This window comes from Faecalicatena fissicatena (assembly GCF_016900595.1).
GTDB lineage: Bacteria > Bacillota > Clostridia > Lachnospirales > Lachnospiraceae > Claveliimonas > Claveliimonas intestinigallinarum.
In genome coordinates, this window is record NZ_JACLYY010000002.1 from 108,628 (window position 1) to 164,190 (window position 55,563).

59 protein-coding genes, 1 tRNA gene and 2 pseudogenes (2 of these 62 cut by a window edge) are annotated in these 55,563 nt (G+C 53.7%); 14 read left to right on the forward strand and 48 right to left on the reverse strand.

Features of this window, described 5'->3' with window-relative positions:
- From rplP to rpsJ, 9 genes are all read right to left on the reverse strand, one after another.
- A protein-coding gene (gene rplP / locus H7U36_RS02565; protein WP_033124779.1) for a 50S ribosomal protein L16 crosses the window boundary here: on the reverse strand, positions 1–98 show its start. The gene continues 340 nt to the left of window position 1, outside the view; 98 of the gene's 438 nt are visible here — the first part of the coding sequence; its start codon is at positions 96–98; its stop codon lies off the left edge, out of view.
- Positions 98–754 carry a 30S ribosomal protein S3 gene (gene rpsC, locus H7U36_RS02570; protein WP_138302831.1) on the reverse strand — a complete coding sequence of 219 codons (657 nt, stop codon included), beginning with the start codon at positions 752–754 and terminating at the stop codon, positions 98–100. Before rpsC ends, rplP begins: the two co-directional genes overlap by 1 nt.
- Before the next feature lie 10 nt (positions 755–764).
- Positions 765–1,151 carry a 50S ribosomal protein L22 gene (rplV, locus tag H7U36_RS02575; RefSeq protein WP_076780556.1) on the reverse strand — a complete coding sequence of 129 codons (387 nt, stop codon included), beginning with the start codon at positions 1,149–1,151 and terminating at the stop codon, positions 765–767.
- Between the two features lie 30 nt (positions 1,152–1,181).
- Positions 1,182–1,463 carry a 30S ribosomal protein S19 gene (rpsS, locus tag H7U36_RS02580; protein WP_076780555.1) on the reverse strand — a complete coding sequence of 94 codons (282 nt, stop codon included), beginning with the start codon at positions 1,461–1,463 and terminating at the stop codon, positions 1,182–1,184.
- 25 nt (positions 1,464–1,488) lie between these two features.
- Entirely contained in the window at positions 1,489–2,331 is an 843-nt protein-coding gene (gene rplB, locus H7U36_RS02585; protein ID WP_138302830.1) for a 50S ribosomal protein L2, read from the reverse strand.
- Between the two features lie 386 nt (positions 2,332–2,717).
- Positions 2,718–3,023: a 50S ribosomal protein L23 gene (rplW, locus tag H7U36_RS02590; protein ID WP_138302829.1), complete on the reverse strand. Its 306-nt coding sequence runs from the start codon at positions 3,021–3,023 to the stop codon at positions 2,718–2,720.
- A complete protein-coding gene (gene rplD, locus H7U36_RS02595) occupies positions 3,023–3,643 on the reverse strand; it encodes a 50S ribosomal protein L4 (RefSeq protein WP_138302828.1) in 621 nt (206 codons plus the stop codon). Before rplD ends, rplW begins: the two co-directional genes overlap by 1 nt.
- Before the next feature lie 28 nt (positions 3,644–3,671).
- Complete coding sequence (gene rplC / locus H7U36_RS02600) at positions 3,672–4,355, reverse strand: 50S ribosomal protein L3 (protein WP_205155661.1); 684 nt, start codon at positions 4,353–4,355, stop codon at positions 3,672–3,674.
- An 89-nt stretch (positions 4,356–4,444) separates the two neighbouring features.
- Complete coding sequence (gene rpsJ / locus H7U36_RS02605; protein ID WP_076780546.1) at positions 4,445–4,762, reverse strand: 30S ribosomal protein S10; 318 nt, start codon at positions 4,760–4,762, stop codon at positions 4,445–4,447.
- A 408-nt stretch (positions 4,763–5,170) separates the two neighbouring features.
- Between rpsJ and H7U36_RS02610 the strand changes: the two genes are divergently transcribed.
- From H7U36_RS02610 to H7U36_RS02620, 3 genes are all read left to right on the forward strand, one after another.
- Complete coding sequence (locus H7U36_RS02610; protein WP_205147720.1) at positions 5,171–6,043, forward strand: LysR family transcriptional regulator; 873 nt, start codon at positions 5,171–5,173, stop codon at positions 6,041–6,043.
- 219 nt (positions 6,044–6,262) lie between these two features.
- Complete coding sequence (locus H7U36_RS02615; protein WP_205147719.1) at positions 6,263–7,636, forward strand: sodium-dependent transporter; 1,374 nt, start codon at positions 6,263–6,265, stop codon at positions 7,634–7,636.
- Positions 7,637–7,835: 199 nt separating this feature from the next.
- Entirely contained in the window at positions 7,836–8,762 is a 927-nt protein-coding gene (locus H7U36_RS02620) for a permease (protein WP_243425689.1), read from the forward strand.
- Between the two features lie 87 nt (positions 8,763–8,849).
- Here the strand turns inward: H7U36_RS02620 and H7U36_RS02625 are convergent, their stop codons facing one another.
- From H7U36_RS02625 to H7U36_RS02660, 8 genes are all read right to left on the reverse strand, one after another.
- Complete coding sequence (locus H7U36_RS02625; protein WP_243426680.1) at positions 8,850–9,485, reverse strand: YcxB family protein; 636 nt, start codon at positions 9,483–9,485, stop codon at positions 8,850–8,852.
- Between the two features lie 537 nt (positions 9,486–10,022).
- A complete protein-coding gene (locus H7U36_RS02630; RefSeq protein ID WP_138302823.1) occupies positions 10,023–10,499 on the reverse strand; it encodes a glycine/sarcosine/betaine reductase component B subunit in 477 nt (158 codons plus the stop codon).
- Between the two features lie 13 nt (positions 10,500–10,512).
- Entirely contained in the window at positions 10,513–11,283 is a 771-nt protein-coding gene (prdD, locus tag H7U36_RS02635) for a proline reductase cluster protein PrdD (protein WP_205155663.1), read from the reverse strand.
- Between the two features lie 122 nt (positions 11,284–11,405).
- Positions 11,406–12,131, reverse strand: coding sequence for a D-proline reductase (dithiol) protein PrdB (gene prdB / locus H7U36_RS02640; protein WP_205155664.1), 726 nt, complete (start codon positions 12,129–12,131; stop codon positions 11,406–11,408).
- A 12-nt stretch (positions 12,132–12,143) separates the two neighbouring features.
- Complete coding sequence (locus H7U36_RS02645; protein ID WP_205155665.1) at positions 12,144–12,431, reverse strand: CBO2463/CBO2479 domain-containing protein; 288 nt, start codon at positions 12,429–12,431, stop codon at positions 12,144–12,146.
- Between the two features lie 14 nt (positions 12,432–12,445).
- Positions 12,446–14,296, reverse strand: coding sequence for a D-proline reductase (dithiol) proprotein PrdA (gene prdA / locus H7U36_RS02650; RefSeq protein ID WP_205155666.1), 1,851 nt, complete (start codon positions 14,294–14,296; stop codon positions 12,446–12,448).
- 228 nt (positions 14,297–14,524) lie between these two features.
- Positions 14,525–15,916, reverse strand: coding sequence for a proline reductase-associated electron transfer protein PrdC (gene prdC, locus H7U36_RS02655; RefSeq protein ID WP_205155667.1), 1,392 nt, complete (start codon positions 15,914–15,916; stop codon positions 14,525–14,527).
- A 179-nt stretch (positions 15,917–16,095) separates the two neighbouring features.
- A tRNA-Sec gene (locus H7U36_RS02660) sits at positions 16,096–16,193 on the reverse strand.
- 310 nt (positions 16,194–16,503) lie between these two features.
- Here H7U36_RS02660 and H7U36_RS02665 point away from each other — a divergent pair.
- On the forward strand, positions 16,504–17,538 hold the full coding sequence (locus tag H7U36_RS02665; protein WP_205155668.1) for a proline racemase family protein: 1,035 nt from the start codon (positions 16,504–16,506) through the stop codon (positions 17,536–17,538).
- A 167-nt stretch (positions 17,539–17,705) separates the two neighbouring features.
- Positions 17,706–18,293, forward strand: a complete 588-nt coding sequence (locus H7U36_RS02670) for a TetR/AcrR family transcriptional regulator (RefSeq protein ID WP_205155669.1) — start codon at positions 17,706–17,708, stop codon at positions 18,291–18,293.
- Positions 18,294–18,300: 7 nt separating this feature from the next.
- On the opposite strand, the gene H7U36_RS02675 is transcribed toward H7U36_RS02670, so the two are convergent.
- The 9 genes and pseudogenes from H7U36_RS02675 to yedF all read right to left on the reverse strand — a co-directional run bounded on the left by H7U36_RS02675 (position 18,301) and on the right by yedF (position 27,264).
- Positions 18,301–18,537, reverse strand: coding sequence for a putative Se/S carrier protein (locus tag H7U36_RS02675; protein WP_205155670.1), 237 nt, complete (start codon positions 18,535–18,537; stop codon positions 18,301–18,303).
- Positions 18,537–18,740: a sulfurtransferase TusA family protein gene (locus tag H7U36_RS02680; protein WP_033124760.1), complete on the reverse strand. Its 204-nt coding sequence runs from the start codon at positions 18,738–18,740 to the stop codon at positions 18,537–18,539. Before H7U36_RS02680 ends, H7U36_RS02675 begins: the two co-directional genes overlap by 1 nt.
- 38 nt (positions 18,741–18,778) lie before the next feature.
- Positions 18,779–19,882, reverse strand: a complete 1,104-nt coding sequence (yedE, locus tag H7U36_RS02685) for a YedE family putative selenium transporter (protein ID WP_033124759.1) — start codon at positions 19,880–19,882, stop codon at positions 18,779–18,781.
- A 66-nt stretch (positions 19,883–19,948) separates the two neighbouring features.
- Positions 19,949–21,118, reverse strand: a pseudogene (locus H7U36_RS02690) (aminotransferase class V-fold PLP-dependent enzyme); the annotation flags it as partial.
- A gap of 173 nt (positions 21,119–21,291) precedes the next feature.
- Positions 21,292–22,200: a selenium metabolism-associated LysR family transcriptional regulator gene (locus H7U36_RS02695; RefSeq protein ID WP_138302819.1), complete on the reverse strand. Its 909-nt coding sequence runs from the start codon at positions 22,198–22,200 to the stop codon at positions 21,292–21,294.
- Positions 22,200–24,113 carry a selenocysteine-specific translation elongation factor gene (gene selB, locus H7U36_RS02700; protein WP_205155672.1) on the reverse strand — a complete coding sequence of 638 codons (1,914 nt, stop codon included), beginning with the start codon at positions 24,111–24,113 and terminating at the stop codon, positions 22,200–22,202. The genes H7U36_RS02695 and selB overlap by 1 nt, the downstream gene beginning before the upstream one ends.
- The gene (gene selA / locus H7U36_RS02705; protein ID WP_138302818.1) at positions 24,110–25,525 is read right to left on the reverse strand and encodes an L-seryl-tRNA(Sec) selenium transferase; all 1,416 of its coding nucleotides are present in this window, start codon (positions 25,523–25,525) and stop codon (positions 24,110–24,112) included. Before selA ends, selB begins: the two co-directional genes overlap by 4 nt.
- A 59-nt stretch (positions 25,526–25,584) precedes the next feature.
- Entirely contained in the window at positions 25,585–26,625 is a 1,041-nt protein-coding gene (selD, locus tag H7U36_RS02710) for a selenide, water dikinase SelD (protein ID WP_081957945.1), read from the reverse strand.
- A 30-nt stretch (positions 26,626–26,655) separates the two neighbouring features.
- Positions 26,656–27,264 (reverse strand): sulfurtransferase-like selenium metabolism protein YedF, encoded by a 609-nt coding sequence (gene yedF, locus H7U36_RS02715; RefSeq protein WP_191429187.1) that lies wholly within the window; start codon positions 27,262–27,264, stop codon positions 26,656–26,658.
- A 211-nt stretch (positions 27,265–27,475) separates the two neighbouring features.
- Between yedF and H7U36_RS02720 the strand changes: the two genes are divergently transcribed.
- The 3 genes from H7U36_RS02720 (at position 27,476) to nagB (ending at position 29,863) form a co-directional block, all read left to right on the forward strand.
- On the forward strand, positions 27,476–28,333 hold the full coding sequence (locus H7U36_RS02720; protein WP_205155673.1) for a class I SAM-dependent methyltransferase: 858 nt from the start codon (positions 27,476–27,478) through the stop codon (positions 28,331–28,333).
- Between the two features lie 130 nt (positions 28,334–28,463).
- Entirely contained in the window at positions 28,464–29,069 is a 606-nt protein-coding gene (locus H7U36_RS02725) for a carbohydrate-binding family 9-like protein (RefSeq protein ID WP_243426674.1), read from the forward strand.
- Between the two features lie 56 nt (positions 29,070–29,125).
- The gene (gene nagB, locus H7U36_RS02730) at positions 29,126–29,863 is read left to right on the forward strand and encodes a glucosamine-6-phosphate deaminase (RefSeq protein WP_033124751.1); all 738 of its coding nucleotides are present in this window, start codon (positions 29,126–29,128) and stop codon (positions 29,861–29,863) included.
- Positions 29,864–29,993: 130 nt separating this feature from the next.
- Here the strand turns inward: nagB and H7U36_RS02735 are convergent, their stop codons facing one another.
- From H7U36_RS02735 to H7U36_RS02745, 3 genes are read right to left on the reverse strand one after another with little or no spacing between them, the layout of a single operon-like run.
- Positions 29,994–30,683: an HAD family hydrolase gene (locus H7U36_RS02735; protein ID WP_205155674.1), complete on the reverse strand. Its 690-nt coding sequence runs from the start codon at positions 30,681–30,683 to the stop codon at positions 29,994–29,996.
- Positions 30,683–30,844, reverse strand: a complete 162-nt coding sequence (locus H7U36_RS02740; protein WP_171031491.1) for a hypothetical protein — start codon at positions 30,842–30,844, stop codon at positions 30,683–30,685. The genes H7U36_RS02735 and H7U36_RS02740 overlap by 1 nt, the downstream gene beginning before the upstream one ends.
- Before the next feature lie 19 nt (positions 30,845–30,863).
- Positions 30,864–31,124, reverse strand: coding sequence for a hypothetical protein (locus tag H7U36_RS02745; protein WP_138302815.1), 261 nt, complete (start codon positions 31,122–31,124; stop codon positions 30,864–30,866).
- A gap of 263 nt (positions 31,125–31,387) precedes the next feature.
- Here H7U36_RS02745 and H7U36_RS02750 point away from each other — a divergent pair, with 263 nt between their 5' ends.
- The 3 genes from H7U36_RS02750 (at position 31,388) to H7U36_RS02760 (ending at position 33,987) form a co-directional block, all read left to right on the forward strand.
- On the forward strand, positions 31,388–32,056 hold the full coding sequence (locus tag H7U36_RS02750) for a YczE/YyaS/YitT family protein (protein WP_033124748.1): 669 nt from the start codon (positions 31,388–31,390) through the stop codon (positions 32,054–32,056).
- Between the two features lie 135 nt (positions 32,057–32,191).
- The gene (locus tag H7U36_RS02755) at positions 32,192–33,208 is read left to right on the forward strand and encodes a YARHG domain-containing protein (protein WP_191493745.1); all 1,017 of its coding nucleotides are present in this window, start codon (positions 32,192–32,194) and stop codon (positions 33,206–33,208) included.
- A 317-nt stretch (positions 33,209–33,525) separates the two neighbouring features.
- Complete coding sequence (locus H7U36_RS02760) at positions 33,526–33,987, forward strand: Hsp20/alpha crystallin family protein (RefSeq protein ID WP_033124746.1); 462 nt, start codon at positions 33,526–33,528, stop codon at positions 33,985–33,987.
- A 169-nt stretch (positions 33,988–34,156) separates the two neighbouring features.
- Here H7U36_RS02760 and H7U36_RS02765 read toward each other — a convergent pair.
- The 3 genes and pseudogenes from H7U36_RS02765 to H7U36_RS02775 form a co-directional block, all read right to left on the reverse strand.
- Positions 34,157–34,576 (reverse strand): annotated as a pseudogene (locus H7U36_RS02765) (D-proline reductase (dithiol) proprotein PrdA); the annotation flags it as partial.
- Positions 34,577–34,673: 97 nt separating this feature from the next.
- Entirely contained in the window at positions 34,674–36,188 is a 1,515-nt protein-coding gene (locus tag H7U36_RS02770) for a PH domain-containing protein (RefSeq protein ID WP_205155675.1), read from the reverse strand.
- Positions 36,175–36,678, reverse strand: a complete 504-nt coding sequence (locus tag H7U36_RS02775; RefSeq protein ID WP_033124743.1) for a PH domain-containing protein — start codon at positions 36,676–36,678, stop codon at positions 36,175–36,177. Before H7U36_RS02775 ends, H7U36_RS02770 begins: the two co-directional genes overlap by 14 nt.
- A 163-nt stretch (positions 36,679–36,841) precedes the next feature.
- Here H7U36_RS02775 and H7U36_RS02780 point away from each other — a divergent pair, with 163 nt between their 5' ends.
- Together H7U36_RS02780 and H7U36_RS02785 are read left to right on the forward strand one after the other, a co-directional pair.
- Complete coding sequence (locus H7U36_RS02780; RefSeq protein ID WP_138302811.1) at positions 36,842–37,555, forward strand: response regulator transcription factor; 714 nt, start codon at positions 36,842–36,844, stop codon at positions 37,553–37,555.
- The gene (locus H7U36_RS02785; protein ID WP_205155676.1) at positions 37,548–39,161 is read left to right on the forward strand and encodes a sensor histidine kinase; all 1,614 of its coding nucleotides are present in this window, start codon (positions 37,548–37,550) and stop codon (positions 39,159–39,161) included. The genes H7U36_RS02780 and H7U36_RS02785 overlap by 8 nt, the downstream gene beginning before the upstream one ends.
- Before the next feature lie 20 nt (positions 39,162–39,181).
- Here the strand turns inward: H7U36_RS02785 and H7U36_RS02790 are convergent, their stop codons facing one another.
- The 5 genes from H7U36_RS02790 to H7U36_RS02810 are packed head-to-tail and all read right to left on the reverse strand — an operon-like array spanning position 39,182 to position 44,345.
- Positions 39,182–40,240: a carbohydrate kinase family protein gene (locus H7U36_RS02790; RefSeq protein WP_205155677.1), complete on the reverse strand. Its 1,059-nt coding sequence runs from the start codon at positions 40,238–40,240 to the stop codon at positions 39,182–39,184.
- 8 nt (positions 40,241–40,248) lie between these two features.
- A complete protein-coding gene (locus H7U36_RS02795; protein ID WP_191429119.1) occupies positions 40,249–41,082 on the reverse strand; it encodes a class II fructose-bisphosphate aldolase in 834 nt (277 codons plus the stop codon).
- A gap of 18 nt (positions 41,083–41,100) precedes the next feature.
- Positions 41,101–42,135: a TIM barrel protein gene (locus tag H7U36_RS02800; protein WP_191429120.1), complete on the reverse strand. Its 1,035-nt coding sequence runs from the start codon at positions 42,133–42,135 to the stop codon at positions 41,101–41,103.
- A gap of 19 nt (positions 42,136–42,154) precedes the next feature.
- The gene (locus H7U36_RS02805) at positions 42,155–43,156 is read right to left on the reverse strand and encodes a sugar phosphate isomerase/epimerase family protein (protein ID WP_205155678.1); all 1,002 of its coding nucleotides are present in this window, start codon (positions 43,154–43,156) and stop codon (positions 42,155–42,157) included.
- A 49-nt stretch (positions 43,157–43,205) separates the two neighbouring features.
- Positions 43,206–44,345, reverse strand: coding sequence for a Gfo/Idh/MocA family protein (locus H7U36_RS02810; protein WP_205155679.1), 1,140 nt, complete (start codon positions 44,343–44,345; stop codon positions 43,206–43,208).
- A gap of 201 nt (positions 44,346–44,546) precedes the next feature.
- Between H7U36_RS02810 and H7U36_RS02815 the strand changes: the two genes are divergently transcribed.
- Positions 44,547–45,536, forward strand: a complete 990-nt coding sequence (locus tag H7U36_RS02815) for an AraC family transcriptional regulator (protein ID WP_033124736.1) — start codon at positions 44,547–44,549, stop codon at positions 45,534–45,536.
- Positions 45,537–45,617: 81 nt separating this feature from the next.
- Here the strand turns inward: H7U36_RS02815 and H7U36_RS02820 are convergent, their stop codons facing one another.
- The 11 genes from H7U36_RS02820 to H7U36_RS02870 form a co-directional block, all read right to left on the reverse strand.
- The gene (locus H7U36_RS02820; protein ID WP_205147707.1) at positions 45,618–46,889 is read right to left on the reverse strand and encodes a hypothetical protein; all 1,272 of its coding nucleotides are present in this window, start codon (positions 46,887–46,889) and stop codon (positions 45,618–45,620) included.
- 1 nt (position 46,890) lies between these two features.
- On the reverse strand, positions 46,891–47,781 hold the full coding sequence (locus tag H7U36_RS02825) for an ABC transporter ATP-binding protein (protein WP_033124734.1): 891 nt from the start codon (positions 47,779–47,781) through the stop codon (positions 46,891–46,893).
- Entirely contained in the window at positions 47,766–48,587 is an 822-nt protein-coding gene (locus tag H7U36_RS02830) for a hypothetical protein (protein WP_205155680.1), read from the reverse strand. Before H7U36_RS02830 ends, H7U36_RS02825 begins: the two co-directional genes overlap by 16 nt.
- The gene (locus H7U36_RS02835) at positions 48,588–49,103 is read right to left on the reverse strand and encodes an RNA polymerase sigma factor (RefSeq protein WP_191429317.1); all 516 of its coding nucleotides are present in this window, start codon (positions 49,101–49,103) and stop codon (positions 48,588–48,590) included.
- 165 nt (positions 49,104–49,268) lie between these two features.
- The gene (locus H7U36_RS02840; RefSeq protein WP_205147705.1) at positions 49,269–50,315 is read right to left on the reverse strand and encodes a PD-(D/E)XK nuclease family transposase; all 1,047 of its coding nucleotides are present in this window, start codon (positions 50,313–50,315) and stop codon (positions 49,269–49,271) included.
- 214 nt (positions 50,316–50,529) lie between these two features.
- The gene (locus H7U36_RS02845) at positions 50,530–50,838 is read right to left on the reverse strand and encodes a type II toxin-antitoxin system RelB family anti-toxin transcriptional regulator (protein ID WP_033124731.1); all 309 of its coding nucleotides are present in this window, start codon (positions 50,836–50,838) and stop codon (positions 50,530–50,532) included.
- A 72-nt stretch (positions 50,839–50,910) separates the two neighbouring features.
- A complete protein-coding gene (locus tag H7U36_RS02850) occupies positions 50,911–51,087 on the reverse strand; it encodes a hypothetical protein (RefSeq protein ID WP_243426675.1) in 177 nt (58 codons plus the stop codon).
- 308 nt (positions 51,088–51,395) lie between these two features.
- Entirely contained in the window at positions 51,396–52,019 is a 624-nt protein-coding gene (locus H7U36_RS02855; protein WP_191429144.1) for a V-type ATP synthase subunit D, read from the reverse strand.
- 182 nt (positions 52,020–52,201) lie between these two features.
- The gene (locus tag H7U36_RS02860; RefSeq protein WP_191429145.1) at positions 52,202–53,632 is read right to left on the reverse strand and encodes a V-type ATP synthase subunit B; all 1,431 of its coding nucleotides are present in this window, start codon (positions 53,630–53,632) and stop codon (positions 52,202–52,204) included.
- A 17-nt stretch (positions 53,633–53,649) separates the two neighbouring features.
- The gene (locus H7U36_RS02865) at positions 53,650–55,416 is read right to left on the reverse strand and encodes a V-type ATP synthase subunit A (RefSeq protein ID WP_330635877.1); all 1,767 of its coding nucleotides are present in this window, start codon (positions 55,414–55,416) and stop codon (positions 53,650–53,652) included.
- On the reverse strand, positions 55,409–55,563 hold the end of the coding sequence (locus H7U36_RS02870; protein ID WP_243426676.1) for a V-type ATP synthase subunit E. Its footprint extends 433 nt past the window's final position; the window shows 155 of its 588 coding nt (coding positions 434–588); its start codon lies beyond the right edge, outside the window — the gene reads right to left on this strand; it ends in the stop codon at positions 55,409–55,411. Before H7U36_RS02870 ends, H7U36_RS02865 begins: the two co-directional genes overlap by 8 nt.

A 55,563-nucleotide genomic window follows, 5' to 3' on the forward strand; every position in this document is an offset into this window, starting at 1 on the left:
CCATATTCACCATATGAAAGCGTGTTTCCACGAAGCGCTTTTCCTTTCATGGAGCCACGGAACTGTTTACGACGTTTTACTCTTTTTGGCATTAACATTATTTATCGCTCCCTTCCTTTGCTGCCTTTTCCGGAAGAACCTCGCCTTTGTAGACCCAAACCTTTACGCCAACTTTTCCGTAAGTTGTGTCCGCCTCGGCAAATCCGTAGTCAATGTCTGCTCTCAGTGTCTGAAGAGGAATTGTTCCCTCGCTGTAGAACTCTGTACGGGCCATATCAGCTCCGCCAAGACGTCCGGATACGGAAGTCTTAACTCCGAGCGCGCCGGCCTTCATTGTCCTGGACATGCAGGACTTCATCGCACGTCTGAAGGAGATACGGTTCTCCAGCTGCTGAGCGATGTTCTCAGCTACCAGCTGAGCATCCTTGTCCGGTCTCTTCACTTCTTTGATATCTACAACCAGCTTCTTGTCTGTATATTTTGCAAGCTCGCCTTTTACCTTCTCGATCTCGGAGCCGCCCTTACCGATTACTACGCCCGGTTTTGCTGTGTAGACAATGATCTTCACGCGGTCAGAGGCTCTCTCGATCTCGATTCTGGAAATGCCTGCGCTGTATAATCTCTTCTTCAGAAATTTTCTGATTTCATGGTCCTCTACAAGATTGTCAGCGAAATCTTTCTCTGCGTACCATCTGGAGTCCCAATCTTTGATAATGCCGACTCTTAAACCATGAGGATTAACTTTCTGTCCCATAATACCCTCCTTATCTTTCATCAAGCACAAGTGTGATGTGGCTCATTCTCTTCTCGATCCTGTAAGCTCTGCCCTGTGCTCTAGGTCTGATTCTCTTCATTGTTGGTCCCTTATTTGCATAAGCCTCTGCAATATAAAGGTTCTCAGCATTCATACCATTGTTGTTCTCAGCATTAGCGATTGCTGACTCTAACAGTTTCTTTATAATACTTGAAGCATATCTTGGATTGTATGTTAAAATTCCAAGTGCTGTTGTTACATCCTTACCTCTGATGGCGTCCAGTACGAAGCATGCTTTCTGAACAGAAACCCTAGCATAGGATAACTTTGCTGAAGGTCTTGTGTCCTTGTTAGCATTTCTCTCTCTCTTGATCTGGGATCTATGTCCTTTTGCCATGGATGAACCCTCCTTTCAAATTAGCCTGATTTATCTCACTCTTGATTTCTTTTCGTCTTTTCCATGTCCTCTGTATGTTCTGGTTGCAACGAACTCACCGAGTTTGTGTCCAACCATATCTTCCGTTACATATACCGGCACATGTTTTCTTCCGTCATGAACGGCGATTGTGTGTCCTACCATGCTCGGGAAGATCGTAGAACGGCGAGACCATGTCTTGATAACGGACTTCTCTCCGGATGCGTTCATTGCATCGATCTTTTTAAGCAGGCTTGCGTCTGCGAATGGTCCTTTTTTAAGTGAACGAGCCATTAGTTCTACCTCCTTGTGAAACTATTTATTTGATTCCTTTACCGTCACGTCTTCTTACGATCAGCTTGTTAGAATGTTTATTCTTCTTGCGGGTCTTAAGACCAAGAGCCGGTTTGCCCCAGGGTGTACACGGACCCGGACGGCCGATTCCTGTCTTACCTTCACCACCACCGTGCGGATGGTCATTCGGGTTCATAACAGAACCGCGTACTGTCGGACGGAAGCCCATGTAGCGTTTGCGTCCCGCTTTACCAATGTTGATCAGGTTGTGATCGCCGTTTCCTACCACACCGATAGATGCGCGGCACTCGATCGGAACCATTCTCATTTCACCAGACGGAAGTCTGAGGGTTGCATATTTTCCTTCTTTAGCCATTAACTGGGCGCTGTTTCCAGCGGAACGAACAAGCTGTCCGCCCTTGCCCGGATAAAGCTCGATGTTGTGGATCTGTGTACCAACCGGGATGCGTGAAAGCGGCAGGCAGTTTCCTACTCTCACCTCAGCCTCAGGTCCGTTCATGACTTTCATGCCGTCTGTCAGTCCCTGGGGTGCCAGGATGTATGCTTTCTCTCCATCCTCGTAGCAGATCAGCGCGATGTTCGCGGATCTGTTCGGATCGTACTCAATACCGATTACTGTAGCCTGGATACCATCTTTTCTTCTCTTGAAATCGATGATCCTGTATTTTCTCTTAACTCCGCCTCCGCGGTGTCTTACTGTGATCTTTCCCTGGTTATTACGTCCTGCCTGGCTGCTCTTGGAAGCAAGCAGAGATTTTTCTGGAGTCTTCTTTGTGATTTCAGAGAAATCTGATCCAGTCATCTGTCTTCTGGAAGGCGTATATGGGTTATAGGTTTTAATTCCCATGATTGCTTCTCCTTTCAATACTAATTGTTTGTGTCACGGAATTGCACCGTATATGCGCGATAAGCAGCGTGAGGGTAATTCCGAATAAGACTGCCGTGCTTGCACGAGCAGGATTATGCGGGATTATCTGAGCGTGCAACGCGACCGAAGAACCGAAGGTTCTGAGGTGCGCTGCTTATCGCTGTGGATCCATTGGGGTTATCCGCAATGGATTTACAGGTTCGCTCAACTAGGCTCACATAGTAGATACATCCTCGCTTTGCTCGGAGTATCTGCTTTCGCACTAGGCTCGAAAGAACCTCGCCAAGTGCTCAATGCATCGCCAAGTTTCGCGAACGGGGTCCGACTAAGCTTCAGCCTTCGCTATCGCTCGCCTTCAGCAAGTCTTATAACCCCTCGAAAATCTCGATATCTGCGCTTTCCTCTGTCAGCTGAACAACAGCTTTCTTTGTCTTGGCTGTCTTGCCGAACTGCATCGTTCCGCGCACTCTTCTTCTCTTGCCCTCGTTGTTCATGGTGTTCACCTTTGCAACCTTTGCGCCTGCGAACATCTTCTCAACGGCCTCTTTGATCTGAGACTTTGTGGCATCTGTGTGAACGAGGAATGTGTATTTCTTCTCGCCCATGAGCTCCATGCTCTTCTCGGTTACTACCGGTTTAAGGATTACATCATAATATTTGATATCCGCCATTATGCGTACACCTCCTCGATACTAGCAACAGCAGCCTTTGTTGTGATCACTGTGTTGTATTTTAAGATGTCGTACACATTAATTGTATTTGTCTTCGCGGTCTTTACATCAGCGATATTCTTTGCAGAAATCTCAGCGTTTGTATTGCCGTCCTCTAATACGACTAATGCTTTCTTCACATCCAGGTTCTTCAGAACGTTTGCAAAGTTCTTTGTCTTGTGGTCTGCAAATGCGATCTCATCGATCACGATGAACTTGTTCTCCGCAACCTTAGCAGAAAGCGCAGACTTGAGAGCAGCTCTCTTCTCTTTTCTGTTCATCTTGAAAGAGTAGTCTCTCGGAACCGGTGCGAATACCACGCCGCCGCCTGTCCACTGGGGAGCTCTTGTTGATCCCTGTCTTGCGTGACCTGTTCCTTTCTGCCTCCACGGTTTTCTTCCGCCGCCGGAAACCTCTGAGCGAGTCTTCGCTTTCTGTGTTCCCTGACGATTATTTGCAAGCTGGCTCACAACTGCCATGTGTACCAGGTGGTCGTTTACTTCCACACCGAATACAGCATCGTTTAAGTCGATCGTACCAACTTCTTTACCTTCGATATTGTAAACAGATACGTTTGCCATCTTAAGTGTTCCTCCTTCCTCGCAAAAACTAGTTAGCAGCTTTCACTGTTTCTTTAATAGTTACCAGAGATTTCTTCGGTCCCGGTACAGAACCCTTGATGAGCAGCAGGTTGTTCTCAACATCTACGCGCACAACCTCAAGATTCTGAATGGTGATCTTCTTGTTACCCATCTGTCCAGGCATCTTCTTGCCCTTGAACACCTTGCTCGGATCAGATGCAGCTCCGTTGGAACCTGCGTGACGGTGGAACTTGGAACCATGAGCCATGGGTCCTCTGTGCTGTCCGTGTCTCTTGATTGCGCCCTGGAAGCCTTTACCCTTGGAGATTGCTGTGGCGTCTACCTTATCGCCAACCTCAAAGATGTCAGCCTTGATCTCCTGTGCAGGAGCGTACTCGCTGGCGTTCTCAAATCTGAACTCCTTTACGTATCTCTTTCCAGAAACACCGGCCTTTGCGAAATGTCCCTGCTCAGCCTTTGTCAGGCCGTGGCGGTGAACGATCTCTTTCTTGCCGCTTTTATCCTTGTTGATGATCTTGTCCTTCTTGTCAACAAATCCAACCTGTACCGCATCGTAACCGTCGTTCTCTACTGTCTTAACCTGTGTTACTACACAAGGGCCAGCCTGAAGAACTGTTACAGGTGTCAGCACGCCGTCTTCGTTGAAGATCTGTGTCATTCCGACTTTTGTAGCTAAGATAGCTTTCTTCATTATAAATACCTCCTGTGATTTACAGCGGAACACCTTTTGGGTGTTCATCCTAAATTTTAGGAATACTGCTTTTGTGTTTGATGTAGAGCTTATTTGCTCTTCATTTTGATATCAATATAAACACCAGCCGGCATCTCCAGTCTTGACAGAGCGTCAACTGTCTTCTGTGTCGGTGTGATGATATCAATCAGTCTTTTGTGAGTTCTCTGCTCGAACTGCTCTCTGGAGTCTTTGTACTTGTGTACGGCACGCAGGATTGTAACTACTTCCTTCTTTGTCGGAAGCGGTACGGGTCCACTCACCTTTGCTCCATTCTTCTTTACAGTTTCGATGATCTTTTTCGCGGATGCATCAACAAGCTGATGATCATACGCTTTCAGTGTGATTCTCATTACTTGACTTGCCATAAAAAAAGTCGCCTCCTTTTCGTACTTTTGTTTTCAGTACGACAAGCGGTGACTGTACACTCTCCCGTGTGTGTCGTGAGAAACACCCACGTTGTTACTGCATCTCAGCAGCTGTTATAGTAGTTTCGTACAGTGACTTGTCGCCAGTTTCCTAACTTGACATTCGCTCCACGGAAAACCCGCCCTCGCTTATGCTTTTGCACGGGCGGCAACCTCACGCTTCACAGCTATCATGTCACAGCCGTTTTATTATAAATGAAATGCCATTTGTTTTCAAGTATTTTTTTACATTTTTTCAATAAATTCTCTTATATAAATATTTTACTTGTTTTTTTCGCGCTCATACTCTACCATTTACTATCATGATACCTTTAAAATACTACATTATATATAGAAGGAAAGCAAGCTATGGATATTAAAAGATGGAAAGTTATGCTGGCCGTCGACGATTACGGCAGCTTCACCCGGGCGGGCGAGGCCCTGGGCTACACTCAGTCCGGCGTCACACAGATGATGAAAGCCCTGGAAAAGGAGGTAGGCTTCTCTCTCTTTATAAAAGGAAAGAAAGGCGCCGCTCTGACTCCCGAGGCCCAGTCCCTGATCCCCGCTGTCCGGGCTCTTCTCAGCGCGGACGAGGTGGTACGCCAGGAGATCTCTGCCCTGAAGGGGGCGCCCACAGGCACCATCACCATCGGCACCTACTTAAGCTGCTCCATCCACTGGATCCCGGAGATCATCCAGAAATTCCAGGAAAGCCACCCGAACATTGTCTTCAAGGTCATTGAGGGGGCGGAGGACGACCTCCCCGACTGGATCCAGGAGCGCCGGGTGGACATTGGATTCCTCAGCCACCAGGAGGGACATCATTTTCAGTTTCTGCCGGTCATGGACGATGAGCTTTTCGCTGTTCTCCCCAAGGGTCATCATCTCGAAGGCTGCAGCTCTGTCCCCATGGAAAAATTCAGCGGCGCTCCCTTTGTCACGACAGAATATGCGCCTGGCAGCGACATCTACAGGATCCTGAAGGAATTTCACATCAGACCTGACATCCGCTTTCTCTCCATCAACGAGTTCTCTGTCCTCTCCATGGTGGAGCACGGACTGGGCATCACCATCCTCCCCGGCCTCCTCCTGCGGGGGCAGACCGGCAGCTTTGTAAAACGCAGGCTGGAGCCGCGCTCCTTCCGCCGGCTTGGGCTGGGCTACTCTTCCTACGATGACCTCTCTCCTGCTTCCAGGATCTTTCTGGAATACGCAAAAAGCTTTCTTCTGGATGACTGATCTTTTGCGCGCAAAACATTAGTTATTCTAATGCTGGCATTAACTTTTTTCATGTTTTTATTGACATCTCGCCTCTTTTCATCATATACTAGAAGGGAGGATTGAGATGTAACGGTGCTCTCGCAAATGCTGAGAGTGCCGTTTTTTTATTTTCTCCCTCGATCAAGGGAGGCACAGAAGGCAGAAACAGCCAACTCCCGAAAGAAAGGAAGTATCTTTATGAGTAATCAGACAAACCAGGAAACTCGTCAATGGGGCTCCCGATTTGGCTACCTCATGGTTGCCGCCGGCGCTGCGATCGGCCTTGGAAACATCTGGAGATTCCCCTATCTTGCCTACCAGGGGGGCGGTGGTGTATTCCTTGTGGTCTACATCATCGTAGTAGCTCTGATCGGTCATCCCATGGTACAGATGGAGACTGCCATAGGCCGCTATACAGGCAAGGATACGGTCAGCGCCTTCCAGCGCATCAACAAAAAGTGGGGCTTTGCAGGCTGGATGGCCAATGTCTGCACTCTGATGATCAACATGTACTACGTCGTTGTGGGAGGCTGGGTTGCCAAATACGCTTTCCAGTATCTGATAAGCGGAGATTTTGGCTCCGACAAGCAGGCCTACTACGACAATTTCACCTCCTCCACCGTGGAGCCCATCGTGTGGGCCATGATCATTCTTGTCTTCGTGTCCGTCATGCTGTATTTCGGCATCACGAATACTGTAGAAAAGCTGGCCAAGGTCATGATGCCCCTGCTCTTTGTACTGCTGATCATCTGCGGTATCTGGGCGCTGGCTGTAAACGACAACGCCATCGCAGGTGTAAAATATTACCTGCTCCCGGATTTCAGCAAATTCAGCTTCACCACCTTTGCCCAGGCAGCAACTCAGGTTCTCTTCTCCGTAGGTATCGGCTGGGGACTCTACGAGACGCTGGGTGCCAACATTCCAAAGCAGAATAATCTGAAGAGCGACGCTATCATGGTCTCCGTCTTCGACACAGCCGCCGCCATACTGGCCGGATTTGTCGTTGTCCCCTCCGCGTTCTCAGGAGGCGTTGACATTCAGTCAGCCGGGCCCAGCCTGGTGTTCAACGTCATGACTGACATCTTTGAAAAACTGCCTGGCGGGCGGATCATCGGTGTCTGCTTCTTCCTGGCCATCCTCTTTGCTGTGCTCTCCTCGCTGTTCAGCTTCTTCGAGATATCTATCCGAACCTTCGAGGACAACAAGCATATGGGGCGCAGGAACGCGACGATCCTGACAGCCGTCATCATTGGCATCGGAAATATTGTCACCTCCCTCGGCTTTGGCCTTCTGAGCGGCGTGAAGCTTCCCTGGGTGGACGCAAACGGCCTGAATTTCCTCGGCATCTACGACTGGCTCGACACCTTCACAGCCTATCTTCTCATGCCCATCGGCTGTATTCTCGTTTGCGTATTTATCGCCAAGGTATGGGGATTTAAGAACTACGAAAAGGAAGTCACGAACAACGGCAAATTCGGCCATATCACTCTCTACGACAAAATACTGACCGTCGCGGTTGTACCGTTCTTCATGATCGTCATTCTTCTGACACTGTTTGGTTTTTTGAAATAGTCCGGCACAGCTATTTTGAACAACCGGAGACCGCTTTTTCTCATCCAGCTTGGACAGATTGCTTAGTTTTAGTTGACTTGTTAATTTTTTGATGATACAATGACAATGATAACTGAGTTTGTCTTTGCTATTATCGGGGGTAGCGTTTTTCAGGCAGACTCGAATACAATTTCATAACATAATCTGGAGGGATGTTTTTATGGCAATGTACATCATGAAGGGGTTATGCGTGATCGGTATTATCCTGAACGTTGTTCTCATGATCAGGAAGAACAAACAGCTCCGCGCTAACCCGGAGAAAGACCCTGGAACCGGAATGACTGGCGAAGAGCTGTGGCAGAGAGGAAAGAAATATGTAATTCCTACCGCAATCACAGGATTTGTCGCGAACTTCCTTGATACTTTAGGTATCGGATCCTTCGCACCATCATCAGCAGCCTTTAAGCTGACAAAATCTGTTGATGATATTCTTGTTCCCGGAACACTGAATGTTGGCGATACCGTTCCCGTATGTGTGGAGGCTTTCCTGTTCTTCGGTTTCGTAGACATGGATATCCTTACACTGGTACTGATGCTGGTTGCTTCCGTTGTTGGTTCATTCGTAATGGCTGACATCGTAACAAAATTCGACAGAAAGAAAGTTCGTTACGCTCTGTTCATCGGTCTTTTCATCCTGGCTTCCGTTGTCCTGATGAAGACTCTGAACATTGGACCATTCGGTACAACAGGTACAGCTCTCGGCCTGAGAGGTGTAAAACTTGTCATCGCAGTTGTTGGAAACTTCGTATTCGGCGCTCTTATGAGTATTGGTGTTGGTCTGTATGCTCCTTGTATGGCTATGGTACTGGCACTTGGAATGGATGCAGGATGTGCTTTCCCGGCCATGATGGGATCCTGTGCATACCTGATGGCATTCGGAAATGGCCCGAAGTTCATCGCTCAGGGAAGATACGACATGGTTGCTTGCTGGACACAGGCAATCTTCGGTGCGATCGGTGTTTACGTAGCTTACAAATTCGTAAGCAGCCTGCCGCTTAGCGTACTGACAATCGTCATCTGTATCATCGTTTACATCACAGCTTTCCTGTATCTGCACGATGCTATCAAGAAAGGCTCCGCCGCTTAGCCCCCTGTATTTTAGCAGAGTTAAGCAGGTGTCAAAAAACTGAATACAGAATAACAGAAGGGTTTGTGCCATATGGCACAAACCCTTTTACTTTTTCTCTTCGTCCTCTCGCCTGGACGCCATTTTCATCTGGAGCTGCATCCACTTGTTCTTGCATATATTGACAAGCCCCGTGGGCTTCCAAACAAAATCCGCACCTGTTCTTTCCAGAATATAATCGCGAAAAGCCTTTGCCTCCCCCTTCTCAAAAGCGTCCTTGGGGAGTATCAGCAGATCATCCTCATTCATCCCCACAAAATAGGTCCTTTCATCCTCCCAGACACGGTATACATCCTGATATCCTCCCATAGTTTCAATCTTCCCCTCATTTTCAACACGTATCTTTGTGTTGCCAAAGAGGTAAGACAGCTTCTCATTTTCCTTCACCTTGGGATCAGCCTTCATCTGATATACCGCAATGTTCTGCCTGAAAAGAGCCATCGCCACAAGCAGCGCTCCCATCACATAGGAGATGATCACCCCCGGCAGCGCGATCCCGTCAGCGGCAATCGGCAGAGCGATCAGCACAACACCGGCGAACAGCAGATTCATAGTCACTCTCGGGTGCTTCACTCTGTTGTAAAATTTGACATAGGTCTTCATCATGGCCGTGTCACGGACAATATTCACTATGTACTTGTTCTTATTGCGGTCAAGGCCGCTCTCCAGCTCTCTGTTTTCCATCACGCTTCTCTGAAATCCTCCATTCCTTTCACTCAATATACAACATACGTATTATACCATATTCCTCCCCATTTTCCTACAGGCATCCGTTTTCTCTTCCTCTTTGCTTCTACAAAAGAAAAAAAGCACAAATATCGAACTATTTTTCTCGTTTTATAATCTAATTTTTACAAAAATTAATTTTTCAGTTTCTCATCTATTGACAGTATCTATTTACAAATGCTATATTGATAACAACTTAATAAAAATGCAAAATTATATAGCATTTTGCATTTTTATTAGGATATTACAGTCAACTTTTTTGGGTTGCACTTGCAGTTGATCTGATGCCGATCGCTTCCTCCAAGAGCGGTCCTGCACCAGTGAACTACAATTTATATATACTTTTCTCCGTCAAGGAGATACTTTTTCCCCAGCTTTGTATATATACATACAAACTGCAATGCAACGAGGAAAAACCTCTCAATGACATACCAAGAAGAAAGGGCACGACATGAGCAGATGTCGTGCTTTTTCTTTATAAAAATCCCGTACAGGCTATCTCTCCTGCTCCATCTTTCTCATCTTCAGCTTCAGAAGGGCCAGCGCTTTCTTGCAGTCCAGTTCCACCACATTGTTTTCCCCAACTACATTGGTCTCTGTGCCGTCCGCGCTCTTGTTGATGTCGATAATACCGTCCAGGTAATTGTTTGTGACCACAAACTGGGCCACTGTGCCGCTGAAATTCAGCCCCGTCACAGCGATGCCTCTTGTCCCCAGCTGCTCACATGTGTTTGTAAAGTCCACGTCACTGTTTCCCCAGCCATCCGAGGAAATAATCACACCGTCCGCCCGCATAGCCTCTGCCCACACGGCTGTCCTTGTCCCCACAAGCATCTTATCCACATTGTCGTCCGGTGTTCCCACTATAATAATTCCCATCAGATCCACATCTGTATCCTGGGACACAACGTCCAGGAGCGGGTCTCTGAAGTGGTGAAGCGATGTCTCTTTTGTTGAAGGTCCAATACCCATTCCCAGTCACCTCCTACTGCATAGAACGGATGATTCCGTCTCTGTACTCATTGGGCGTGACAAGGATCGGCATATTTCCCATATCGATGATGGAACGACCGCCCTCCACGCCGGATGGCTCCTTCGCGAACAGATGGGTGTCATACATGGCTCCCTGTCCGGCTACCTGCTTCACAATAAGTACTCTCTTCTTTCCAGGTCTCACAATATCGTGATACTCATGCCTCTCTGTGCACTTCTCACCTTTAAATTTCTTCATCTTATCCCGGTATGTCTGGATGAACCTGTCACAGGCTCTGTGAGCCGCTGTCGGGCCCGGGCGCTCCTGGCCCATCCCCTCCTTCAGCGTAACGTCAAAGGAAATGATATAGTCGTCGTCCCCCGGTGTTCCGGCCCGATTCAGATAGAGCTGATCCTTCAGGTTCCCCTCAGAGGAGCCGAACTCGTGGCACTGCTTTCCAACTGTGTCCACGCCTGTCAGGATCACATACACGCCTGTGAGAGTGTGGGTGATACCCTCCCCGATCTTTCCAAGCACCTTTGTGGAGATCGGGATGATGTCCATGATCGTGTTGGTCCAGCGGTCATGGTCGCCCGGCCCTATGATCTGGATGTCGATCTTCTCAAGGTAATCCTTCTCCTCCTCCAGGAGACTGTCCAGCATCTCTTTGCTGACTGTCATATGTCCGTCCACTGTCACATCGTTGTGGTCGCCCCACTCCACATCTGTCATGTGAAATGCCTTGATCACAAGACGCCGCAGATCTTTTACCTGGTCTGCCATTTTTCCACCTCCATTGATTTGTTATTTTTTTATCTTTCTTTTTTTGCAAAAAGGGCAGATGTAAATCTACATCCGCCCTTTTCATTTCTCCTATTTATGCTTTATTTAATATCTGTCAGACATTAAACCTTAGCAGCATATTCGTATGGCAGCGGCACAATCGTTCCAGGTGTAGTGATCTTCTCTAACTGCTCGAGAGTTGCCTTTACGATCTGTGTCTGCTGTTCTACGTTGTTCGGAGCACCAGCGTTAGCGCCCATAGGTACTAACGGAGCTACTGCACGAGGAGTACCGGTCTGACGTACAACCGGAGGAAGAGCTGCAATAATGATTGTAGGAATTCCAGCCTCTTCAATCGCTCTCTGCACCAATACTGCAGAGCGGTGGCAGGTTCCTCAGCCAGCGGTGAGGATTACTGCGTCTACATCCTCTTCTGTGAACATCTTTGCGATAGCCGGACCAGTCTCGTGTTTGAACTTCTCCTGGTTTCCGCCGCCGCCCATGAAGCCTGCATGTACAGGAGCGCATGCTCTGATAAATCCTTCTTTCGCAAGCTCATGAATTCTGTCGATGGGGAACATACAGTTGATGTCCTTGTTAACATCACTGTTGTCATATCCACCGTGTGATACCATCAATTCACTGGATGGTGTTGTGTTCTCAATCTTTCTCCATGTCCAGTCACCGGCAAGATTAAATCTCTCCTGTGATTTTTTGTGAACACCAGCTGCTGTAGCAAGAGCGATAGACATGTCTTTCAGCTCTTTTGTAACAGGTGCCCATACCGGAGGAGGAGTAATAGGAACGAAAATTTCAGATTGTAAACCTTTAACAACCGTTAAACTCATTTTGAAACCTCCTTAATTTTCCATTTGCCTGCGCATCTTTTCCTGATTGCGCCGTTCTTTTTCTATATTGCTGACATATTTCTCATTTACCTCGGGACCGAGCTGTTCCGGAAAACTCATGTTCCATCCAACCTCCTGCCCGACTTTCGGCTCAGTGTCGCAGATGAACATCCTCTTCGGGGCCTTGAAAAATCCAAGACGTCCTTTCAGGTCCACGCTGATGCTGCAGTCGTCAACATCAACCACGACACCCTCCATGTAAATGATCCTGTCGCCATAGTGCAAACGTTCGTTGTTCATCTAACCGCCTCAGATTAGTCGTATTTTTCCTTACGCTTCTGGCTCATCGGCAGGGACTGCTCGTTCTCAACGAGATCAATCTTCTCGCCGTAAGCCTCCTCGATCAGCTCAACGTTTGTAGACTTAACGTTCGGATTCCACTTTCTCTCAGCGGCTTTCACTTCCTCGCCTGCCATAGCTGTCTTCAGCATAGCCAGTGCGCGGATCGCATCCTCCTCACACAGAGTGTTGCATCCGAGAACCTCGTTCTCGATACCGGACTCGGACTTGTTGTTGTCAACCATGTATGTCATGTGCTCGTTACCAACAACGAGTGCGCCCTGTACTGCGCAGTAGGACATTCCAACTACCGGGATGCCTCTCATACCGATCTGCTCGATATGGCTTGCGAAGTCGATATGGTTGTTACCAAAGCCTTCTGTTGTAACGAAAGCTCCGTCAGCATCCATCATCTCAACTGTCTGGCCTACACGCTTGGATACGTAGAACTTCTCAGCGTTGATCTGCGGGCTTCCTACGAATACCACGCCGCAGAGGTCAACTTCCGGATCATGAAGAACCTCAAGTACAAGAGGCTCTCTCCAGTAATGTCTGGACATCTCTTTGGATGCAGGTCCGATACATGTCAGAGCATGGATACATCCGTCAAGAACCTCAAGCGGAGATACGCAGATCGGAACGTTTCCAAGGTCTACGTTCGGTCTTGCGCCAAGAACTCCAACAGGCTCTACAGGAAGGATGAAGTTGTCGTGCATAGCACCCTGTCCCATGATCTCTTTTACGATAACGACTTTCTTCTTGCCGGGACGGCGAACCTGTTTCAGCTCCTCTGTGTCTACTACGAGGCTGTCGTCCAGCTCTTTCATAGCCACACGAATCTCCTGTGTGATGATATCAAATGCTGTGTGAGCAGCGATAGGTCCGCGGCGCTCCATGTTTGTGTGTGCCTGGATCACAACGTTACCTTTGATAAAGATCTCGCCTTTGTCCGGGCATCCCGGGCGTCCCCACATGATGTTCTCGTCAAGATATCCCTCGGAAGAACCGAACTCACCGATCTGAACACCGCCCTCATCTGTACCTGTCAGCATCATAACAGCGCCGTCGATGACTCTTGTCACACCTGTACCGAGGTCAGCATCGCCCTCTTTTGTAGCGATGGGCTGAACGTCCATGATCGTCTCGGAATATGTGTGGTACTGGTCGGGAGTGATGATCTCCAGATGGAAATCTTTTACGAGCTCCTGATCAGCGATCACGTCAGCTTCAATTCCCTCACGGATGTAAAGAGTTGTTCCCTCGATCTTTGTCTCAGGTCCTCTCTTCACCTCTGTGATCTTGTAGTGCTTTCTCGTAAGAGTTCTCACTACCTTCTCCTCAGCCTCTTCTGCGGCTGCCGGTGCGCCTGCTACTGCTGCTCCTGCCGGAACTGCTGCAACTGCTGCGCCGCCGTTTCCAAGAGCTCCAACCGGGATCTCAAGGTCAATGTCCTTGCCCTCTCCGATGTGGATCTTCATAACTCCGCCTGCTGCTGCAACCGGTGCTGCCGCAACTGGAGCTGCCGCCGGAGCTTCCTCCTCTGCCGGAGCCTCCTCTGCCGCCTCTGTAGTCGGAGCCTTTGCACCCTCTACCTTGTCTGCTGTGAGCGGGCAAAGAGAGTCGCAGGTCTCTTTCAGTTTTGCACCTAATACTTCCTCGATGGTAAGGCATCCATCCAGGTTCAGTAACCCTGAATCTACAAGATCGTCAAAGATTGCGGGATCTTCCAGATTAGCTGGCTCGATTGTAATGCCGCCTTCGGCTCTACAACAAAGTACTGCAGGATCATGTGCATGTGCTTTAGCTGTTTCAGCTGTGATTGACATATTTTTTCCCTCCTTGTTTTTTGTTGCAAGGGTATCTCAGCGGATACCCCCAGGATTTTTTTGCCCGCGCTGCGCACGGGCAGGGTGTATATTTGCAGCCGCCGACAAAGAGAAAATACCTCTCACTTTTCACTCTCCTGCGGAAGTATCGGGGTGTCTCCCACAGGCTTTATCCGCGACAGAAATACCGTAAATTCCGGGGCGCAGGCCCCTGTTCAAAAGGTACAGTTAGAAATCAATATCCTGGCTGACCTCTTTTGAGATCCTCAGCGTCCTGTAAAGAGGATGTCCGATGGTCCTCATCACATGGTCTGTCTGGTGGAATACCTTCAGGCCCATCTTCGGCGCGGATGCCATAACTGTGTTGGAGCAGTCAGAGCAGTTGCCGATGATGATGTACTCGCAGCCGTCCTTCTTGAACTGCAGGTTGTTCTTAACCTGTCCGGGACAGTTGCCCGGGCGTAAGCACTTGAGCGGTGCGCCCGGCTTGTTCTCGATAGCCTGCTTACATCTGCAGACAGACACGACGTTGGCGTTCATCTTAGAAGCGATCTCGCGCATGCGCTCCTCGCTGCCGCCGCAGGCACAGACGAGAAGTCCTGTCTTTGCGCCGTGCAGATCCGGGAACTCTACGGTTACCAGGATAGCACCTGTGGTCTTTGTGATCGGCGCGTCCATCTCTGTGGATTTTCCTGTGAAAGCTCCGCCCATGATGATCTCGCCGTACTCGCCGTCGATGCCGCCGGCCTTCTCAATGAGCTCGCCTACGCTGACGCCTACCGGCACATCCATAAATACGTGGGCCTCGTTGCCGCCCACGAGCTTGCCGCGGACAGTCACGTTCTTCGTGATGCAGGGCTTTCTCTCGTCGATGGCCTCCGCCACCTTTGCCACTGTCTCCAGGTTCACGACAACGGATCTGGCCGCTGACGGGAGCTGGGTCGTCGTGAGGTTCACGCCCAGGCACTCTCTTACCACCGCACGCTCCTCGCCCATCGGATAGATGTCTGCCAGGAAGTGCATGGAGATATCAGGTTCATTCTTCAGGGCCGCATCCAGGATCTTGATTGCCTTGTGATGTTTCTTCTTGATAGCGAAGATAGCCTTGTCCGCATTGGTGATCTCCATGCAGTATTTCACGCCGCGGATCACTTTATCCGTCTGCGTCTCAAGCTGCTGGATGTTGTGCTCCAGGCCCGGCTCGCACTCAGCCGCGTTGATCAGGATATAGCTGTGCTCCAGCTTGAAGTCCGCCGGCAACTCCGGGTTGATCTCCGGATCCATCTCTCCCATGGGAGTCTCAGCGAGGTTGATGTTCAGCTTTACGCCTGTGGGGAAACCAGCTCCGCCCATTCCGACAATACCGGCCTCCTTTACCATCTCGAGCTTTGTTCCTTCCTTAATAGGAACGAATTCATCTTTCTGCTCCTCGTCTGGTTTGATGATGATGCGATCGTCTGTCACATCCTCCACCACGCCGTATACACTGGAAAAAATGTTAGCCCCAAGTCCAGTCGGTGTGGCGATCAGCGTGCCCTTCTCTACTTTGTCACCGGCTTTCACGATAGCCGCGCACGGCGCGCCGACATGCTGACGAAGTAAGATCTGTACATTTCCCATGACACTTTTCTCCTTTTCTTCTTTTTTATTAAGCAAAAACAGATACGGTCCTGCCGTTTCCATTTACTTATCGCATCGGACAGTCTCTCGATCTTATAAAAGAAGACTTTCAGGTCAAATCTATAAATTTTATCTATAAATCGCTCCTGCTACTTTTTTAACAGAAAACGAGCATTTTCTGGCGGAGGCATGTGGGAATCGAACCCACCCGGGACGCTCTTAACGCCCCACACTAGTTTTGAAGACTAGGAGGCACACCAGTCACCCATCTACCCCCGTATTCATTTCTCATGCTCATTAACAATAGCACAGCTTTTGTCAGATTTCAAGCCTTTTCTGGACACTTTTATATTAGCAAAAAAACATTGACTTTTCAAGGCATTTCCCCCATAATAGTGGGTAGAAAAGTGAACGGTATACTAGACGAAGTACTAGAATACGGTCTAATCGTTAATTTAACAACGATTTGCTGCTGTTTTCCGTATAAGACACGGAGAGAACATGGGGGTTTTCGATGTGTTTTTATAAAAAACTTATAGGTTTTATCTATAAGGAAACATTTTTTCAATCCTAAGGAGGTAGTAATTATGGAGTTAAAAGCTAATGTTAACTTCGACCGCTTTGAGGCTGCGCTTCAGGTAGTGGACGCCCACACTGAAGGAGAGTTCTGCCGCGTGGTATACGGCGGATTTCCGGAGCCGGAAGGCAACACAATGATCGAGAAGAAGAAATGGATGGAGAAGAACTACGATCAGGTTCGTACCGCTCTTATGTTCGAGCCAAGAGGACACCATGACATGTTCGGCGCCTTCCTGTGCAAGCCAGTCAACCCCGAGGCTTCCTACGGCGTTATGTTCATGGATACAGGCGGATACCTGAACATGTGCGGACACTGCACCATCGGCGCAGTCACCGTAGCTGTTGAGGCCGGCCTGGTTGAGTCCCACGAGGGCGAGAACGACGTTGTTCTCGAGGCTCCCGCAGGACTGATCCGCACAAAGGCTATGGTCAAGAACGGCAAGGTTGAGAGCGTAACACTGACAAACGTTCCCGCTTTCGTTTACAAAGAGAACCAGTCCGTTACGATCGACGGCAAAGAGATCAAGTTCACGATCTCCTTCGGCGGCAGCTTCTTCGCTCTCGTTGACACAGCTCAGCTCGACATCGGCGAGATCAACGGAAAGAATGTTCCCGCTTACTCCGCTCTCGGCATGAAGATCCTGGATGCGATCAGCAAGGAGATCCCTGTAAAGCACCCGCTGCTTGACATCGACTCTGTTGACCTGGTTGAGTTCTACGGACCCACACCAAATCCGGACAAGGCTGACCTGCGCAACGTCGTTATCTTCGGAGACGCTATGGCAGACCGTTCACCCTGCGGAACAGGCACAAGCGCGAAGCTTGCTACCCTGTATCACTGGGGCGAGATCAAAGTCGGCGAGGAGTTCCGCTATGAGAGCTTCATGGGCAGCATCTTCAAGGGCGTGATCAAAGAGACGACAAAGGTCGGCGATTACGACGCAGTCATCCCGATGATCACAGGAAGCGCATACCTGACAGGCGTTGCTACATACCTGATCGATCCCGAGGATCCGCTGAAATACGGTTTCCAGGTTGGTTAATCAATCCTGCCTGCCATTGGCAGATCTGTCCGCGGACAGTCAAGGAGAGCGGTGGGTACCGCTCTCCTTTCTTATTACTCTATACCGGAGCTGTGATTTCCGTAAAAAGACACAGCCTCCCTTCAGACATTCGGAACACCGCACATTTCGCAGAAAGGGATGAGAACATGGCGAAAAAACGGCAGTCCACAAAGAGCCGCATCGTGAAGGCGGCCTGGAACCTGTTCTACAAGAACGGCTACGACAACACGACCGTGGAGGACATCATCAACGCCTCCAGGACCTCCAAGGGAACCTTCTACCACTATTTCAAGGGGAAGGAGGCCCTCCTGAACACCCTGTCCAACCTGTTTGACCAGAAGTACGAGGAGCTCTCCACCGCGATCGACCCGGAGATGACGGTCTACGACAAGCTGCTCTACCTGAACCACGAGCTGTTTTTCATGATCGAGAGCAGCGTGGACCTGCACCTTTTGGCCTACCTGTACTCCTCACAGCTCATCACAAAGGACAAGAAGTCCCTCTCCGACAAGAAGAGATTTTATTTCCAGTGGGTCACCCAGCTGATCCAGGAGGGGCTGGATGCCGGGGAGTTCGCCCCCACCTCCACCGCGGCTGAGCTGATGGACATCTACGCCATGTACGAGCGGGCCCTCCTGTACGACTGGTCCCTGTTCAAGGGTAAGTTCTCCCTGACGCGGAAAAGCGACAAGCTGCTCCCCCATGTGCTGGACACCTTCCGCACGGGGCTCTGAAGCGCAGCTACACCATGCACTCGTGGAGGGCTTCACTCTCAATGCCCGCCTCCTCCATCACGGAGAGGATGGCCTCCCGCTCCGCGGGGGCCGCGCACCAGGCAAGTCCGCACCCGGCGGATATGGACCGGGGCACAGGGATCAGGCGTCCGGGGGCATTTTTGCCCCTGCACGCCTTCTCCATAGCCATGGCATCTGCTGTTGTGTGAAATGTTACGACCAGCTTTAATTCTTTCTTTCTCATTATTCGATCACTACTTCAAAGCAACCGTCTTTCTCTGTTGACACTGCCTTCTTCCCGTGGTCTTTCGCGTATTTCTCCACGTTCATCTTCTGATGGGGCTCGCTGACGAGCACCTTCACCGGCCCGTCTGCATTTTTGAGGGCCTCCGCGGTCAGCATCAAAGGTTCCGGGCAGGAAAGACCTCTTGCATCTACTTCCTTCATATTATTTTACCTTCTTTCCTAGAATAACATATTTACAACTATTTTGCACTCTCTCTTTTATTTGTAAACGCAATGATAAAGCACACGATGATACAGATGATCACCGCCACCTTTCCGGCAGGTGTAGCCGCTCCCGCTACAACCTCTCCAGTCTCCGCGTTGAGGGCTGTGCCGCTGGAGGCAAGTCCCAGGTTGTGGCACAGAGCCGCGCCGAAGAACAGACCCAGAACTGTCACCGCTGAATCCGCAGATCCCTGTCCCGCAAGGACAAGCTGGCGCAGCGGGCATCCGCCTGCCAGTACAGCAGCAAAGCCTACCGCGTACATGCCGAGAATGTTCCACAGGTGCTCGGAGTGGGCGATGATGCCCGGCGTGTCAAAGCCAGGCGTAAAGTTTCCTGTCGCGATGTTGTAGATCAGCATAACAACAAAGAGTCCCACGATCACTGTGAGAAGGTCAAAGTTTTTCATCAGGATCACGTCCCTGATACTTCCCGCAAAGCACATTCTCGACTTCTGGGCAAAGGCGCCGAAGATCAGGCCTCCGATGAGGGAGATAATGATAGGTGCATGCATGCTTCCCGGGCCGCTTGTGCTGGACTTGAGAAGTGTGGTGCACAGTGCAAGCAGCAGGATACCTACCATGATGGCCGGCAGTACCACGCCGCTGGTCTTCTGGGTCTCATGAGCCCTTCCCAGGCTGAAGCCCTTCTTCAGGGCAAAGGCGCCTGTGGCCACGCCGAGGATAAAGCCGATGAGGGCTACCCATGCGTTCAGGTCGCCTGCGGACATACGGATCACCATACGCAGCGGGCATCCCAGGAACACGAGGGAGCCGATCATGATGACCATTCCAAGGATAAAGCGGATCATCGGTGAAGATCCAGCCGTGGAACGGTACTCCTTTGTAGCCGCTGAAATCACAAAAGCGCCGAGAACGATGCCGATGATCTCAGGGCGGGCATACTGTACCGTGTCTGCCTGGTGCATGCCAAGGGCCCCCGCTGTGTCGCGGATAAAGCAGGCGATACAGATCGCCATGTTGGCCGGGTTTCCAAAGTACGCGAGGGCTGCCGCCACAAGTCCGCATACCACCCCTGCCAGCGCAAGTTTTTTCTTTGAGTCTGACAAGTTAAAATTCATTTGTACTTCCTCCTTCTACTCTCATTCACTCAAAAAAACAGATTTACCGAAAGCTCCAGGAACCCACTATTCTTCCTCCTGCGCAAGCTCACGGATGGCTCTTATGGCCGTCTCCACCTCCTCATCAGTGGTGTAGTGGGAAAAGCTGAACCTTACTGCCCCCTGCTCCACCGTTCCCAGGGCCTGGTGCATCAGAGGCGCACAGTGAGCCCCCGGTCTGGTAGAAATTCCATATTCTGTAAGAAGTTCATCGCCAACTTCTGAGGAGTCATAATCACCGATATTGAGGGAGACGATGGGACATCTCTCCCCTCCGGAAAAATCGCCGTACACAGTAACGCCGGGAATATCTTTCACTCCGTTGTAGAAATTCCACATACATTCCTGCTCTCTTTTGCGGATGTTGTCTATGCCTGTCCGCTCAATATACTCCACGGCCGCGTGGAGTCCCGCTATGCCGTGGCCGTTCATGGTCCCCGCCTCCAGGGATGTAGGCATCTGGGCCGGATGAGTCCTGCTGTAGGTCTGGACGCCGCTGCCGCCGCTCTTTAAGGGCCGCACTTTGACGCCCTCCCTCACGTACATACCGCCTGTCCCCTGGGGCCCCAAGAGCCCCTTGTGGCCTGTAAAGCAGAGGATGTCTATGTGCATCTTCTCCACGTCAATGGGAAATACCCCCGCTGTCTGGGAGGCATCCACGATAAAGAGAAGGCCGTGGTCCTTCGCGATCCTGCCCACTCTCTCGATATCCACCAGATTGCCTGTCAGGTTGGAGCCGTGGGTACACACGATGGCCTTTGTCTCCGGACAGATAGCCCTCTCAAAATCTTCGTATTCAACGAGCCCTTTTCTGTCACTCTCTATGATGGTCAGGCGAACTCCCCGCTCCTCCATCTCGTAAAGGGGACGCAGCACGGAATTGTGCTCCAGCATAGTGGTGATCACGTGATCACCGGGATTTAAAACGCCCTTGATGGCCGTGTTCAGGCTCTCCGTGGAGTTGCATGTGAACACCAGCTGTCTGGGATCCTTTCCGCCGAAAAAGTGGCAGAGCTTCTCTCTTGTGTCATATATCGTTCTTGATGCTTCCAGCGAGGCCGAGTGAGCACCCCTGCCGGCGTTCCCCATGGACTGCATGGCAGTCACAACCGCCTGGATCACTTCCTTCGGCTTCTGCATCGTCGTCGCCGCATTGTCCAGATAGATCATCTTCATTCCCCCAATCTGTCTTCTGGCTTCTTTCTTAGTATACTTCTCTTTGCGTCTTTACGTCTAATCGTTAAAATCAATATATAGATTTTATTCATTTGCTTTTTCTATAAATTACACAGAGCCACTGTCCCAACATCATGCCCCTTAAAAAAACGCCCTGTGGCCTTCCACAGAGCGCTTCCGTTTGGTATTTCCGCCTATTTTTCGATGCGATAGATCTCCTTCACAGTCTTGATAAACCGCTGCGCCGACTTGGACAGGGGATGATTTTTGTTGTACACAAGGTTCAGATCCCTTCCCTCGTCCGCCTCTGGGATGGGGAACTCCAGCATGCGGCCGCTCTCCACCTCGTTCTTGGCGGCCAGCCGGGACAGGATGGAGACGCCCATGCCCTGGATGACTGATCTCTTGATAGTCTCCTGGTTGGCGATGCTGGCGATGATATGAAGCCGCTCTGACCGGATGCCCAGGTGCCGGAGCTGCTTTTCCGCCTCCTTGCGGGTGCCTGAGCCCTCCTCCCGCATGATGACGCTCTCCTCCTGTATCCAGTAGATATCGCTTCCCAGCTGTTTGTACTCCCGGTATTTTTCCGTGTTCGGCGTGATGACCACGAGCTGATCCTTGTAGAAGGGAATATACTTGCAGAATTTTTTCTCCAGCACAGTGCCGGTAAAGCCGATATCCACCGAGCCCTCCGCCACCTGCTCCGCCACCTGGCTGCTGTCCGACTCCAGGATCCGGAGCTGCTCGCCGGGATGCTTGGCGTTAAATTTGGCCAGGATGTCAGGGAGAAGGTACTGCGCAGGGATGGTAGAGGCCGCGATAGTCACACATTTCTGCTCCTCCTCGTCGTGTCTGCCGAACTCTTCCTTTATCTTTTCCGTCAGATCCAGGATCTGGCGGGCGTAGGTGTACAGCTTCTGCCCCTCGGGGGAGAGCGCCACCTCCTTTGTGTTTCGCACAAAAACCCTTGTATCCAGTTCTTTTTCCAGAGAGGCAATGTGGGCGCTGATGGTGGGCTGCGTCAGAAACAGCTTTTTTGCCGCTTTTGAGAAGCTGCCGGACTGAGCCACCTCCACAAATGCCTCCAATTGTTTTAAATTCATCAGTATGCTACCCTTTCACTTTCCGCCCCTGTTTTTCTTGTGACCTTGACCGTGTCCATATACTCCAGAATGGGCTTGGCGCTCTTTCTGCTTGTATGGAACATGTCCCGGACCTGGGCGATGGTTATCACAGGCTCCTCCTTCAGCTTTTCGCGTATCTTCTCTTTCGCCTGCTCCATGTAGGATGACAGAGTGTACATCTCCTCTGTCACCTTCACGATCTGCTTTTCCTCCAGAAGGATGTTCAGGATATCATCCTCCACCTCCTGGCTCACTCCCTTCACAGGGATCTCCCCGTACCGGACAAAATCAAACCCGGCCTTCTCCATAGCCCCCAGAAGGGTCTCTGACACCTGCTGGTAGGTGGCGTCCTTACACACTTCGTAATCCGGCGTGCAGAGGAACTCGTCCACCCTCTTTATAGCCTGCTCCTCCTCCAGACGGCTGATAAAGGAGTCAAATACATTGGGCTTCAGCTTCGGAAAAAACGCTGTGTGGATCTGTGCCTTCTTCATGCCGTAGCGGTAGGGATATTTTGCCTCATAGCCTGCAAGCTCCTCCAGGATCCGCTCTCTGGCCCGGGCAGCAGCCTGCCTGTGCCACACGTAGGTGTCCTTTCTCATGGGGAACGTAAGAACTGTCCCCTCCTTCTTAAGCTCCTCCACATCCCGGGCGATCTCCTCCGGGGCAAGGGCTGTCAATTTGGCCAGCTCTGACAGAGTGATCATAGTCTCTCCGTGAGACCGGACATGCATCTCCACCACGTCCGCTGTGGAGCCTGACTCCTTCCGCTCCAGATCCTCGATGACCTGCTGCTGGAAGCGCCTGTGTACTGAGGGATTGGGCTCCAGGATCACGCCGCCTCCGATGGTCTCCATAGGCGAGTAAAACCGCACCACAAACTTGTCCCCCTTCTTCACGGCAAGCTCCTCCTCCAGGCGAAGCTGCACGTAGCCGCTCTCTCCCGGTCCGATCTCCTCCTTGTCCAGGAGCACCGCACGGCAGAGGATCTCGCTCGTGCCGGTGAAGAGGTGGAGCCTTGTGTGGTTGGTCAGCACCCGCATGGAGGAGTCCAGGATCCGCATCTTCACATCCAAAAGATCCGTGTTCTTCATACTGTCAGGCGGTGCCAGGACACAGCCTCTCCTGATCTCCCTCTTTTTGATATTGGACAGATTGATCGCCACCCTCTGTCCCGCATAGCACTTGTCCACGTCCTCGCCGTGAACCTGTATGCTGCGGATCTTGCTGGTCTTCCCGATGGGATACATCTCCAGCGTGTCTTCCTTTGTGATCGTGCCGCTGAGCAGGGTTCCTGTGATGATGGTGCCAAAACCGGAGAGGGAGAAAGCCCTGTCAATGGGCAGACGGGGGATCGTGGAGGTGTCCTTTTCCTCCACCTCTTCCTCCGACATTCTCTGGATCACCTCCACCAGATGGGGAAGGCCCTCTCCCGTGGCTGCGGACACCCGCACCACCGGCGCCTTCTCCAGGAAGGTTCCTGCCAGCTCCTCTTTGATCTCTTCCTCCACAAGCTCCAGCCAGTCCTCCTCCACCAGGTCGCATTTGTTCAGGACGATGATACTCTTCTCAATACCCAGCAGATTCAGGATGTCCATGTGCTCCCGGGTCTGGGGCATGATGCCCTCATCCGCAGCCACCACAAGAAGAACCAGATCCATGCCCACCACGCCGGCCACCATGTTGTTGATGAACTTCTCATGTCCCGGCACGTCAATGATACCCGCCCGGTCTCCACCCGGCAGATCAAACCAGGTAAATCCAAGGTCAATGGTGATCCCCCGGCGCTGCTCCTCCTCCCACCGGTCTGTGTTTCTCCCGGTGAGGGCTTTTATGAGTGTGGTCTTGCCGTGGTCGATGTGGCCCGCTGTTCCGATGATAATATGCTTCACTGTTCCGGCACCTCCAGTTCCTCAAGCTCGCCAAGCTCCCGGGCTGCCAGGGCTGCGTCCTCCGCTGTCACGGTCCGCATATCCATGAGGATCGTATCATTGACCACTCTGGGGATGATGGGCACCGGCAGGCGACGCATCCGCTCCTCCAGCTCAGGCACAGTGACGCTCTCAGGGGAGATGGACACGCCCCAGCTCTCCAGCCTCTCCAGGGGCAGAGAGCCGCCGCCGATCTGGGACTGGCAGGGGACCACCTGGATCTTCGCGGCCAGGTGCAGCCGTCTTAGCTTCCTGGCAAAGGAGTCCGCCGCCTTTTTCACCTCACCGGCAGGCTGGGTGATCATCCGAAGGACCGGCACATTGCGGACGGCCTTCTCCTCTGACAGATACTCATGGAGCACCAGCTCCAGGGCCGCGGCTGTAAATTTGTCGATCCGCAGCGCCCTGGTGAGCTGATTTTTCTTCATCATATCGATATATTTCTTCTTTCCCACGATGATGCCGGCCTGGGGGCCTCCCAGAAGCTTGTCCCCGCTGAAGCTGACCACGTCCGCCCCCTTTGCTATGGAGCTTTGCACCGTGGGCTCGTATGTAAGCCCGTATCTGGAAAGATCGATGAGCACGCCGCTGCCCAGATCCTCGATGACAGGGATATCCTTCTCCCTGGCCAGGGGGATCAGCTCATCGATCTCCACGGTCTCTGTAAATCCAACGATCCGGTAGTTGCTCGTGTGGACCTTGAGGAGAGCCCTGGTTTCCTCTGTCACCGCCTCCTCGTAGTCGGCCAGATGGGTCTTGTTGGTGGTCCCCACCTCCACCAGAGTGGCGCCGCTTTGCTCCATCACATCGGGAATACGGAATTTTCCTCCGATCTCCACCAGCTCACCCCTGGAGACTACCACCTCTCCGCCCCTGGCAAGAGAGCTCAGGATCAGCATGACCGCCGCCGCGTTGTTGTTGACGGCCATAGCCGCCTCAGCCCCCGTCAGGCGGCACAGAAGCTGCTCAAAGTGGGAGTACCTCTCCCCTCTTCTTCCCGCCTCCAGATTGTATTCCAGGTTGGAGTACCCGCTCACAAGGTCCGCGGCCTTCTTTAAGTGCTCCCCGGAAATGGGGGCCCGGCCCAGGTTTGTGTGCAGGACCGTGCCAGTGCCGTTGATCACCTTTCTCATATTGGGCGTGTTGATAGCTCTGACCCGGTCTTCAATATCCTTTTTGAGGCTCTCTGTCTTCTGCCGGGCCTCCTCCTCATCCTGGCAGGCCCCGATAAAGGCCCGCAGGGCATCTGTCTCAGACCGGATCGCCTCCATGACGGTCTCCCGGCTGTAGGCTTCGACCAGCCCCTGTATCTCCTCATCCGCCAGCAGAACATCCACCTTGGGTATGCTGCGGTATAACTTGCTTTTATCCATATTCCCTTCCTCGCATCCTGTTGGATCGGATCACTGGATCCTACCCTTAAATCTGACCATCAGGACAGGACGATCAGCTTATCGCTCTTCGGTCCCACCTTCCCGATCACGGATACCTTTGTATCCATATGCGCATGCTCAAAGTCGCGCATCACATTTTCCAGATCCTCCGGCGCCACAGACAGGAGCAGGCCGCCCGATGTCTGCGGGTCATACAGAAGATCCAGATAGTGCTCCTCCACGCCCCCGGTCTCCACCTTCTTTATGGAGTAGCCTCTGTTCTTATATGCCCCGGCGGGCACAAGCCCCATCTTGGCATAGTCTATGGCATCCTCCATGTAGGCGATGTCGTGGACGCGAAGCTCAAATGTCACCTCACTGGCCTCGGCCATCTCCACACAGTGGCCCAGAAGCCCAAAGCCCGTAATGTCCGTGCAGGCAGATACATTGTACCTCTCTGCCACTTTTTTTGCCTTCTTGTTCAGAGACGCCATCACAGTCTGGGTCTCCCGTATAGCGGAGGGAGACGCCATCTCGGCCTTCACAGCCGTGTTGACGATACCGCTTCCGATCTGTTTGGTGAGCACCAGCACATCCCCCGGCCTGCAGCCGTAATTTTTAAAGATCTTCTGGGGATGCACGAAGCCGGACACACACAGGCCGTACTTGGGCTCGTCGTCCTGGACAGAGTGTCCGCCCACAAGGACAGCTCCGGCCTCCTTCACCTTGTCCGCTCCCCCTGCCAGTATGTCGCCCAGGATAGCTGGGTCAAGGCAGTTGGGAAATCCCACGATATTTAAGGCCACCGCGGGCTCGCCGCCCATGGCCCACACATCGCTTAGGGAGTTGGCCGCCGCGATCTGCCCGAACATGTATGGGTCGTCCACAATCGGCGTGAAGAAGTCCACGGTCTGGATCATGGCTATATCGTCTGTCACCTTATAGATAGCTGCGTCGTCGGACGTCTCTATGCCGACGATCAGGTTGTCGTCTTGAAATTTCGGCAGCTTGCTCAGAACCTGAGCAAGGGTCTCCGGACCTATTTTGGCCGCTCAGCCCGCTGTCTTGCTGAGCGTGGTCAGTCTGACATCTGATTTCATAATAAAATATCCTCCTTTAGCCTGCCTCCCTTATGGGCGCAGGATCTTGGCAGCGCCGGCCATCGTCTCCACGATGCTGTACATATTTGTGACAGATCCGACTGCCAGCTTCTCCTTCAGGCCATAGTAGTCAAGGCATGTGCCGCATGTCTGGATCTCAACGCCCTGCGCCTCCAGGGATTTCAGATCCTCAAGACAGTCTGATCCCTCGCAGGTGAGCGTGGCGCCGCCGTTATAGAATAACATGGTTTTGGGCAGTTCCTCAAGCTGTGTCACCGCGAAAATGAAGCTTTTTGCCAGAACCTTGCCCAGCTCATCGTTTCCTGAGCCCATCCGGTCGGATGACATGACGACGATCATGTTGCCCCTCGCGTCCGGGATGCAGGCTGTGTCATCGGCTGCGTCCGCTGCCGCCGGAGCTCCCTCCATCTGGATCGTCACCTTGTACTCGCCCTCTCCCAGCTTCTCGGAGGTCACCTTGCCGCCGCTTGAGGAAGCCATCTTTGTCACATTCTGTACAGAAATCTCATTGTCTACCAGAACCTCGATGATCTCCGGGCCTGTCAGGGCCTGCATAGCCTTCTTTGTCTTGATGACCGGTACCGGACACTTGTCTCCCATTGCATTTACTGTGATCATACTGTATTCCACCTTTCTTTTGCGGGTCCACGCCCACTTATAGAAACATTCTATCACTGATAGTGCAAAAGGTAAAGGTCATACACGTAATATTCCACAAATTTCAGAAACATATTCCCGTTGGAATTGAAGGCTTGTCCAAGGTATGCTATAATTCTCCGCGCAACGTATTATTAATGTATGATCAAACAAGAAACGAGGTTGAAAATATATGTGGATTGCTGACAACTGGAAGGATTACGAGGTGCTGGACTGCAGCCGGGGAGAAAAGCTGGAGCGCTGGGGCGACTATCTCCTCATCCGGCCGGATCCCCAGGTCATCTGGGACACTCCGAAGACACTGAAGGGCTGGAGAAAGTGCAACGCGCACTACCACCGCAGCAAGAAGGGCGGCGGCGAGTGGGAGTTCTTTGACCTCCCATCCCAGTGGACCATCCACTACAAGGAGCTGACCTTCAATCTGAAGCCCTTCAGCTTCAAGCACACAGGGCTCTTTCCGGAGCAGGCCGCCAACTGGGACTGGTTTTCTGAAAAGATCCGGCGGGCGGGCCGCCCCATCAAGGTGCTGAACCTTTTCGCCTACACAGGGGGAGCCACCCTGGCCGCTGCCGCTGCGGGCGCCTCGGTGACCCACGTGGACGCCTCCAAGGGCATGGTCACCTGGGCCAAGGAGAACGCCGTCTCCTCCGGGCTGAAGGACGCCCCCATACGCTGGCTGGTGGACGACTGCACCAAGTTCGTGGAGAGGGAAATCCGCAGGGGCAACCACTACGACGCCATCATCATGGACCCGCCCTCCTACGGCAGGGGACCCAAGGGGGAGATCTGGAAGATCGAGGAGTCCATCCACCCCTTTATCAAGCTGTGCACAAAGGTCCTGTCAGACAATCCCCTCTTTTTCCTGGTAAACTCCTACACCACAGGGCTGGCCCCGGCTGTGCTCACCTACATGCTGAGCACGGAGCTGAAGTCCTTTGGCGGGCATGTACAGTCCCAGGAGATCGCTCTTCCTGTGACGGCCTCAGGGCTCTTTCTCCCCTGCGGCGCCTCCGGCAGATGGGAGGCTTAAGGCGAGCCGCCAGGGATCGTTCAGGAAGAAAAGGACATGATTATAGCACAATAAATTGTTTTTTTTGCACTTTCATATTTTTCTTTTTGAAGCTGTTGTTTTTCTCTCCTTTGTCTGCTACATTGGAGACATGATGAATGTAAAGATATTAAAAGACAAAGAAGAACTGAATACTGTCGCCCCCTTCGAGATCACTCATCTTCTGTGGGGCACCTCCTCCATTCCCCGCACCTGCTTCTATATCGGGTTTGTGCCGGGGGATGGATTTTATGTGCGCATGGTATGCGAGGAAAAGGATCCAAGGAGAACCTATCAGTCCTACCTGGACCCGGTCTACCAGGACAGCGCCATGGAGGCCTTCCTTCTGTTTCCCCAGAAAGAGGACGCCTCCGGCACCTATCTGAATTTTGAGATCAACGCAAACGGCGCCCTTCTCGCCGGCTACGGTCCCTCCCGGACCTACCGGTCCTTTTTTTCCAGAGAGGAGGCCGAGCAGTTCCAGGCCAGGGCCGTGATCGAGGAGGACCGCTGGAGCGCCCTCTTCCACCTCCCGCTGTCCGCGCTGGAGCGGGTGTATGGGCCTATGAAGCTGGAAAAGGGCAGCACCTTTTACTGCAACTTTTACAAGATCTCGGAGTCCAAGGACATTGAGCACTACGCGGCCTACGCTCCCATCACCTCCCCGGTGCCCTCCTTCCACATGCCGGAGTACTTTGCGGAGGCTGTTCTTGTCTGAAACGATTGATTTCACATCCATAGAAAAGAAAATATGTTTTGAGGAGGTTTATCCAAATGAAAATCTACAAAGCTACCGACTACCGCGACATGAGCCGCAAGGCGGCAAATATCATTTCCGCTCAGATCATCATGAAGCCAGACTGCGTGCTGGGACTTGCCACAGGGTCCACTCCCATCGGCACATACGAGCAGCTGGTGGACTGGTACAAAAAGGGGGATCTCGACTTCTCCGCAGTCACCACCGTAAATCTGGACGAGTACAAGGGACTCTCCAAGGATAACGATCAGAGCTACTACTATTTCATGCACCACAATCTTTTCGACCACGTAAACATTCTTCCGGAAAACACCCATCTTCCGGACGGCACAGAGCCTGACAGCGACAAGGAGTGCGCCCGCTACGAGAGGCTGATCCAGTCTCTGGGCGGCGTGGACCTGCAGCTCCTCGGCCTGGGCCACAACGGGCACATCGGCTTCAACGAGCCAGGAGAGGCCTTCGAGAAGGAGACCCACTGCGTGGATCTCCAGGAGAGCACCATCGAGGCAAACAAGCGCTTCTTCGCCTCCGCCGACGATGTTCCCCGTCAGGCCTACACAATGGGCATCAAGACCATCATGCAGGCCAGGAAGATTCTTGTAGTCGTAAACGGAGAGGGAAAAGCGGATATCGTAAGGGACGCCTTCTTTGGTCCGGTCACTCCCGCGGTTCCGGCTTCCATCCTTCAGATGCACAACGATGTGACTCTGGTAGCTGACGAGGCCGCTCTCTCAAAAATGCCAAAGCTGAAATAAAAAGGCAGACCGGACCGGTTCACGGTCCTCTGGCAAACAGAAAAAGCATGGACAGGAAGTATCTCTTCTGCTGCCCATGCTTTTCTTTTGTCCCATTTTGTCTTATTTTGTCTCGCTTTTTCCCGCTCTTTCAGGCCTTCGCCTGCGGCTTCAGTCCTTCCAGGATCCCTATCACTTCCGTCAGGTCCTGGCACACCCGGAAAGCCAGTCTCTTTAGCTCCTCATCCGGCTGCACCAGATCCGGCACCATGACTGCCGCCATGCCGGCGGCGGATGCGGACCGGATGCCGTTGGGGGAGTCCTCCAGAGCCATGCTCCGCTCCGGCGCTGTGTCCAAAAGGCTGCAGGCCTTCCGGTAGATCTCCGGGTCGGGCTTGGCGTTCTCCACCATATCGCCGAACATAAATCCGTCGAAAAAGGAGTAGATCCCACCCCGCTTCAGCATGTAGGTGGAGTGCTCCCTCCTGGAGGAGGTGGCCACCGCCATTCTGTATCCGTTCTCCTTTCCATAGGAGAGGAGCTCCCGGACTCCCGTCTTCAGGGGCACGCCCTCTGTCTCCTCGATCTGCCTGTAATACCTTCTCGTCCTCTCGGCGAATTCCTCCATGGGAAAGTCCGGGCCAAAGACCCTGTGAAAAAATTCCGTCCTGCTCTTCAGGTTCATGCCCAGAGTGTGGTAGATCTGCTCTCCCACCTGTCCTGCTCCCAGCTCCTCTCCGGCCATGTTCCAGGTTCGCTGCACAACTCGTTTTGAGTCAAACAGAAGTCCGTCCATGTCAAACACCAGGGCTTCTATACTCCCCGGCCTTTCGGCGCCCATCAGAATTCAATCCCCTGTCCCAGGGCATCCTTCAGATAGCTGGTGACATCCTCCAGCTTCTGGATCATCTCCTGCTTCTCCTCCCAGGCTTCCCCTTTCATTTCCTTGTTCACAAGTGCGTTTTTTACGTGTTTCAGTTCACGGATCAGTTCTTCTGTCATAACAGCGTCTCTCCTTCGCTCATCGTTTTTCCCGGGACGGAAGACCGTTGTCAGCCAGTCCCATTTCCCGCTTCAGCGGTTCATCGGGGATATCCTTTGCCTCGTCCACTCTCCTCCAGAAATGGGTGAGGGCAAAGGCTGTCCGGCTTCCAAAACGGAGTCTTCCGATCTCTCCGTTCATCCCAAGGCTTCTTGTACCAAGCCAGTATTCTGTGAGCATCCAGCACACCGCAACCAGCGCTGCCGCAAAAAGAATGATCAAAAGAATTTCTCTCGTCATAGCTTCCGCCTCCCTTCTTGTCTTTGCTATAATTGTAGTTCCTTTTTCTGTATTAGTCAATTATTTATCTGATAATTATTGTTTTTATTTTCGTTTATTACACTCTTTCCTCCGCCACACTGATCCGCACCGCATATTTTGCACCGGCATATTGCAGGATACAGTTTTGTCTGAAAGTGTTATAATAGAGACGTCGGCAAAAGTGCGGCTTTGGCTGACAGACATCCAGGCGCCCGTCAGCGGCGCTGTATTTTCAGAAAGGAATGACAACATTGAACAGACTAACTATCTACATTCTGAAGCGCTATCTGCTCCTTCTTGCAGGCCTGGCCATCATGGCCTTCGGCGTGGCCTTCTCCATCAAAGCGAGCCTTGGCACTTCTCCCATATCAAGCGTACCCTATGTGGTCAGCCTTTTCTCTCCCCTGACTGTGGGGACAGCCACCATCGTCATGCACTGCTTCTTTATCCTCCTGCAGATCCTGATCCTGCGGAGGAACTATCATCCCATCCAGCTCATGCAGCTCCCGGTGGCCTTTTTCTTCGGCTATCTGACGGACTTCGGCGTGTGGGCCGTGCAGGGCATCTCCTGCCATACATACTGGCAGCAGTGGATCGTCTGCCTCATCGGTATCCTGCTGGTGGCTGCCGGCGTCAGCCTGGAGGTGAAGGCCGGCGTGGTAGTGCTGGCCGGAGAAGGGGTGGTGCTGGCCATCTGCAGGGCAATCCCCTCGCTCAAATTCGGCTACATGAAGGTGGGCTTTGACGTGATTCTCGTCATCATTGCCTGTATCTTATCCATCAGCTTTACCGGCCGCCTTCAGGGCGTCCGGGAGGGAACCGTGGCCGCGGCCGTCATGGTGGGGCTCATCGCCAGACAGTTCGGCAAGGTGCTGGCCAGATGGAAGCTGGAGGATGAGCAGAGCGCGTAAAGCACTGACCGGGACGGGGACGGGCAGGCTGTGTAAAGGTTTTTATGGACGGATCTTAGCGCAAAATGTATAATCAAAGTATCTTTACCAGGAGACTGTAAATCAAGAAAAATCTATGAAAGGACGGACACTGCCATGAAATGCCCTTACTGCGGTCAAGAGACCCCCGACGCCTCCACCTTCTGCGCTGAGTGCGGCGAAAGGCTGGACGACATGCCCCTGGATCCCTCCCTCGATTTTCCGGAGGACCCGGAGGAACAAAAACCCCGGGGAAAGAAAAAAATGCCCCTGCTGATAGCGGCCGCCGCGGCGGTGCTGGTGCTCGCCATAGCCGGAGCGGTATTTTTCTTCACACGCACTCCCGGGGACAGCTCCTCCAAAGGCGGCCAGACTGCAAAGACAGAGGATGCCGCGGAAAATGACACGGAAGCTGAGGACGGGGCTGACCCGGAGACAGAGGAGAAGCCAGATCCCTCTGACGCGGATTTCAACCTGACTACCGGAGGCCAGCTCCGCCTGGAGGGGTATGTCAGGAGCGCAGCGGGGAACCAGAAGCTCCTCCGCTGGGATGACGGGCTTTCCTTTTACGGGAGAAATTCGGATGGGACGGAGATCCTTCTGGAGGATATAGACAGGGCCTCCATCGATGACTCCCTGCTCCCGGAGGGCATGCTGGATGAGCTCAGCTCCAACCAGAAGATCCGGGTTGACGGACAGATGTACATTGACAGCAATGAGCTGTACATCATGCCCTATGAGATTTCCGACAGGGACGGGAAGGATCTGATCACAGCTTACGAGAAGAGTCGGATGGGATCCGAAGACGACTCTGCCTCCTCTTCTATTTCTGCCAGCGGCGGTTACATTCTTCCACAGAGCAGCACCCGGCTTCTCACGGAAAAGGACTTAAGCGGCCTGTCCCTGAAGGAGATCAACTATGCCAAAAATGAGATTTACGCGCGCCACGGACGGATGTTCCATTCCCGTGAGCTTCAGGATTATTTCAACGGCCAGAGCTGGTACAGCGGGACTGTCTCCCCGGAGGACTTCAGCGAGTCTGTCCTGTCCGATGTGGAGAAGCAGAACGCGCAGTTCCTCTCCAGCGCGGAGTTCTCCATGGATCCGAGCGGCTACCAGCTTGATGCAAACTGAGGCAAAAGGCGCAACTCTCCTGCCAGTAGATTGCCTGCCGCGCCATATGAGGGGTAAAATGGGCACAGGAGGTGTAAACAGATGTACCTTTGCAAAAAAAACGGGTCAAAAATTTTTTTAAAAAAATTAGCACTCACCTCTTGACACTGCTAATAATAAGTGTTATAGTACAACCAGAACAAAGGAAAGGGGTTCAAAAAGGAGCAGCGCTCCGGAAGAACAGAACGTTTCCGATGTTCAGGGAACACAACACCTCGGATTTCTCCGACAGTGCTAACAACTTACAACATATGATCTTTTGAAAGGAGATATGACTTATGATGATGCCTAGTATTTTTGGAGAAAACTTATTTGATGACTGGATGGACTTCCCATTCGACGATGATTTTGACAAATACTTCTTTGGAAAGAAGAACCCGTTATATGGAAAACATGCTAAAAATATGATGAAGACCGATGTAAAGGAGACCGATGACACCTATGAGGTAGACATTGACCTGCCTGGATTTAAGAAGGACGAGATCAATGCCAAGCTGGAGAACGGATACCTTACCATCTCCGCTGCCAAGGGCCTTGACAAGGACGAGAAGGATAAGAAAGGCAAATACATCCGCAAGGAGCGTTACGCAGGTGCCATGAGCAGAAGCTTCTATGTGGGCGAGGGCGTAACTCAGGATGAGATCAAAGCCAAATATGAGGACGGTATCCTGAAGCTGACTGTTCCGAAGAAGGACGCAAAGGCTGTTGAAAAAAATGACTACATTGCCATTGAAGGATAATTTTCCGGAGGATCATTTCCCCGGAAATGGAATGGGCGGTTCCCGAAAGGGAGCCGCCTTTTTATATGCCTTATTTATCATTCCATAGCAACAAAAAACAATTCGGATATGCGGGCCTGCGGCAGATCATTTCACCCCATTTTTCTCTGCCGGCTTTCTGGCTGGATTAGATAGGAAGCTCCAGATAGATATCCTTTCCTTCCTTGATAGAGATTACAACCTTACCGCTCTTGATGGTCGTAACTGCTCCCTGCACGCTGGCAGCTGCCTCCACTGCCGGTGCTGCTGACGTCTCTTCAGCTGTCTCCTCCTGCGGCGTTTCTTCCTCGCCGTTGTCATCCTTGTATCCTTCCACATTGTCAGGTGTAAGAGGACATAAGGAGTCGCTTGTCTTGGTCAGCTTTGCGCCAAGTACCTGTTTGATCTTCAGGCAGCCGTCCAGAGACAGCAGTCCGGAGTCAACCAGCTCATCAAAAATGGCAGGATCTTCAAGGTTTGCGGCCTCAATGGTGATCCCTGCCTCCGCCCTGCAGCAAAGCACTGCTGGATCATTTTCATGCTGTTTTGCGGTTTCCGCTGTAATTGACATTTCCATTACCTCCTAATGTTTTTTCTATCTCTAAGTATAGTAATTTCGGAGCATAATTGCCAATTGATTTTGAAAATACACTTATAGATGAAGTCTATTAATCTTCAGTCCCTCCGCACATCTTCTCTCTCATCTGATCCGCCCGCCGGGCGTCAAAATAGGGGAGCCCGTGGGCCATGTTCTCTGCCCCCGCCAGAAGGTGGAGTGTCCCCTTGCATATGCCGCAGGCCCGGGCGATGAAATTCTGCTCCAGGGTCACGTACTGCACATTCGCATACCGCACCGCCACCACTCTGCGCCCAAAGCAACCTGAGACGGCCTTGACAAATCCGTCGCTCATGACAAGACCGGATGTGAGATAGCGCAGAGCCAGGACAGCCGGACCCGCCGCCGCGAGGAGGATAAGGCCTGCTGCCGCCGCCACATGGTACAGCTGCATGTACGCCGCCGGAATATAGTCCGGCATCCACAGGAGAGCCAGCGCTCCTGCCGCTGCCACACATCCCTCATACAGGAAGAGGGGACAGAGCCAGGCAGCCCAGGCGGAACGGGGCTGCCTTTGCACCTGCCGGGCCGCGATAGCAGCAAACTCCGGCAAAATGACCCGCAGCCTCTCATATACCTCCTTCTCCGAGCTGTAGAGAATGAGAAAGGAGTTTTTCTCCGCCTTGTCGTCCCCCATGCCCACATTCACGATCTCCACCATATATTTCCCCAGAAGGCGGGCGATCAGCGTCTGGCGGAGCTTCAGCGCCTGTATCATATCCACGGGAATGGTGTACTCCACCTTCTTCAGCACGCCGTATCGGATACAGATCCGGTCCCGCTGCCGCTTCACGCGGAAATCCAGATACCGCACAAAGTCCTTCACAATGTCCCACACGGCGGACAGGATGATGGCGATGGCTGCCAGAAGGCTCACCGCGGACCGAAGGAGGGAGTCCAGGGCGTTCTCCTGCCCCAGCGCCTCCGCCGCCATAACCACAGCGCCCACAAGGCCCAGGATCACGACTACGATGGACAGTACGCTCATGGAGCAGACGCCGTGGCGGATAATGTCCCCGGAGCCGGCCCGGAAGTCGTAGGTCTCCTCCTGGACTTCCCGCGGCGCAGCTGCCGCATCCTCCCCTCTCAGGAGAGACTCCACTTTGTCCTTAAAGGCCTCCGCCTTCGCCTTTTTCAGGACAATGGTCACATCTGTGCTGTTGGCGGTGGAGAGGCTCCCTGTGTCCATCTTGACCTTGCAGGTGCCCATGAGCATCTCAAAGAGGTTCTGCTCCAGGTTGATGTTGGAGATATTTTTAATGCCGATGACATATTCCGAGCCGTTGACCGTGCGCTTCTCAATGACAATGGCCTGATCCTGGATGGAGATCCATGTTTTCGACCAGGTCCACCAGGTCTTTCCGATGCTGACAAGCAGAAGGCCGAGACAGATGAGAAGGTACAAAAGGGCCCTTCTGTCCGCCAGAAGAGAGCCGCCCACATCCAGCAGCTCGTCCGCGTTCTGTATAAAGATGCCCGCCAGGACTGCCAGAAGGGCGTAGGTTCCGGCCCCCACTCGCTCCGCTACCACGGACACATGATTTCTGAACTTTTTATTTTCTTCCATGGCCCATCTCCCGCCTCTCTTCTCTCTGCTCTGCCACGATCTCATTGATCCGCTTCTTAAGAGCTTCCGCGATCCTCTCCGCCCGTTCTGTGTCCAGGAAAGCGATGGTCACGTCCCCTCCCGCTGTGGTGACGATCACCTTCGCCACCCCGAAGGCCCGGTCCAGGGGGCCGATCCGCATTTCCAGCTTGTGAAGCCTCTCAATGGGTACGATATGCCTTTTCACGAAGAGGTAGCCCTCCTGTATGTCAATGCACTCCTCATTGATGCCATAGCGGTAACGATAAAAGCGGAACCAGGGGCTGACACACACATCGAACAGGATCAGGAGGGCCGCCCCAAAAGAGAGCCATTTCCCGATGACAATATCCTTTGGGAACACCCAGAAGTAATCCACGGCCCCTATGATTGCCAGCAGGATGACGCCTGTGACCGCCCCCGCCGCGTACATGCAGCGCAGGGCATTTTTTGACAGCCTCTCATATACCATGTTCATTTCCTCCTCTGTATCGTCTTTGTTGTTTTATACTATCACAATAATACAAGCAGGTCAATCCATTCTCATTTCTTAAAAAAAATGTTAGAATTATGAAGAAAAAAACTCATATCCATCTGCTATACTGCATTTGAAAACAAAAACGGAGGGGATTTTGATGGAACAATACAGCATTTTAGTAGTGGACGATGACCGGGAGATCGTCCGCTCTCTGGGCAAGCTCCTGGAGCTGGAGGGCTACCGGGTGCTGACGGCCTTTAACGGCATGGAGGCTCTGGACCGGCTGGAGACTGACACGGTCCACCTGATCCTCCTGGACGTGATGATGCCGCAGCTTAACGGGCTCTCCGCCCTCATGCGCATCCGCCGGAAGCACAACATCCCTGTCATCATCCTGTCCGCCAAGACGGAGGAGAGCGACAAGGTCTCCGGCCTCACCATGGGCGCTGACGACTATGTGACAAAGCCCTACAACACGGCGGAGCTGATGGCCCGGGTGCGGTCCCAGCTGAGAAGATATTTTTCTCTGGGAGCGGCTCCGGCAGGTGAGGGGAGCGGCTCCGGCAATGTGCTGAAAAACGGCGGTCTCCTGCTGGACCGGAACACAAAACAGCTCACCGTGGACGGGGAGCCGGTCCGGCTGACAGCCACAGAGTACAAGATCCTGGAGCTTCTCATGGAGCACCCTGGCTACGTCTTCTCGGCAGAGCAGATCTACAGCCGGGTGTGGCAGGAGGACGCCTACGCCGGTGAGAAGACGGTGATGGTCCATATACGCAGGATACGGGAGAAGATCGAGATCACTCCGAAAAATCCAAAATATTTAAAGGTGGTGTGGGGAATTGGCTACAAGATTGAAAAATATGATTAAATCCGCAGCAGAAAAACTGAGATCTGTACCCCTCTGGGCGAAAGCCGCCTTCGGGCTCTGGCTGCTTGGCGGCGCTGTGGCCGCATTTGCGGCGTACAGGTTTATTTACCAGCGCAATTTTTACATCAGGTGGTACAGCGTCTCCTACTCGTCCCCCATCTGGGAGACGTACGCCCTGGGCCTTGGACTCCTGGCGGGGGCTGCGCTGGCCGCCTATCTCTACCTGCACTTTTTCCGCTCCAGGGCAGACGGCTGGAAAAAGCTGAAGGTGCGGGTTCTGGACCAGCTCAGCGCTGAGCTTTTGCTGGCCGCAGCTGTCCTCACAGGATTTCTGTGGGTGGGTGAGCTAAGGTCTGTGATCTTTCAGTCCGAGTCCCTGGCAGGCTTTTTCGTCTTTTACGGTCTGGAGAGCCTGACGCTTGGCTGCGCGCTCCTCTTCTTCCCCCTGGCCCTCCTCTTTCTCGGCTGCCTCATCCTGCTGATCCGGCGCCGTCTCCTTGGCATCTGGGGGGACACCTCCTTCACATGCAGGCTGTACCGGAGGTGGAAGAGCTCCACTCCCTTTGAGAAGCAGCTGCGCACAAAATATCTTCTGTCCTTCTTCCTGGTGGCAGGAGGCATCCTCCTTGGCATCTTCTGCTTCTTTCTGCTCTCCACCTGGTACGGGGCAAACGAGCTGACCATCCTGGGCATCGCCGGCGGGCTTCTGGCCTTTCTGGCCGCCGCCCGGACCTTTGAGAACAACCGGCTCTACGCAGATCTTGGGCAGCTCCTCGGGCAGATAAGGGCCATGGCAGACGGGGACCTGTCTGTCCGCACCTCCCTGGGTGCCAGGTCGGACCTGTATCCCGCCTCCTGCCAGCTGGAAGAGATCAGCGAAAGCCTGCAGACCATCCTGGATAAGCAGATGCGGGCGGAGCGGATGAAGATCGACCTTATCACCAATGTATCCCACGACCTGAAGACTCCTCTGACCTCCATGATCGGGTATGTGGATCTCTTAAAGCAGGAGCCCCTAAGCGACGCGGCAAAGGACTACGTGGAGGTGCTGTCCTCCCGGATGGAGAGCTTAAAAGACATGATCCAGGACATCTTTGACCTGTCCAAATCCACCAGCGGCACCGCAGAGCTCCACCTGGAGACACTGGACATGAAAAAGCTGCTGGAGCAGACGCTGGGGGACATGGAGGACGCCATAAAGAGCAGCGGCATGGTCATCCGTGAAGCCCTGCCGGAGATGCCCCTCAAGTTCACAGGGGACGGCAAAAAGATGTACCGGGTGCTCCAGAACCTGATCGGAAACGCCCTGAAATACTCCCTTGCCGGAACCCGCATCTACATCATCGCCGAGCGGCGGGCCTCCCAGGTCCAGGTCACCATCAAGAACACCGCCGCCTACGAGATGGATTTTACCTCGGAGGAGATCATGGAGCGGTTCGCCAGGGGAGACAAGTCCAGGAACACGGAGGGACACGGCCTGGGCCTCGCCATAGCGGAGAGCTTTGTAAAAAACATGAAAGGCGGGCTGCAGGTCACCGTGGACGGCGACCAGTTCAAGGTACAGCTCACCTTTCCTGTTGTGGAGGAGACGAGGGTGATGGCGTGACGAGCACCATTTCCTTCACCCTACAGCTTCTCCCATCCTTCATTTATCCTGCGCTCCAGCTCCTCAAAGGAGCGAAGACCGCCAAGAGCGTCGTAGGCCTCCACGCAGCTGGCCCCTGTGGCCGCTGCCAGATGGAGGCTTTCTTCTATGGAGCGCCCCTCCATCCGGGCCTTCAGGAACGCCGCGATGCTGGTGTCCCCGGCTCCCGTCCCGGAGAGCACTCTCTCCGGTTTATAGCTTCTCTCAAATATCTCTTTTTTCCCGTCTGTAAAATACATACCCGGCGCGCCGCATTTGATCAGGAGGCTGGAAGCCCCCATGTCAAGGACTCTCTTTGCCAGCGGCCGGATGTCCTCCTCCACGCTGATGACAGAGGTCACATCCCCGCCTGCTGCCCGGGTCATCCACTCCTCATAGCGGGGTCTGTCCGCCATAAAGCAGAGCTCCTCCGCGCTGGGCACAAAGTAATCCACATAGGGGAGCACTTTTTCCAGAATTTTCCCCCAGTCCGCCTTCCCCGCGTCTGAGTCAGGGTCCACAGCCGCCATGTCAAGGGAGGTGGTAAGGCCTGCCTCCTTCACCCGGCGGAAGATCCCCGCCAGCTCCTCCCCCTCGTTCTCGTACATGTGCCGCATGATGGGGGGATAGCCGAAGTGGAAGAAATCGGCCTGTGCAATTTTTTCAAAATCCAGGTCCTTTGCCCGGAAGGTGTCGTTGGCCCCCGGGTTGTGGAGGAAGATACGGTCCGTCCCGGGGGGAGCGATGACCACGGAGTAGGAGGTGCTGCTGTCCGCGGACACCAGCATGCCTCCCTCCGCTCCGTATTTTCTCAGACGGTCCAGGACGATCTGTCCGAACTCGTCGTCCCCCACCTTTCCCATGAGCTCCGCGTCCGCCCCCAGCACCTTAAGCGCCAGCCCCGTGTTGGCCACGGCGCCGCCGGTGCTGATGTTCACGTCCTTCATCTGAACCAGCTTTCCTGGAGTCAGGACGCTGGCGAGAGGCTGCGTCTTCCCGGAGGCAAAGACCGGGGTGATGTCCAGGCAGATGTGCCCCGCTACAATGATCTTCCCCGCCATAGACTCACCTACCCTCTGCCTGCGCTTCCGAAGATACGCATTTTCTTCATGGTCTCCTGCTTCACTGCCTCTGTGATCTGATTCTGGATGTCTGTCAGGCCGCAGCCCTGGCTGTAATTGTCATGGGCTGCCTTTGCGGCCGCGCAGTTGATGTCTGTAAAGATATTGATCTTGCTGATGCCGTTTGCCACACAGTTTTTAAAATCCTCGTCAGAGAGCCCGCTGCCGCCGTGAAGGACCAGCGGGACGGGGACGGTTTCGGCAATCTGGGCCAGACGCCCGATATCCAGCTTCGGCTTCTCCTTGTAGGCGCCGTGGGCCGTGCCGATGGCCACCGCCAGGGCGTCCACCCCGGTGCGCAGGGCAAAATCCCTGGCCTGGTCCGGCTCTGTGTAGATGCTGTCATCCCCGGCGCTCTCGTCGTTGGCGCCCACATGTCCCAGCTCTCCCTCCACGGAGGCGCCGAACATGCCTGCAATTTTCACCATCTGGGCCACCCGGGCGATGTTGTTCTCATAGGTGTCCGTGGAGCAGTCGTACATGATGGAGGAAAAGCCCAGCCGCAGGGCCTCCACGATCTTTGTGTCCGTCAGCCCGTGGTCAAAGTGGAGCACCACCGGAACAGACGCCTTCTTTGCCATGGGGACAAGGAAATAGGCCAGCTCCTCCAGGCTGGCGTAGGGAAGGAGCACCTCGGCCGTGCCGATGATAACCGGGCTTTTCAGCTCCTCCGCCGCCCCCAGGACGCCCTTTGCCATCTCCAGGCTGACAGTGTTAAAAAGTCCCACACCGTATTTTTTCTCCCGGGCGTCCTTTAGTACTTCTCTCAGTGTAACAAGCATTTCTCTTCTACCTCCAGTCTAGTCGATGCCCATGAGCAGGTTCATGACATACATCTCAAGGGCCTCAAAATCCCGGTTCTCCACGCATTTCTTCTGGAAGTCATAATCAAATCTCTCTACCTTCTCCTCCAGTGCCTTGAAGATATTCAGACTGTTCTCCAGATGCTTGTAGCTGTCCTCATCCTTTGTGGTGCGCATAGCCTTTACGTCCAGGCCCACGTACTCGCCGTGGCTTCCGTAGCCGTTCTCCTTCAGCACCTTCACCTGGTTGAAGGCGGCGCGCAGGTTCTCCACGCCGAAGCTCTTGTCCTGGTCGTAGCGGATACCGTTCTGGTCGTTGAGATGCACGGTCATCAGCTTGCCCATAGCCATGGCAAATCCGATCTCGTGGGCCGGGTCAAGGCCTGCCAGGATGGCGTGAGCGCTCTCCAGGTTTCCTCCCACTCTGGAGGGGTCGATGGTAGCGGCCGAGATGGCCATCACATGTCCCATGGTGCCGCAGATGCTCCTGTCGATGGGCTCGTTTGGCTTTGGCTCAATGCAGACCCGGATCTTGGGATCATACTCCAGCATCTTGTTGATGGCCTCGATGAGCATCTTCGTGGCCCACACAGGGGATTTGCTCTCCGCGCAGAGAGTGCCTTCTCTTGCCAGCCAGAGAACCACCATATCCGTCCCCAGCTCGTTGGCGATGTCGATGGAGCGATAAGCTCTCCACATGGCATAGTCCCTGTCCTCCTTGGAGGTGCTCATGAAACCGCCGTCCATAGTGTGCTCATCCATCCAGAGACGGGGAGCCACAAACTCTGCCTTCAGTCCGTACTTATCCAGCGTCTTCTTCAGCTCTCTTGCCTTCTCCTTGATCTCCTCCTCCGTGTAGTCGTTGATGTTCGGCACAGCGTCGTCGTCGTGGAACTGCACGGCGGAGAAGCCAAGCTCCGCGAATTTCTTAAATTTCTCCTCAATGGGTATGGTCTTTCTTGTTGCCGGTCCATAGGAGTCCGCTCCCTCGTGTACATTCCATGGTCCTACTGAAAATTTAAATTTTGTCATTGTCTTTTCATCCTTTCATTTAGTCTGTCTTCAGGGCATCGTCAAAGGCCACGTCTGAGGGTGAGAAATTGATCTGCTTTGTAAACTCGCAGGCCTCTGTCCCTCCGAATATCCTCTCCATGCCGCTGTCCTCCCACTCTATAGAGAGAGGGCCGTCGTAGCCGATCTGGTTCAGCACCCGGATGATGTTGTCAAAGTCTACATCCCCGTGTCCCGGAGACACAAAGTTCCAGCCTCTCCGCTGATCGCCAAAGGTGATGTGTGACCCCAGGATGCCGTTGCGGCCGTTCAGGTTCAGCTTGGCGTCCTTGATATGTACGTGATAGATCCGGTCCGCAAAGTCGTAGAGGAACATAGCCGGATCCAGTCCCTGCCAGATCAAGTGGCTGGGGTCAAAGTTGATGCCCAGGGTAGGTCTGTAGCCAAAGGTCTCCAGCAGCTTTTTTGTGCTCCAGTAGTCGTAGGCGATCTCTGTGGGATGTACCTCCAGAGCCAGCTTTACGCCGCACTCATCGTACACATCCATGATGGGAGACCAGAGCTCCTTGATCCTCTGATAGCCGGCCTCCACCTGCTCCTCGCTTGTCTGGGGGAAGGAGTACCACATCTTCCAGATGGGGGAGCCCATAAAGAAGGTGACTGTATCCACTCCCATATTTTTTGCCGCCTGGGCCGCGTACTTCATCTGCTGAGTCCCCCAGGCACGGATTTCCTCCGGCTTGCCCGCCAGCGCCGAGGGGGCGAAGTTATCCAGACGGGGATCATAGGCCCACTGCTCCGCATCGCCCACGCACTGTCCCGGCAGATGCATGCCGATGGCCCAGCATCCCAGGCCATACTTAGCCAGCGTGTCCTTCAGCTCTTTCACATAATTTCCATCCTTTGCTGCCTTCTCCACGTCGATCTGTCCCCAGGAGGCGATCTCCAGTCCCTCGTATCCCATCTTCTGCGCAGTCTGGCACATCTCCTCCATGGACAGGTCTGCCCACTGTCCTGTAAAAATTGTTACCGGTCTTGCCATTTCTTTGTCTCTCCTTTCTGACATTTCCTGTTTGATCAATTCACAGCTTCTAAACCTCTACCCACACGTTTCCCTTCTCATTGCTCTCCAGGCAGGCCTCCACATATCTGATGCCCTGCACGCCTGCTGCCACAGTGGGGTAATCGATCCTGTCCTCTGTAAATGTTCCTTCCTCTTTGGCCTCCACGCACTGGGTAAAGCTGTCGTACAGGTTTCCCATTGCCTCCAGCCAGCCCTCCGTGTGTCCTGCCGGAAGCCTGCCGTACTTTGCCGCGTCCGGCGTGACCGCTCCGTAGCCTCTCTTGATGGTGCGGGCAATGCCGTCCTCCCTGATGAGGGTTATCTCCTCCGGGTTCTCCTGGAACCAGAGGATGGTTCCCTTTGACCCGTAAATGCGCACCCGCAGGCTGTTGTCGCAGCCAATGGCAAACTGGGAGGACCAGTTGACGCCCGTGGCGCCGCCTTCGTACTCCACCAGGATCTGGTCATTGTCGTCCAGCTTCCTGCCCGGCACTACCACATCCATTTTTGCCAGGACTCTCTTTACCTTCAGCCCTGTCATAGTAGCCACCGCGTTTTCCACATGGGTGCCCAGATCTCCCAGACAGTTGACCCTTCCAGACTGGGCCGGATCGCATCTCCACTCGCCCTGCTTGCCGCCCCAGTCGTTCTCATTGTAGAGCCATCCCTGGGGGTACTCTGCCATGACGGTTCGGATCTGTCCGATTTCTCCGGCTTTGATGAGATCCCGGATGTACTTGGCCGTCACATGTCCCATGTAGGTGTAGGTGACCATGAAGAGAAGCCCTTTCTCCTGGGCCAGCTTCTGAAGCTCCTCCGCCTGGGCGCTGTCTGTGGCCAGAGGCTTGTCGCAGGCCACATGGATGCCCGCCTCCAGAAACGCCTTGCAGATCTCATAGTGGGTGGCGTTCGGTGTCACCACAACGACAAAGTCAATGCCGTCCTCTCTCTTTCCCTCTGCCTGGGCCATCTCCCTGTAGTTCGTGTAGCATCTTTCCGGCTCAAGTCCAAGTGCCTCTCCCTGGCTCTTTGACTTCTCCGGTGTCCTGGAAAAGCAGCCCGCCGCCAGCCTGGCAGAGCTGTCCAGGCTGATGGCTCTCCTGTGGGCGTCCCCGATAAAGGATCCCGGGCCTCCGCCCACCATTCCGTAGGTTAATCTTCTGCTCATACTGTCAAACCTCCTTTTTTCATTTCTCCTGTCTCCCGCCAGCCTTCTGACGGTCTCTTCCGTGAGAATTTCTATAGCTCTACTATAGGACAGAGGGAGAGAGCCTGCATGGATTAATTCATGTTCGGACTATGACAAATTAGCTTTTTTATTTGCACGTCTTCTGTGATTTCTGTATACTGGAAGGGAGGTGGATAAAAGATGAAAGATGAATTTGAAGTGATTTCCCACGGGGCCGGCCAGTACAAGGTTTTCATGGTCAATCTCCTCTACCGGACGCCCCATATACATAAGGATTTTGAGATCTGTCTGCTCCTGGAGGGGACGGTGTGCCTGCTGTCCAGGGGGAGGGAGCACACCTATGAGAAGGGCAGCCTCTGGGTCATTAACCCCTTTACCAGCCACGAGCTGATCGCAAAGCAGCCCGCCCTGATCCTGTCCCTGCAGATCTCCCCCTCCTTTTTCGGGCCGATCTTTCCCCAGATAGAAAATATGGAGTTCTCCCTGGAGCCTCACTCCCGGGATGCGCAGGATACGGACGTGCTGGTTCCGGATACATGGGCTTCGGATATACGGGCTTCTCTGGCAGGGATGCTCCTTAACATTGCCAGCGCCTACTTCCATCCCGGGGACTATTCCGCCCTCCGCTGCGCGGGACTGATCTGTCTCTTTTTCGAGAGACTGCCCCGGTATCTTCCCTGCGTCCGCATCTCGGAAAAGGAGCGGCAGCTCTCCGCCACCAGAGCCCGGCGGGTCAGGAAGATCAGCAGCTACATAGACAGCCACTACTCCGAGAAGCTGCTCCTCACGGACCTGGCGCAGGAGCTGGGACTGTCCATGAGCTACCTGTCCCACTTTTTCAAGTCTGTCTTCGGTATGTCCTTTCAGTCCTATGTGATGAAAATGAGATGCGAAAAAGCCCGCCAGCTTCTCCTTCTGACGGACTTTTCTCTCCTGGACATCAGCATTGCCTGCGGCTTCTCTGACATCAAATATTTTAACCAGGGGTTCCGGCGGCAGTTCGGCTGCTCTCCCCGGCAGTACAGGCAGCATTTTGAACACGAGGAGCTGTCCCAGCAGCAGAAATCCATGCTCTCCACCCAGGAATTCCTGTCGCCGGCGGCCAGCCGGGTGACGCTGGAGAAGTATCTGCCAGGCCAGATCCGCACGCTTCCGACAGGAAATCGGTAAATCCCCCTGACGATCAGCAGCGCAGGCAGCTCCACAGTACCCAGAACGCTGGAAAGATTGTTGGCCACGCTGGCTTTCCCCTCATTTTCCTCTCCTGCACCAGCTCACTCCCGCCAGCACCGCAAAGAGGATAAACTCCACGGCCGCCGCTCCCATCATCAGGTACGGGAGCCAGATGGCTGTATTTCCCAGGTAGGCAAAGCCCGTGTCCATGGCCGCGTAGGTAAAGCTGTTTATCAATCCCACGCCGCCGGCGGGAAGCAGACACCGGAGCCACTTTCCTATATTCCCGCTCAGGGCCATGTACACCACCATGGGCAGGATAAGAAAGGCGAAGGCAGCTATGCTGGCGGAAGCCACTGTCTTCATCCTTCCGGACAGGAAGAGGGTGAAGGCGGCCGTGGCCAGCAGGGTGACAAAGCCAGCCACCCCGATAAGCAGCTCCAACTGTCCCACTGTCAGAGGCAGGAACACGGACACCGACACCAGCAGCTGCAGGGAGGTGTCCAGCCCTTTGAAGTCAAAGGAGGCATTGAGGAGCAGAAGGAACAGGGCCATGCAGATAAGATACAGGACGCCCACAAGGAGAAGGCCCGCCAAAATCCGGCTCACCGCCAGGCGCCTCCTCCCGTCCCTGGCGCACTTCAGGATCTGGTCCGCCTGGGTCTGGCAGTCGCTGGCAAAGACCGGTACCAGGATAAAGGTACAGATCAGCACCAGCAGGAACACATAAATGCCCACGTATTCTATAGCGTCCGGCGTCACTCCCGGCTCGTAGGTAAAGGGCATCTCCACCCGGTCGTAGAGGGCCAGCGCCTGCTGCACCGCGCTGTCTGTGCGGGCGCTCTCCCCTCCGCCCTCCAGATAGATGAGATCCTTGATATGCTGTCTGCACTGGCTGTAAAAGCCTGTTGCCTGCTCCTCGGTCAGGTCATCCCTCCCGGGGGCTATGCCTGTCTTCGGGTCCGCCCAGGCCTCGCACATCCGGTTCAGGATGCCGCCTACATTGGATACCTTCTCACAGTAATCACTGGCTGTCACCCGCTCATCGTAGATGCCATCGGGCAGTCCCCCCTCGTAGCCCGCTGCGAAATCCTTCCATCTCTGGAGGGCCGCCAGCAGCTTCTCCTCGGTGATTTTCCCCTGAAACTGTCCCTGGTTCTCCGCCTCTTTAAGAAGAGCATCCCGGCCCTTCACAGTCACCTCCTGCCCGCTGTCATCCCTGTAGGTCCAGGTCTCAAAGGAGGCCGGAAAATAGGCCAGGGCCGGCGCCAGCAGAAGGGCCGCCAGTATCAGGATAAGGACCGACCTAGTCTTCAGAAGCCTTTTAATCTCCGCTGTAAATATTCTCATATCACGCACTCTCCTTTCCGTCAGTATGCTCCTGGGGAAAGAGCCAGAGATACAGGTCCTCCAGCCGGGGCTCCTTAGGCCGGGAGTCCGGCACCGCGGGCGCGTCCGCCAGATACCGGATGGACACGGCTCCTCTCTCCTCGTTCCGGATGCTCACCACCCGGACCTTCTGCTCGTATCTGTGGAGATCCTGCTCCTGGATCAGGGCGGACCACACCTTGCCCTCCATCTCCCAGATAAGCTCGTCTGTGGTTCCCTGGGCGATGATCCGTCCCTCCTTCATAATCGCATTCCTGGAGGCAATGTACTCCACATCGGACACGATGTGGGTGGAGATGAGCACGATCCGGTCCGAGGCGAACTCGGACAGAAGGTTGCGGAAGCGCACCCTCTCCCCCGGGTCCAGCCCGCTGGTGGGCTCATCCAGGATCAGCACCTCCGGGTCATTTAAGAGGGCCTGGGCAATGCCCACCCGCCGCTTCATCCCGCCGGAGAGCTTTGTGATCTTCTTTTTCCTCACATCTGCCAGGGAAAAGGTGTCCAGAAGCCGGTCGATCTTCTCCTTTGCCTTTTTCCTGGTAAGGCCCTTCAGAGCAGCCACATAGTCCAGATAGTCGTACACCGTGAACTCCGGGTAGAACCCGAACTCCTGGGGCAGGTAGCCGAAGATATCCCGGTAGCTCTTTCCCAGCACCTGGATGGGCACTCCATCATACTTCACTTCCCCCTCCGTGGGGCGTATGAGCCCCGCCGCCATCCGCATGAGGGTGGTCTTCCCGGCTCCGTTGGCGCCAAGAAGCCCCCACACGCCGGGTGAGATGGTCAGGCTGGCATGGTCCACCGCCAGCTTGTCTTTAAATCGCTTTGTCAGGTCATTTATGCATAACTCCATTTGTCAGTCTCCTTTCTTCCAAGTCTCCGTATCTGGAAAATCCAAAGAAGAGCCGCCGCCCCGCAGAGGACCCACACACACCCGGAGGTTACCATATAATTCTGTGGCCCGGCCGCTCCCCGGCTCACATATCTCCACCCAAGGGCAAAGAGGAGAAATCCCGCCCCCATCACAGCGCTGCTGCTGACTGCAAAATATCTCTCCCTCCCCCTGTCGAGAAGGAACAGGATCAAATTCCAGGCCAGCAGGAAGGGGAGGAAAAGCCAGGCCGCGAGGCTCCCAAGACCCATAGTCCAGTATATGCCCGCCGCCGCGGCAACTCCCAGCTCCATCAAAACAGCGCTCACTCCCGTGATGAGAAGCTGCGCCATCCGCAGCCGGGGCCAGGACGCGGCCGCCGCCTCCACCTCTGTCATCCTCCACATGCCGGATCTGGCAAAGAAGGGCACGCAGCTCCAGGCCGACAGGATGCCGGCGCCGCACAAAAGCAGGGGCACCCGCCTGTAAAGGAACATGGCAAATTCCGGGTCCTCCAGGCTCTGCATCCCGGCCGTCAGGTCAAAGCCGGAGACGATCAGAAGGAGCAAAAGCCCCTGCCAGATCCAGACGTACCTGCCTGTGTACCGGATCTGCCTCGCCACAAAGGCTGGGAAGCCCATGCCTCTTCTTTCCATAGCCATCCGGCAGGCCTCCGCGGCCAGAGCCGCTGTCCGGTCCACATGACTCTCATCTGTCAGAAGGCTTTCCCTCTCTTTCTCCCGGGCCGCCAGCCTGCCCAGCTCTCTTTTCACCTGCCCTGTCTTCATTTACGTCTCTCTCCCTTCCAGTTCTGTTTTCAATATCCGCAGCGCCTTCCTCAGCCTGGACTGCACCGTCCGCATCGGAAGCCCCGTCACCTTTGCGATCTCCCCAAGCTTCAGCTCCTGGGAAAAGCGCAGGATGATGATCTCCCGCAGCTCTTCGGGGACCAGCTCCACAAGTCTTCTGAAATCCTCCCGGTCCTCACCCTCCTGCAGTCCCTTCTCCTCAAAGGGCACCTGCTCAGGCACGGGCTCCCAGGTCCTCCTTCTGCAAATGTCCACACACACATTGGCGGCCACCCGGTAGAGAAAGGCCCGGAAACGTCCTCTGTGTCTGTAGCTGCCGAAATGGCGGAACACCTTGAGAAAGGTCTCCTGGACAGCGTCCTGGGCCAGGGACCGGTCCGGCACGTGGAACAGGCAGTATCTGAGTATGTCGTCGTAGTAGAGCCTGGCCAGCTCTCCCGCAGCGTCCGGATCGCCTTTTTTCAGTTTTTCAAAAATTTCATCTTCCCGCGTCAAGTATGAAACCCTCCTGTTTTCCGTACCTATAGTTTATAACGTTTTGCAGACAATAAAAGGATTAAAATCCCACAAAAAAAGAGGAATTTCTTTTGTGAAACTCCTCTTTCCGTTATGGTTGCGGATATTTATATCTGCTTTCTCTGCGCAGGGCATTTTAACTTCTCACTCCTGGGATGTGTTCTGTAGCTCTTTAAGCTGCCGCTTTAGCCGGGCGATCTCCTCATCCCGCTTGTCCAGCATTTCCTTCTGCGTGTCAATAGTACACTTGCGTTCCTCAAGAACAGTATCTTTATCCGAAAGTTCCCGCCTCATCCCGTCAATCTCTTCCTGCATCTCATCGATCATATACTGGACTGTATTCCGGTCCAGCTCCTTCAGCTCCTTTGAGAACATCTCCATCACCTTCTCCACATTGCGGCACAGCTCATAGATCTCCTCGTACAGCTCCTTAAATTCCGGGTAGGACTCCAGGAGGGTCTCTATCTTAGTCGGGTCGTCTGTACTGAAGAACAAAAGCCATGCTTCCAGCTTGTTTCTGATACCTTTATTCTGCACAATTCCGGTAAATATGTCAAGTGCGATAAAGCAGTATTCCTGGAGAAGATCAATCTCCAGTCCGGTGTCAGAGCTCTGGGAAAAGCGATGGATATAGTCGCACGGAAAGTCCCTGAATTCCGCCGGGCTTTTCTCGTACAGGACGATCGTGTACACCTTCTGTATATCCCGGTAGCTGAAGCCCTTTCCCCGCTCTCCCCTCACTCTCTTATACTGTCTCAGAAGAAGATCCGAGGAATAACAGGCGCTTCTCTGGCCCGGAAACCGGTAGCCCATCTTCTGCACCTCCACATTGGCTATACTGTGATCCTCCAGCTCAATGACAATGTCCATGACTACCAGAGAGCACTCATCTGCGATCCTGACAGAGTCATTTGGGATGACCTTCAGGATCTTCACACTCTGCCCCAGCACCAGGGACAGGAATTCTTCCAGTCTCTCCGGTGTGTTCTCAGGGTTCATGATCTCTTTGAAGAAAGAGTCATACAGGACCTTTACCCCTTTATTCCCGGTACAGAAATTCAAAAATTCCCGTCTCTGGTCTTCGCTCCACCCCAGATACACGGCAGAGAGCCTCTCATCCTCAAAGATCTCTTCCAGTATCTCTCTGCGCGTGCGTATCATGGGAAAATACTTCTGTAAAATACCAGCCATCTGTTTCCCTCCATACTTTTCTTTTTTTGTTTCGTCTTTTGGTTCCATTCATTTGCGGGTACGATTTCCGATACGGAAGCTCCGAAAATGAGAAAGCCCTGAGGCTTAAAGATGTTCTCTCACGTTGAGAAATATTTCCGGCAGAAGAGCTCTGCCGGTGTAATACAAAAAATAACATAAATCACTTTGGATTGCAAGTATTTTCCAATACATCTCACTGGACAAATGGAAATTCCCTGGTCAACTCCGGATCCTTCTCCAGCATGGAGAGAAGTCTGCTGGCCGGACCAGATGGATGATTTCTGCCCCTCTCCCACGCTTCCACAGCCTTGACCGAGACTCCCATATACCCTGCAAACAGCTTTTGCGACATCCCGGTTTTCTGACGTATCCTTTTGATCTCAGAAGAAGAGTATATTTTTACGGGAGTAATCGTCACAACACGTCTCCGCAAATTTTTTTGCCTGGTGTCGTCCACTGCCTCGGACAATCCAGCCATAATGCTGCTATACACTTCACTCATACTTTACGCTCCTTTCACTGGCCGGTAAACGACCGTTCAAGAATTTGGATCATTTTTCTAATGCTGCTGCGTTCAGCTGCCCTCAAAGGAAAAACGCATTTTTCTCAGCTTCCCTGTCCCGCGGATGACCGGACCGGCTTTCGGATTGGTCAATATCTCATACTCCAGTCTGCGCAGATCATCGTCATCTAATCCAAGACTATCCCAACATTTTGAAAATTCTGTCGTCTGTATAAAGGTTCTCGTCATCCAGATTTCTCCTTACAATATACCCTATTAAATAGGGGTTGTCAATGTCATCAAAGACACCGTTTCTCTTTTGGTTCCATTCATTTACGGGTATGATCTCCGATACGGAAGCTCCGAAAATGAGAAAGCCCTGAGGCTTATAGATGTTCTCTCACGTTGAGAAATATTTCCGGCAGAAGAGCTCTGCCGGCACAATATGAGTATACTATATAAGATAACATAAGAAAAGGAAGACAGCAAGAGATTTCCGCTGAAAAACTCTGCCATCTTCCTGATATATTCCGCTTATTCTGCCGGGGCATGGATTCCTATCCCGCCTTCTGCTTCCGGCTCTTGATCACCTTCAGCCTGGTGAATTCCTCCCGGTCCTTCTCCTCCAGGGCGTTGTTGATGTCATGGACGAGAGTGGTGTACATGGGGATCGTGATATTCTGGAGGGCGTTAGCCCTCTTCTGGGTCTTCTTGATGTTGGTGGCAAGACGGTAGGCCGCGTTCTCCACCATGGAGAGCTTCACCGTCAGATCCTTCACCTTGCGGAAGGCGTCCACTGCCCGGTCCACTGACTCTCTTGTGGTGCTGAAGGCGTAGGTGGGCACCGGCGTCTGCGGCGTGTATTTCACATGGGGTATCTCCGTCCCCATAATGCTCCTCGTCTGGATCACAATGGAGTCCTCGATGGGCACCGTGTAGGCAATCTGGGAGACCATGCTGATCCCGTTCTCGATGTTGGCCTTCTGCAGGCACTGGTAGGCGTAAGTGAAGGTGCTGTCAATCTCCTCCTGGATGCTGCGGGCCTGGTCGATGAGCTCCATCAGCTCCCGGATCAGGATGTTCCTCTTCTTATCCATCAGCTCATAGCCCTGCTGGGCCAGAGCCAGCGAATTCTTGGCCAGCATCAGGTTGCCCTTTGTGGGAAATGTGCGCGGATCCATGAAACTCCTCCCTTCCTGGTATATCCGATGTTATTCATAAAACAGCAATGCCATCCGAGGGAACGTCCTCCAGCCGTTCCCTCGGATGATGGCGGAGCGCCATATGCAAGGTACAGGAAAACGTATGGACAAATAAATTTGTCCTTCCCTTTTCTCGCACCTTGCGCATTGCTTATCCGTTGTCACATATTTGCGATGGATCCAAGGCTGGCGCTTGTGGTGACGCCCTCGTCCCGCTTGGTGGGATGATAGTATTTGTCCAGTATCTTCGTGTCCACACGGTCCAGCTCCTCCTTGGGGAGACGCCCCAGGAGCTCCCAGCCAAGGTTCAGAGTCTCCTCAATGGTCCGGTTCTCGTCGGGGCCCTGTCCGATGTATTTCTCTTCAAACTCTTTGCCAAAGGCCAGATACTCCTTGTCTATGGGAGACAGCTCATCCTCGCCGATGACAGAGGCCAGGTTCCGGGCGTCTCCTACCTTGGCGTAGGCGGAGAAGAGCTGGTTTGCCAGATCCTGGTGATCCTCCCGGGTGTAGCCCTCCCCGATGCCATCCTTCATGAGACGGGACAGGGATGGAAGGACGCTGATGGGCGGGTAAATGGACTGTCCATTGAGGCTCCGGTCCAGCACGATCTGCCCCTCTGTAATGTAGCCTGTCAGGTCCGGAATGGGGTGGGTGATGTCGTCGTTTGGCATAGTCAGGATGGGAATCTGAGTCACAGACCCGTTCACTCCCTGGACAATGCCCGCCCTCTCGTAGATGGCGGCCAGCTCACTGTACAGATAGCCGGGATAGCCCTTCCTGCTGGGGATCTCTCCCTTGGAGGAGGAGACCTCTCGCATGGCCTCCGCAAAGGAGGTCATATCCGTCAGGATAACAAGGATGTGCATATTCTGTTCAAAGGCCAGATACTCGGCCACGGTGAGCGCCACCTTAGGGGTGATAAGACGCTCCACCACCGGGTCGTTGGCAAGGTTCAGGAACATGGTCACATGGTCCGCCACGCCGCTCTCCTCAAAGGTCCTGCGGAAGAAATCCGCCACGTCGTGCTTGACGCCCATGGCCGCAAACACGATGGCAAACTCCTCGTCCGAGTCCTCCCCCAGGGAGGCCTGCTTCACGATCTGGGCGGCAAGCTGGTCGTGGGGAAGCCCGTTGCCGGAAAAGATGGGCAGCTTCTGTCCCCGGATCAGCGTGGTCAGCCCGTCGATGGCTGAGATGCCGGTGCGGATATAGTTCCTTGGATATTCCCTTTTTACCGGGTTGAGGGGCAGTCCGTTTACATCCCGTTTCAGCTTTGAGACAATGGGGCCCAGGTCATCAATGGGCTGGCCGATGCCGTTGAAGGTCCGCCCCAGCATATCTTTGGAGAGGGTGATCTCCATGGGACGGCCTGTGAGGCGGGTGTGGGTGTTCTTGAGGGACATGTTCTCCGAGCCCTCAAACACCTGGATCACAGCCTTGTCCTCGTACAGCTCTATGATACGGCCGATCCGCCGCTCGCTGCCGTTAATGATAAACTCCACGATCTCGTCGTAGAAGGCGTCCTGGACACCCTCCAGCGCGATCAGGGGGCCGTTGATACTGCTAAGTCCCAGATATTCTATTGGCATAATTCTTTCTTCCCCCTTTATGCGTTTTTCTCCAGCACGCGCTGGTAGAAGCTGTCGATGTCCCGTTTATACTGGGCAAACATCTCCAGGCGGTCGTTGGGCACATCGTACTTGATGGCAATGACCCGCTCAAAGATATTTTCTGATTTCAGCACAGACATGGGATGGCCCATGGTCACAAGGGCTCTGGCCTGCTTATAGAGATACAGGATGGTGTCCATCATAAGGAACTGCTTTTCCATGGACACACAGGTGTCATCCTTGTGAAAGGCGTTCTGCTGCAGGAAGCCCAGCCGGATCACTCTGGCGATCTCCAGGATCAGCTTCTGGTCGTCGGGCAGCACGTCGCTTCCGATCAGCTTCACGATCTCCAGCAGGCTGCTCTCCTGGTTGAGGATAGCCATGAGCCGGTTCCGATAGTCGATGAACTTGGGCGACACATTGTCCTGGTACCAGGGCGCCAGATCCGTCAGATACTCGCTGTAGCTGGAGAGCCAGTGGATGGCCGGAAAATGCCTGGCGTAGGCAAGGCTCTTGTCCAGCCCCCAGAAGCAGCGCACAAAACGCTTTGTGTTCTGGGTCACAGGCTCAGAGAAATCTCCTCCCTGGGGGGACACGGCGCCGATAATGCTGACGGAACCGTCTGTGCCGTTTAAGTTGTGCATCATGCCCGCCCTCTCGTAGAAGGCGGAGAGGCGGGAGGCCAGGTAGGCCGGGAAGCCCTCCTCGGCCGGCATCTCCTCCAGACGTCCGGAGAGCTCTCTTAAGGCCTCCGCCCACCGGGAGGTGGAGTCCGCCATGATGGCCACATCGTAGCCCATATCCCTGTAGTACTCCGCCAGGGTGAGCCCTGTGTAAATGCTGGCCTCACGGGCGGCCACAGGCATGTTGGAGGTGTTGGCGATGAGGGTGGTCCGGTCCATCAGAGGGTTGCCGGTCCTTGGATCTGTCAACTCCCCGAACTCCTCCAGCACCTGGGTCATCTCGTTGCCACGCTCACCGCATCCGATGTAGATGATGATATCCGCGTCCGACCACTTGGCAATCTGGTGCTGAGTCATGGTCTTTCCGGTTCCAAATCCTCCCGGGATGGCCGCGGTGCCTCCCTTGGCGATAGGGAACATAGTGTCTATGATCCTCTGCCCCGTGACAAGGGGGACAGAGGCGCCGCACCGCTGGCTCACGGGGCGGGCCTTGCGGATGGGCCACTTCTGGGCCATGGGGATCTGGCTTTGGGTCCCGTTTCCGGCCTGCAGTGTGAGAAGGGGCTCCTCGATAGTGTAGCTGCCATCGCTGACCACCGAGACAACCGTCCCCTCCAGATCCGGGGGCACCATGCACTTGTGGACAATGGCCCTTGTCTCAGGCACCTCCGCGAAGATGTCCCCGCCGTGAAGGTAATCCCCCTCCTTCACCGTAATGTGGGTCTCCCACTTTTTCTCCCTGTCCAGGAAGTCCACGGCAGCTCCCCTTGTGATGAAGGCGCCGCCGATATCCGCGATCCTCTCCAGGGGGCGCTCGATGCCGTCAAATATATTGTTCAGGATGCCGGGGGCCAGGGTCACGGACACCGGTCCCCCCGAGGCCTCCACGGTCTCGCCGGGGCGCAGTCCGCTGGTCTCCTCGTACACCTGGATGGTGGTCTGGTCCTTGTCAAGGGCGATGACCTCTCCCACCAGTCTCTCTTCTCCCACATAGACCATCTCCGACATGGAGAAGCCTGTGTTTCCCTTCAGATAAATGACCGGTCCGTTGATGCCGTAGATTTTTCCCGTCTTAACCAATGTCATCACCTCCTGAGAACACAAATTTGTCATACTCGTTGGCAAGGGCGGTCTTGAAGGAGTGGTCGATGAGGATATTTCTTCCCCTGAGCACAGCCCGCATGCCTCCTGTGAAATCCTCGGCGCTGACTGTCAGGGCCGTCCCTG

What these genes read in the sequence shown, in the direction of transcription:
- H7U36_RS02850 (WP_243426675.1), bottom strand. Translation starts at nt 51,087, where the DNA reads ATGACGAGAACCTTTATACAGACGACAGAATTTTCAAAATGTTGGGAT.
- H7U36_RS02645 (WP_205155665.1), bottom strand. Translation starts at nt 12,431, where the DNA reads ATGAACAACGAACGTTTGCACTATGGCGACAGGATCATTTACATGGAG.
- nagB (WP_033124751.1), top strand. Translation starts at nt 29,126, where the DNA reads ATGAAAATCTACAAAGCTACCGACTACCGCGACATGAGCCGCAAGGCG.
- prdA (WP_205155666.1), bottom strand. Translation starts at nt 14,296, where the DNA reads ATGTCAATCACAGCTGAAACAGCTAAAGCACATGCACATGATCCTGCA.
- H7U36_RS02770 (WP_205155675.1), bottom strand. Translation starts at nt 36,188, where the DNA reads ATGGAAGAAAATAAAAAGTTCAGAAATCATGTGTCCGTGGTAGCGGAG.
- H7U36_RS02845 (WP_033124731.1), bottom strand. Translation starts at nt 50,838, where the DNA reads ATGAGTGAAGTGTATAGCAGCATTATGGCTGGATTGTCCGAGGCAGTG.
- H7U36_RS02740 (WP_171031491.1), bottom strand. Translation starts at nt 30,844, where the DNA reads ATGACAGAAGAACTGATCCGTGAACTGAAACACGTAAAAAACGCACTT.
- rpsC (WP_138302831.1), bottom strand. Translation starts at nt 754, where the DNA reads ATGGGACAGAAAGTTAATCCTCATGGTTTAAGAGTCGGCATTATCAAA.
- yedE (WP_033124759.1), bottom strand. Translation starts at nt 19,882, where the DNA reads ATGAATTTTAACTTGTCAGACTCAAAGAAAAAACTTGCGCTGGCAGGG.
- H7U36_RS02750 (WP_033124748.1), top strand. Translation starts at nt 31,388, where the DNA reads ATGACAACATTGAACAGACTAACTATCTACATTCTGAAGCGCTATCTG.
- H7U36_RS02860 (WP_191429145.1), bottom strand. Translation starts at nt 53,632, where the DNA reads ATGCCAATAGAATATCTGGGACTTAGCAGTATCAACGGCCCCCTGATC.
- H7U36_RS02820 (WP_205147707.1), bottom strand. Translation starts at nt 46,889, where the DNA reads ATGAGAATATTTACAGCGGAGATTAAAAGGCTTCTGAAGACTAGGTCG.
- prdC (WP_205155667.1), bottom strand. Translation starts at nt 15,916, where the DNA reads ATGGGAAATGTACAGATCTTACTTCGTCAGCATGTCGGCGCGCCGTGC.
- H7U36_RS02625 (WP_243426680.1), bottom strand. Translation starts at nt 9,485, where the DNA reads ATGGAAAACAGAGAGCTGGAGAGCGGCCTTGACCGCAATAAGAACAAG.
- H7U36_RS02755 (WP_191493745.1), top strand. Translation starts at nt 32,192, where the DNA reads ATGAAATGCCCTTACTGCGGTCAAGAGACCCCCGACGCCTCCACCTTC.
- H7U36_RS02720 (WP_205155673.1), top strand. Translation starts at nt 27,476, where the DNA reads ATGTGGATTGCTGACAACTGGAAGGATTACGAGGTGCTGGACTGCAGC.
- H7U36_RS02760 (WP_033124746.1), top strand. Translation starts at nt 33,526, where the DNA reads ATGATGATGCCTAGTATTTTTGGAGAAAACTTATTTGATGACTGGATG.
- H7U36_RS02855 (WP_191429144.1), bottom strand. Translation starts at nt 52,019, where the DNA reads ATGGATCCGCGCACATTTCCCACAAAGGGCAACCTGATGCTGGCCAAG.
- H7U36_RS02780 (WP_138302811.1), top strand. Translation starts at nt 36,842, where the DNA reads ATGGAACAATACAGCATTTTAGTAGTGGACGATGACCGGGAGATCGTC.
- H7U36_RS02610 (WP_205147720.1), top strand. Translation starts at nt 5,171, where the DNA reads ATGGATATTAAAAGATGGAAAGTTATGCTGGCCGTCGACGATTACGGC.
- H7U36_RS02825 (WP_033124734.1), bottom strand. Translation starts at nt 47,781, where the DNA reads ATGGAGTTATGCATAAATGACCTGACAAAGCGATTTAAAGACAAGCTG.
- H7U36_RS02725 (WP_243426674.1), top strand. Translation starts at nt 28,464, where the DNA reads ATGATGAATGTAAAGATATTAAAAGACAAAGAAGAACTGAATACTGTC.
- H7U36_RS02670 (WP_205155669.1), top strand. Translation starts at nt 17,706, where the DNA reads ATGGCGAAAAAACGGCAGTCCACAAAGAGCCGCATCGTGAAGGCGGCC.
- H7U36_RS02815 (WP_033124736.1), top strand. Translation starts at nt 44,547, where the DNA reads ATGAAAGATGAATTTGAAGTGATTTCCCACGGGGCCGGCCAGTACAAG.
- H7U36_RS02800 (WP_191429120.1), bottom strand. Translation starts at nt 42,135, where the DNA reads ATGACAAAATTTAAATTTTCAGTAGGACCATGGAATGTACACGAGGGA.
- rpsS (WP_076780555.1), bottom strand. Translation starts at nt 1,463, where the DNA reads ATGGCTCGTTCACTTAAAAAAGGACCATTCGCAGACGCAAGCCTGCTT.
- rplB (WP_138302830.1), bottom strand. Translation starts at nt 2,331, where the DNA reads ATGGGAATTAAAACCTATAACCCATATACGCCTTCCAGAAGACAGATG.
- H7U36_RS02810 (WP_205155679.1), bottom strand. Translation starts at nt 44,345, where the DNA reads ATGAGCAGAAGATTAACCTACGGAATGGTGGGCGGAGGCCCGGGATCC.
- H7U36_RS02735 (WP_205155674.1), bottom strand. Translation starts at nt 30,683, where the DNA reads ATGGGCGCCGAAAGGCCGGGGAGTATAGAAGCCCTGGTGTTTGACATG.
- H7U36_RS02615 (WP_205147719.1), top strand. Translation starts at nt 6,263, where the DNA reads ATGAGTAATCAGACAAACCAGGAAACTCGTCAATGGGGCTCCCGATTT.
- H7U36_RS02675 (WP_205155670.1), bottom strand. Translation starts at nt 18,537, where the DNA reads ATGAGAAAGAAAGAATTAAAGCTGGTCGTAACATTTCACACAACAGCA.
- H7U36_RS02785 (WP_205155676.1), top strand. Translation starts at nt 37,548, where the DNA reads ATGATTAAATCCGCAGCAGAAAAACTGAGATCTGTACCCCTCTGGGCG.
- H7U36_RS02830 (WP_205155680.1), bottom strand. Translation starts at nt 48,587, where the DNA reads ATGAAGACAGGGCAGGTGAAAAGAGAGCTGGGCAGGCTGGCGGCCCGG.
- H7U36_RS02775 (WP_033124743.1), bottom strand. Translation starts at nt 36,678, where the DNA reads ATGGTATATGAGAGGCTGTCAAAAAATGCCCTGCGCTGCATGTACGCG.
- rplC (WP_205155661.1), bottom strand. Translation starts at nt 4,355, where the DNA reads ATGAAGAAAGCTATCTTAGCTACAAAAGTCGGAATGACACAGATCTTC.
- H7U36_RS02805 (WP_205155678.1), bottom strand. Translation starts at nt 43,156, where the DNA reads ATGGCAAGACCGGTAACAATTTTTACAGGACAGTGGGCAGACCTGTCC.
- H7U36_RS02630 (WP_138302823.1), bottom strand. Translation starts at nt 10,499, where the DNA reads ATGGGTATTGGACCTTCAACAAAAGAGACATCGCTTCACCACTTCAGA.
- selA (WP_138302818.1), bottom strand. Translation starts at nt 25,525, where the DNA reads ATGGATAAAAGCAAGTTATACCGCAGCATACCCAAGGTGGATGTTCTG.
- H7U36_RS02665 (WP_205155668.1), top strand. Translation starts at nt 16,504, where the DNA reads ATGGAGTTAAAAGCTAATGTTAACTTCGACCGCTTTGAGGCTGCGCTT.
- H7U36_RS02795 (WP_191429119.1), bottom strand. Translation starts at nt 41,082, where the DNA reads ATGCTTGTTACACTGAGAGAAGTACTAAAGGACGCCCGGGAGAAAAAA.
- H7U36_RS02790 (WP_205155677.1), bottom strand. Translation starts at nt 40,240, where the DNA reads ATGGCGGGGAAGATCATTGTAGCGGGGCACATCTGCCTGGACATCACC.
- rpsJ (WP_076780546.1), bottom strand. Translation starts at nt 4,762, where the DNA reads ATGGCAAGTCAAGTAATGAGAATCACACTGAAAGCGTATGATCATCAG.
- prdD (WP_205155663.1), bottom strand. Translation starts at nt 11,283, where the DNA reads ATGGCAGACCAGGTAAAAGATCTGCGGCGTCTTGTGATCAAGGCATTT.
- H7U36_RS02840 (WP_205147705.1), bottom strand. Translation starts at nt 50,315, where the DNA reads ATGGCTGGTATTTTACAGAAGTATTTTCCCATGATACGCACGCGCAGA.
- H7U36_RS02695 (WP_138302819.1), bottom strand. Translation starts at nt 22,200, where the DNA reads ATGAATTTAAAACAATTGGAGGCATTTGTGGAGGTGGCTCAGTCCGGC.
- yedF (WP_191429187.1), bottom strand. Translation starts at nt 27,264, where the DNA reads ATGATCACAGTAAATGCAATGGGAGACAAGTGTCCGGTACCGGTCATC.
- rplV (WP_076780556.1), bottom strand. Translation starts at nt 1,151, where the DNA reads ATGGCAAAAGGACATAGATCCCAGATCAAGAGAGAGAGAAATGCTAAC.
- rplD (WP_138302828.1), bottom strand. Translation starts at nt 3,643, where the DNA reads ATGGCAAACGTATCTGTTTACAATATCGAAGGTAAAGAAGTTGGTACG.
- rplW (WP_138302829.1), bottom strand. Translation starts at nt 3,023, where the DNA reads ATGGCGGATATCAAATATTATGATGTAATCCTTAAACCGGTAGTAACC.
- H7U36_RS02745 (WP_138302815.1), bottom strand. Translation starts at nt 31,124, where the DNA reads ATGACGAGAGAAATTCTTTTGATCATTCTTTTTGCGGCAGCGCTGGTT.
- H7U36_RS02620 (WP_243425689.1), top strand. Translation starts at nt 7,836, where the DNA reads ATGGCAATGTACATCATGAAGGGGTTATGCGTGATCGGTATTATCCTG.
- H7U36_RS02680 (WP_033124760.1), bottom strand. Translation starts at nt 18,740, where the DNA reads ATGAAGGAAGTAGATGCAAGAGGTCTTTCCTGCCCGGAACCTTTGATG.